Genomic DNA, 48,515 nt, shown 5'->3' on the forward strand with positions numbered 1-48,515 from the left:
AGTAGAAACTCCAGCTAAGGTAACACCAAATGCACCAAGAACTGAAAAACCAGCTAAGATTGAAATCACACGCAAACCAAATGGTGATGCAGTCGTAACGCCTAAGAAACCAGATGGCTCAACTTACCCATCAGGCAGCAAGGTTGTGATTCCAGGTGAAAACAACACACCAATCACAGTCACAATCGGCGACAATGGTTCAGGTGAAGTACCAAATGATAAGCTTCCTAAGAAAGATGTCCCAGGTACAGGAACAGTAACCGAACCGAACAAGAAACCATCACAACCAGTGGATGTAACAACACCAGGTCAAAAGACACCAACAGTAGATGTTGAACAAGATCCTAAGACAGGTGACGTTACAGTAACACCGAAGAAACCAGATGGCACAACATACCCACCAGGCACTACGGTAGAAATCCCAGGTAAAGATGGAAACCCAATCACAGTAACAATCGGTGAAGACGGTAAAGGTAAAGTACCAAACAGCGAATTACCAGACGGTAAAGTTCCAGGTACAGGTAAGATTACTGAACCAGGTAAACCAGCTGTTGAAGTTCCAGTAACAACACCAGGTAAGGTAACACCAGAAACACCAACAGATCCAATTCCAGATGTACCAGTGACACCTGATACTAATGGAGGTTCTGGTCAAGATACACCAGCACCAGCTACTCCAACTCCAAATGCAGTTACTCCGAATGCAGATCAGGTAGATACTAAGACTACTGTTGATAATGGAGCTAAGTCAAATGATTCTCAAAATGTGTTGCCAAATACAGGAACAGAATCAAATGCGACTCTTGCATCTCTAGGTCTTCTTGGTATTCTAGGTGGTCTCGGACTTGCTTTGGGAAAGAAAAAAGAAGACTAAAAAATTAGTTAAATAAACATTCATTCTTTTGTGTTATAAAGACAAACTAGATTGGTTCTGGGAATCGTGTTAGTCATAAAATAAAAAGAATGTTTAGATAAAGAAAGCGAACAATGCTAGGATTTTGTTAAACGGAATTCTAAGTATTGTTCGCTTTTGTGGTATAATAAATACTATGCATAAGAAACCGACATCAGCCTATGTGCATATTCCGTTTTGCACACAGATTTGTTATTATTGTGACTTTTCAAAGGTCTTTATTAAAAATCAGCCAGTAGACAGCTATCTAGAGCATCTACTGCAAGAATTTCATTCTTATGATATTCAAAAATTGCGTACACTCTATATTGGTGGTGGGACACCGACAGCCTTGTCCGCTTCTCAATTGGAAGTTTTGTTAGATGGATTAACTAAAAATCTGGACTTATCAATGTTGGAAGAGTTGACCATTGAGGCCAATCCTGGTGACCTGGATGCTGATAAGATTGCTGTTTTGAAAAATTCTGCAGTCAATCGTGTTTCACTAGGTGTTCAAACCTTTGATGACAAAATGTTGAAAAAAATTGGGCGTAGTCATTTGGAGAAGGATATTTATGAAAATATCGATCGCCTCAAACTTGCTGGTTTTGACAATATTTCCATTGACTTAATTTACGCACTTCCTGGTCAGACTATGGATCAGGTCAAGGACAATGTTGCCAAGGCTATTGCCCTTGATATTCCTCATATGAGTCTCTATAGCTTAATTTTGGAAAATCATACGGTCTTTATGAATCGTATGAGACGAGGGAAATTACCACTTCCAAAGGAAGAATTAGAAGCAGAGATGTTTGACTATATCATTGCAGAGCTAGAAAGAGCTGGATTTGAGCATTATGAGATTTCTAACTTTTCTATGCCAGGCTTTGAAAGTCGTCACAATCTTATGTACTGGGACAATGCCGAGTATTATGGAATCGGTGCTGGTGCGTCTGGCTATGTAGACGGTGTTCGCTATAAAAACCATGGGCCGATCCGCCGTTATTTAAAGGCGGTAGAAGAGGGAAGTGCTCGTATCAATGAAGAACACTTGAGTCAAAGGGAGCAAATGGAAGAAGAGATGTTTCTCGGCCTTCGCAAGAAGTCAGGAGTTTCCATGGCACGCTTTGAAGAAAAATTTGGACGGTCTTTCCAGGAACTTTATGGAGATGTTGTTAGAGAATTGATTCAACAAGGTCTTATGCAGGTTGAGGGTGATTGTGTTCGTATGACCAAGAGAGGTCTCTTCTTAGGTGATACAGTAGCAGAACGATTTATATTGGAGTAAAATTATGGGCTTAACTTATCAAATGAAGATGAAAATTCCTTTTGATATGGCTGACATGAATGGTCATATCAAGATACCAGATGTGATCTTGTTGTCCCTCCAGGTCTCAGGGATGCAGTCAATTGAACTGGGAGTGAGTGATAAGGATGTTTTAGAACAGTATAATCTGGTCTGGATTATCACAGATTATGATATTGACGTGGTTCGTTTGCCTCGTTTTGCTGAGGAAATCACCATTGAAACAGAAGCTTTGACCTATAATCGTCTTTTTTGCTACCGCCGATTTACTATTTATGATGAAGATGGTCAAGAAATCATTCATATGGTAGCTACCTTTGTCCTTATGGATCGTGAGAGTCGAAAGGTTCATCCTGTAGTACCAGAAATTGTCGCTCCTTATCAATCTGAGTTTTCTAAGAAACTGGTCCGTGGGCCAAAATATACAGAGCTGGAAGAAGCGATAAGCAAGGACTACCACGTTCGTTTTTATGACTTGGATATGAATGGTCACGTCAATAACAGCAAATACTTAGATTGGATTTTTGAGGTCATGGGAGCAGATTTTCTGACCAATCATGTTCCTAAAAAAATCAACCTCAAATATGTCAAGGAAGTTCGACCAGGCGGAATGATTACTTCTAGTTATGAATTGAATGAACTAGAAAGCAATCACCAAGTTACAAGTGATGGCGACATCAATGCTCAGGCAAAAATAACTTGGCAAGAAATTAACAAAGATTAGAAAGAAAGATATGACTTATAAAGGTTATTTAATTGATTTAGACGGAACAATCTATAAGGGAAAAGATAGAATCCCAGCAGGAGAAGCTTTTGTTCATGAGTTACAAAAAAGAGAGATTCCTTATCTTTTTGTGACAAACAACACCACTCGTACACCTGAGAGTGTTCAAGAGATGCTAGCCAATCAGTTTAACATCGACACGCCTGTTTCGACGATCTATACTGCAACCTTAGCGACTATCGATTACATGAATGATCTAGGACTTGATAAGACAGTTTATGTCATCGGAGAATCAGGGCTCAAGGAAGCCATTCAAGCAGCAGGATACGTTGAAGATAAAGAAAATCCAGCCTATGTGGTTGTTGGCTTGGACTGGCAAGTAGACTATGAAAAATTTGCTACGGCAACCCTAGCTATTCATAAAGGAGCTCATTTTATCGGTACTAACCCTGATTTGAACATCCCGACGGAACGAGGTCTTTTGCCTGGTGCTGGTTCACTGGTTACTCTGCTCGAAGCAGCAACTCGCGTAAAACCAGTTTATATTGGAAAACCTAATGCGATTATTATGGACAAGGCTGTTGAACACCTAGGACTTGAGCGAGAAGAAATTGTCATGGTGGGTGATAATTACCTGACTGATATTCGAGCTGGTATTGACAATGGCATTCCTAGCCTTTTGGTGACGACAGGATTTACAAAACCTGAAGAAGTAGCGGATTTACCAATTGCACCAACTCATGTCCTTTCAAGTCTAGCGGAGTGGGATTTCGATGAAAACTAAGTTTACTTTTGTAGGAAGTATTCTCTTTCTCCTCTCGCTTGCTATTTTATTGACCATTTACCTGGCTTGGTTGGTCTATCCTCAGGAAATTTCTTGGTTAAACTTGACAAATCGTGTTCATCTGCAACCTCAGACCATCCAGCATAATTTTAATGTTTTGATGGATTATTTGACCAATCCGTTGAGTCAGGTATTAGCAATGCCAGATTTTCCTTCATCTGCATCTGGAATCTATCATTTTGCAGTTGTGAAGGGACTCTTCCATCTGGCTCAAGGTGTAGCAATCGTAACGCTACCGATTTTCTATCTTTTTTGGAAGCAGATCATTCAGAAAGGATTTCTATCTCTCTACCGTAGAGGAATTTTAATCATGCTCTCGCTACCTTTGGTACTTGGTTTAGTTGGAGTTTTCATTGGATTTGAGCAGTTCTTTACTTTGTTTCATCAAATTCTTTTTGTAGGTGATGATACCTGGCTATTTGATCCAGCAAAGGATCCTGTCATTCTTATCCTACCAGAGGACTTTTTCCTCCATGCCTTTCTCCTATTTTTCTGCTTGTATGAATTGATTTTTGGATTTCTGTACCTACAGAGTAGAAAAACAAATAGATAAGTCAAGAAAAGTATTACTGATTCCAAATAAGATGTAGGAAAAACTATCGTTTGTAACATGAATATTTCTATATTTAAGCAAAACATTCACATTTGATTCTAAAAAACCTATTTTTCTTGAAAAAGTAGGTTTTTTTACGGAAATAACTAGTCAAGCGCTTTATTTTTTTGTATAATAGGAATAGAAAAGTATGTAAAGAAGAGGAAAGCATGATTACACTATTTTTATCACCGAGTTGTACATCATGTCGTAAAGCAAAGGCCTGGCTCGAGAATCATAAAGTGCCCTTCCAAGAGCATAATATTATGACCAGCCCTTTAACGAGAAAAGAACTGCAACACATTCTTTCCTTGACCGAAAATGGTACTGATGACATCATCTCGACTCGTTCAAAGATTTTTCAAAAATTGAATATTGATGTAGAGAGTATCTCAGTATCGGAGTTGCTTCATTTAATTGAGCAGTATCCGAGTCTTTTGCGTCGTCCGATTATTATTGACGCAAAGCGGATGCAAATCGGTTTTAATGAAGATGAGATTCGTGCTTTTCTCCCTCGTAGTTACCGTAAACAAGAACTGAAAGAAGCTACATTGAGAGCTGGTATTAATTAGATGAATAAACAGTATAGTTACCCACTAGATTTGTCGTGGAGCACTGAAGAACTTGCTTCAGTGCTTTCTTTTTTTAATGATGTTGAAGCAGCCTATGAGACTAAGATAGAAGCAAAGAAACTATTAGATTCCTATAAGGAATTCAAAGCGGTTGTTCCAAGCAAGAGTGAAGAGAAACGCTTGGGCCGTGAATTTGAATCTGCGAGTGGTTATTCCTTCTATCGAGCTGTCCAATTAGCTAAAGAACAAAGGGAAGGGAAGATTTCGCTTGGAAAATAAATTTGCATTTGCCAAAGAAATTGTCAAGGAAGCAGGAAACTATATTCTAGCTCACATGCAGGAAGATTTGCATATTGAGAGAAAATCATCCCCTACAGACTTGGTGACTCGTTTGGACAAGGAAGTTCAGAATTTTTTGGTTGATAAGATTCGTTCGCGTTATCCTGATGACCAATTTTGTGCAGAAGAAGGCTGTCTGCGTACTTCAGTTGAACACGGATCTGTTTGGGTCATTGATCCCATTGATGGTACCAACAACTTTGTCGCCCAAGGTGAAGATTTTGCCATTATGGTAGCTTATTTTGAAAACGGTGTGGGTCGGTTTGGGATCATTTATGATGTCATGAAAGGTCATTGTTATCATGGAGGAGGTGCTTTTCAGGCCTATCTCAATGAAGAACCCTTACCTAATTTTAAGGATCACCCCTTGCGAGATTTTCTAATTGCGAGTAATGCTGGCATGTTGGAAACAAACGCTTGGGGTGTAGCAGAATTAGCTAATGCTTCACTCGGCGTACGAATATATGGAAGCGCGGCTATTAGTTTTTCAAAAATATTATCTGGTCAGCTATTGACCTATATCAGTTATCTCCAACCTTGGGATTATGCTGCAGCTAGCATCATTGGAGAAAGTTTAGGTTATCAAATTGTAACCTTAAGTGGAGAGCCGTTGGATTTTCACACACGACAACCAATCATGATGGTTCCAACAGACAAGTTGGCAGAAATCCAATCCTATATCTATGAAAGGAAATAAACTTACATGCAATTTCCAGAAGGATTTGTAAAAAAATATGAAGCAATATTGGGAGATGAGGCAAGAGCTTTTCTTGCCTCTTTTGATGATGAGGCAGTTTCCGCCTTTCGCATCAATCCCTTAAAAGAAAGCCAAGTTTCTTTTTCAGATGCTATTCCACATACACCTTGGGGCTATTATGGCAAGGTTTCAGGGAAATCACCTGAGCATGTAACAGGCTTGGTCTATTCCCAAGAACCTGCTGCACAAATGGTTGCACAAGTAGCTCAACCAAAACCAGGCATGAAGGTCTTGGATTTGGCAGCGGCTCCCGGTGGGAAATCAACTCAACTGGCAGCTTATCTTGCAGGCGAAGGACTACTTGTTTCCAATGAAATTTCTAGCAAGCGAGCTAAGATTTTGGTTGAAAATATGGAGCGTTTTGGTGCAACAAATGTTGTTGTAACCAATGAATCTGCCGATCGTTTGGCTAAAGTATTTAAGGGATATTTTGACCTAATTGTCCTAGATGCACCATGCTCTGGAGAAGGGATGTTCCGAAAACAGCCAGATGCCATGGATTATTGGAGTGTAGAATATCCAAGCCAATGTGCTGACTTGCAGCGTGAAATTCTAGAGGATGCGGTCACCATGTTAGCTGATGGTGGTCGTTTGGTCTATTCGACTTGTACATGGGCTCCAGAAGAAAACGAAGAAATTATCAAATGGTTGCTGGATAGTTATGATTTTGAATTGATTCCAATCGAACCTATCAATGATATGGCTCCTGGGATTGATTTTCCAGAGACAGCTCGGATGTACCCACATCGTTTTAAGGGAGAAGGTCAGTTCGTGGCCCATCTTCAGTTTAAAGGTCAAAACAAGGCTGGGAAGTTCAAATCTTCTAAGACTAATCTCAGTCGCGAACAGTTGAGTTTATGGCAAGATTTTGAAAAAAAACATCTAAAGATTAATTTGCCAGGTATTTTACAGACTTTTGGAGACCAACTGTATCTCTTACCAGCAGTCCTACCAGATTTGGGTAAACTTAGGATTGCACGAAACGGACTTCATCTTGGAACCTTTAAGAAAAAACGTTTTGAACCAAGTTTTGCTCTTGGTTTAGCCTTAAAACCAAGCCAAGTCAAGCAAGTCATTGAAATACATCAAGAAGACTTCGTTAAATACGTGGCCGGTGAAACAGTTCAGCTGTCTGAAACTTTGCCAAATGGCTGGTATCAAGTTTTGGTTGGTGGGAATGGTCTAGGTTTTGCAAAAGTGACCGGAAATACTCTAAAGAATTATTTCCCCAAGGGCTTGAGGTTTAAGGTAAAAAACTAGTCAAAATCAGTATTCTATGTTATAGTGGAAGTATGGATTTTTTGCATAAAACAATAGAAAATAGGGCGAAATTCCAAGCTATTCATCATTATTTTCAAGGAGACAAATAGTGAAAAAAATTAAAAAACTCACCCTCTTTCTTGCAACCTTTTTACTTGCTGGTTCACTAGCAGGATGTGCAAGTTGGATTGATCGTGGGGAGTCAATGACGGCTGTTGGCTCAACTGCCCTCCAACCTTTAGTCGAGGCGGCAGCAGATGAATTTGCATCAGCTCATATCGGTAAAACGGTCAATGTTCAAGGAGGAGGTTCTGGTACAGGACTGTCTCAGGTTCAATCAGGAGCAGTAGATGTTGGGAACTCGGATGTATTTGCTGAGGAAAAAGACGGTATTGATGCTTCAGCCTTGGTCGATCATAAGGTAGCTGTTGCAGGTTTGGCTGTTATTATCAATAAAGAAGTAGATGTTGATAATCTAACGACAGATCAACTCCGACAAATCTTCACTGGAGAAATTACCAACTGGAAAGAAGTCGGCGGGAAAGATTTAGCCATCTCTATAATCAACCGTGCGGCTAGTTCAGGTTCTCGTGCAACCTTTGATAGTGTGATCATGAATGGTCAATCAGCAATGCAAAGTCAGGAACAGGATTCAAACGGGATGGTCAAATCAATCGTTTCTCAAACCCCTGGAGCTATTTCCTACCTAGCCTTTGCATATGTCGATGATTCGGTTGGGAAAATCAAACTCAATGGTTATGAACCAATTTCAGAGAATGTGACCACGAATAATTGGCCTTTGTGGTCTTATGAACATATGTATACACTTGGTGAGCCAAATGAATTGGTTGCCGAATTCTTAAACTTTATCCTTTCAGACGAAGCTCAGAACGGAATCGTTAAAGGAATGGGCTATATTTCTGTTAAGGAAATGAAGGTTGAAAAAGATGCTGCAGGAACTGTAACAGCGCTAGAAGGGAGTCAATAATGAATCAAGAAGAATTATCTAAAAAATTGCTCTCTCCGTCAAAGAACTCTCGTCTTGAGAAATTAGGGAGAAGTCTGACTTTTGCCTGCCTCTCTTTGATTGTTATCATTGTGGCTATGATTTTAATCTTTGTAGCCCAAAAAGGTTTGTCAACCTTCTTTGTCAATGGTGTGAATATCTTTGATTTTCTCTTTGGTGCAACTTGGAATCCATCAGGTAAACAGTTTGGCGCCCTTCCGATGATTTTGGGTTCCTTTATTGTTACCATTCTATCTGCTCTCATCGCAACACCATTTGCCATTGGGGCAGCTGTCTTTATGACAGAAGTATCACCAAAAGGGGCAAAGATTTTACAACCTGCTATTGAACTCCTAGTTGGGATTCCTTCGGTAGTTTATGGATTTATCGGTTTGCAGGTCGTGGTACCATTTGTACGTAGTGTCTTTGGTGGAACAGGTTTTGGTATTTTATCAGGAATTTTCGTTCTCTTTGTTATGATTTTGCCGACTGTAACTTTTATGACAACTGATAGCTTACGTGCAGTGCCTCGTCACTACCGTGAAGCAAGTTTAGCCATGGGAGCGACTCGTTGGCAAACCATCTGGCGTGTAACCTTGAAGGCTGCTCGTTCAGGTATTTTTACAGCAGTGGTTTTCGGGATGGCGCGTGCTTTTGGTGAAGCCCTTGCGATTCAGATGGTGGTCGGTAACTCAGCAGTTGTTCCAACATCATTGACGACACCAGCAGCGACTTTAACATCTGTATTGACCATGGGAATTGGTAATACCGTTATGGGAACTGTTGATAATAATGTTCTTTGGTCACTGGCCTTAGTATTGCTCTTGATGAGCTTGGCCTTTAACAGTGTGATTAAATTGATTACGAAAGAAAGAGGAAAGAAAAACTATGCACGCTAAGAAATTAGATAAACTTGCAACAGCTGTCCTCTATACCATCGCAGGAATCATTGTGACCATTCTTGCTTCCTTGATTCTCTATATCTTGGTTCGAGGCTTACCTCATGTTTCTTGGTCCTTCTTGACTGGAAAATCATCTTCTTACCAAGCAGGTGGAGGTATTGGAATTCAGCTTTATAATTCCTTCTTCCTTTTGGTCATCACCTTGTTCATCTCTGTGCCTTTGTCAATGGGAGCTGGGATTTACTTGGCTGAGTATGCCAAAAAAGGTTGTGTTACCAACTTCGTTCGTACCTGTATTGAGATTTTGTCTTCACTGCCATCAGTCGTAGTCGGTCTCTTTGGTTACCTTATCTTTGTCGTTCAGTTTGAATATGGATTTTCAATTATTTCAGGTGCCTTGGCTTTGACTGTCTTTAACCTTCCACAGATGACGCGTAATGTTGAAGACAGTTTGAAGCACGTTCACCATACACAACGTGAAGCTGGTTTAGCACTTGGACTTTCTCGTTGGGAAACAGTTCTTCATGTTGTTATCCCCGAAGCCCTACCTGGTATCGTAACAGGTATCGTGCTTGCATCCGGTCGTATCTTTGGTGAAGCTGCGGCTCTTATCTATACGGCAGGACAATCAGCACCAGCTCTTGACTGGTCAAACTGGAATGTCCTCAGCGTAACCAGTCCAATCTCAATCTTCCGTCAAGCAGAAACCTTGGCCGTCCATATCTGGAAAGTCAACAGTGAAGGAACTATTCCTGATGGAACCCTTGTTTCAGCAGGTTCTGCTGCGGTGCTCCTAATCTTTATCTTGATCTTTAACTTTGGAGCTCGCAAACTCGGAAGCTACCTACACAAGAAATTAACCGCTGCCTAAAGGAGAAGCCATGTCAAAATATAACTGGGATGAAAAGCATATCATCACCTTCCCTGAAGAAAAAGTGGCCCTCTCTACCAAAGATTTACATGTTTACTACGGTAAAAATGAATCCATCAAGGGCATCGATATGCAATTCGAAAAAAATAAAATCACGGCCCTGATTGGTCCGTCTGGATCTGGGAAATCAACCTATCTACGCAGTCTCAATCGTATGAATGATACCATTGATATTGCAAAGGTTACAGGCCAAATCCTCTATCAAGGAATTGACGTTAACCGTCCTGAGATCAATGTTTATGAAATGCGTAAACATATCGGAATGGTATTTCAACGTCCAAATCCATTTGCTAAATCAATCTATCGTAATATTACTTTTGCACATGAACGTGCAGGAGTCAAGGACAAGAAAGTCCTAGATGAAATTGTAGAAACATCTCTTCGTCAAGCTGCCCTCTGGGATCAGGTCAAAGACGACCTTCATAAGTCTGCCTTAACTCTATCAGGTGGTCAGCAGCAACGTCTTTGTATCGCTCGTGCAATCTCTGTTAAACCGGATATTCTCTTGATGGATGAACCGGCATCAGCTTTAGATCCGATTGCGACAGCTCAACTTGAGGAAACCATGCTTGAGTTGAAGAAGGACTTTACCATTATCATCGTAACTCACAGTATGCAACAGGCTGCTCGTGCTAGTGATTATACAGGATTTTTCTACTTGGGTGACTTGATTGAGTATGATAAAACTTCAAATATTTTCCAAAATGCTAAGCTACAGTCAACCAATGACTATGTAACTGGACACTTTGGTTAGAAAGGGAACAGTATGACAGAACCGATTTTACAGGTTTCAGACCTGTCAGTCTATTACAATAAAAAGAAGGCCTTGAATAGTGTTTCCTTATCATTCCAACCCAAGGAAATTACGGCCCTTATCGGTCCGTCTGGATCTGGGAAATCAACACTTCTAAAGGCTATTAACCGAATGGGTGACCTTAATCCTGAAGTGACGACAACTGGATCAGTGGTTTATAACGGTCACAACATCTATAGCCCTCGTACCGATACAGTTGAATTGCGTAAGGAAATTGGAATGGTATTCCAACAACCCAATCCTTTCCCTATGTCTATCTATGAAAATGTCGTTTATGGCCTTCGCATAAATGGAGAAAAGGATAAGCAGGTCTTAGATGAAGCAGTGGAGAAGGCTTTACAGCGTGCTTCAATCTGGGATGAAGTCAAAGACCGTTTGCATGACTCTGCTATTGGTCTTTCAGGTGGTCAACAGCAACGTGTTTGTGTAGCACGTGTATTGGCGACTAGTCCTAAAATCATTCTTTTGGATGAACCAACTTCAGCCTTGGACCCTATTTCTGCTGGTAAGATTGAGGAAACCTTGTATGGTCTAAAAGACAAGTACACCATGCTCTTGGTCACTCGTTCTATGCAGCAAGCATCTCGAATCTCTGATAAGACAGGATTTTTCCTCAATGGAGATTTGATTGAATTTAACGATACCAAGGATATGTTCCTCTATCCTCAACATAAGGAAACAGAGGACTACATTTCAGGTAAATTTGGATAAGGAGTGAGAAGATGTTACGATCTCAATTTGAAGAAGATTTAGAGAAATTGCATAATCAGTTTTATGCTATGGGACAAGAAGTTCTTTCCCAAATCAATCGTACCGTACGTGCTTTTGTAACGCATGACCGTGACATGGCTAAAGAAGTCATAGAGGAAGATGCAGAAGTAAACGAATACGAAGTGAAACTTGAAAAGAAATCATTTGAAATGATCGCCCTACAACAGCCAGTTTCACAAGACTTGCGAACAGTTTTGACAGTTTTAAAAGCTGTTTCAGACCTAGAACGTATGGGAGACCATGCAGTATCTATCGCAAAAGCAACGATTCGTATGAAGGGTGAGCAACGTATCCCTGCAGTTGAAGAAGAAATTAAAAAAATGGGTCGTGAAGTAAAAAACTTTGTTGAGGCTGCTTTAGAACTTTATTTGAATGGTTCTGTGGATCAAGCCTACGAAGTTGCAACTATGGATGAGAATATCAACCATTACTTTGATAGTATTCGAGACCTTGCTACAGAAGAAATCAAAAAACATCCAGAAGCTATCGTCACAGGTCGTGATTATTTCCAAGTTATCTCTTACTTGGAGCGTATTGGTGACTATGCCAAAAATATCTGTGAATGGGTTGTTTACTTTGAAACAGGTAAGATTGTTGAATTGTAAGATTGATTAATTATGCAAAAAAAGGAGCTTGTCAGTAAGTAAAAGCTCCTTTTTTGAAAGAAAAAATGAAAACTTTTCATAAAAATTTAAAATATGCTTGACAAACAAAGTTTATAGAGTTATAATTATACAAAATTAACAGAGAGGTTGTTTATTTATGAATTTTAAAAAATGGATATTTGTCTTATGTAGTTTTCTTGCAAGCTTCTTTTTAGTAGCTTGCCAATCGTCTAGTTCAAGCTCACAGTCTGCAGTGGAGGCCATCAAGCAAAAAGGGAAATTAGTGGTAGCAACTAGTCCAGACTATGCTCCCTTTGAGTTTCAATCCCTTGTAGATGGTAAGAACCAAGTCGTAGGTGCTGATATTGACATGGCGCAGGCAATCGCAGATGAACTTGGAGTGAAATTGGAAGTTTCAAGCATGAGTTTTGATAATGTCTTGACTAGTCTTCAGACAGGAAAAGCAGACCTAGCAATTGCGGGAATCAGTGCAACTGAAGAAAGACAAGAAGTCTTTGATTTCTCAATTCCATACTATGAAAATAAAATTAGCTTCCTTATCAGAAAGTCAGATCTTGAAAAATACAAGGATTTGGACTCTCTAGCAAGTGCTAATATTGCAGCTCAGAAAGGGACTGTTCCTGAATCTATGGTAAAAGAGCAACTTCCAAAGGCACAGTTGACTTCTTTGACAAACATGGGCGAAGCAGTCAATGAGCTTCAATCAGGTAAGGTTGATGCTGTTCATATGGATGAACCAGTTGCTCTAAGCTATGCTGCTAAGAACTCAGATTTGGCAGTAGCTACAGTAAGCTTGACTATGAAAGAAGGCGAAGCAAATGCTGTAGCTATCAAAAAAGGTAACTCAGATTTGAAGGAAGTGGTTGATAAGGTCATCCAAAAACTGAAAGATGACGGAACTTACCAAACTTATCTTGAAAAAGCTGCTAAACTAACAGAAGTAGAACAATAAAAAATAACAGAGTTGGATTTCAGTCCAGCTCTGTTTTTAAATAGCTTAGTGTTTCTTCAATATTTTCTAAAGGAACTTTTGCAAAGTGATAAGGGCAGTTCGCTAGATAGGAAGATTCAAAGAAGTCGAGTTCTAGAGGACTGTGTTTAAGACTAGCGATGCTAGGATAGTTCCTGAGATCAAGCAAAAGCCCATCATGAAGTGGATAGCTCGGTAGGGAAATGGGATAGCTTTGTAAGAGTTGTTGGATGTGCTCCTGACTTTTTTCTTGCAGTGCCAATCGTGCTAGTCTGTTTTTCTCAAAGAGTTGACTATTAATATAGAGTGATAGAGCCTTTTGCATGATAAGGTTGTTGTCATAGTCTAGAATGTTTTTATAGGTTACAAAAGCTTCCTTTATAGTGTTTGGAAGAAGAAGGGCAGTAATCCGAAGGGCAGGAAATAGACTGGTAGAAAAGGACTTGATATAGATGACCAAATCATGCTGGTCTAAATAATGAAAGGTTTGTCCCATTTTAGGATCCAAGTCACCCAGGTAGTCATCCTCAACGATATAAATCTGATATTTTGCAGCTAAGTCAAGGATAGCAAGTTTTTCCTCTTCAGAATAAGAATGCCCCAGAGGATAGTGGAAACGTGGAATGGTATAGAAGAACTTAATCTTTCCGCTTTTAAACTGGTCCTCAAGTTCTTTCAGGTCAATGCCGTCCACTCGACGTTCAATGGTTTGAAAGGGAAGATTTTGAGCTAGTAGCAGCTGGTTCATTCGATGATAGGTCGGTTGTTCGACCAGTATTTCCTGAGCTTGACCTGGAAAATCGATCTGAGAAAGAATAAACAGTGCTTGTTGGGTTCCAGACGTCATGACCAACTGGTCTGCCTTACTATAAATGGCTTGATCAAAGAGCAATGTCTGTACAGACTGACGTAATTCTTCTAAACCTTCTTGATGTTCATAGTAGTTGTAGAGATAATTTTCTCGCCCAATCAAGCTCTCATTGACACACAGACGAAAATCATCATAGGCAGCTGCGTGTTCATCATTGACTGAGATAATTAGATCTTCATGACTGGTTTGTTGCTCCAATACATAATAACCACTTTGAGGTTTGGAGTAGATATATTTCTCGTATCGGAGTTCTAAGAGTGCGCGTTGTATAGTGTCTTTGCTACAGTGAAAATCTTGACTGAGTTTTCGGATAGATGGCAGGCGACTTCCAGTTGGAAATCTACCTGATTCTATCTCATTTTTTAGATAGTGAACGACTTGTTCATACTTGCTTTCTTGCTTCATCCCAGACCTCTCATGATTTTGTTACATTGTACCTTTTTTTTAGAAGTTTGGCAATGTTATACTCTTCGAAAATCTCTTCAAACCGCGTCAACGTCGCCTTGCCGTATATATGTTACTGACTTCGTCAGTCCTATCCACAACCTCAAAACAGTGTTTTGAGCTGACTACGTCAGTTCCATCTACAACCTCAAAACAGTGCTTTGAGCAACCTGCGGCTAGTTTCCTAGTTTGCTCTTTGATTTTCATTGAGTATTAAAAGGCAGTCTAGCATTCAATTCTAATCAGAAATGTGATATACTTAGTAAGTAAAATTTTCAAAGAAGAGTGAGATGATGAAGGTGCAAGAACCAGTTAAATTATTCCAATACAATACTTTGGGAGCCTTGATGGCGGGACTTTACGGTGGAACCATGACCGTTGGTGAATTGCTTGAACATGGTGATTTAGGATTAGGAACCCTGGATTCTATCGATGGGGAGTTAATTGTCTTAGATGGAAAGGCTTATCAAGCTAAGGGGTCAGGTGATAAACCTGAAATCGTAGAAGTGTCGCCAGATGCTCTGATTCCTTATGCGGCAGTTGTACCTCACCAGGCAGAAGTTATTTTCCGTCAGCGTTTTGAAATGACTGATCAGGAACTTGAAAAACGTATTGAGTCCTATTATGATGGAGAAAATCTTTTCCGTTCCATCAAGATTCATGGTGATTTTAAGCATATGCATGTTCGTATGATTCCAAAATCAACAACTGAAACGAAGTTTGCTGAGGTTGCGACGCATCAGCCTGAATATAGCTGCGACAATGTCTCAGGAACTATCGTTGGTTTTTGGACACCTGAAATTTTCCATGGAGTTAGTGTTGCTGGTTATCATTTGCACTTCATTTCAGACGATCTAACCTTTGGTGGCCACGTTATGGACTTTGTCATCAAGGAAGGGATTGTAGAGGTGGGAGCTGTTGACCAGTTGGATCAACGTTTTCCTGTTCAGGATCGTCAGTATCTATTTGCTAAGTTTAATGTTGACGAGATGAAAAAAGATATCGAACAGGCAGAATAAAAGGAGTCATATATGAAAATTCATGTAATAATAACGATGCTGGCTTTATTTGCCTTTCTCATTGCAGCAGTTTGGTATGCAAGAAAGCAATACAAGATTAATTTTGCAGTTTTGGGACTTGGGGCAGTTGCATTTTTTGCTTCTTCTCAAGTCTTGGAAAAAATCGTTCATCTCTTGGTTCTCCACCCACAAAAGGATGGGACAGTTCCACTCATGACGGGAAATCCTCTTCTCTATGTGATTTACGGGATTTGTATGGCTGCTTTGTTTGAAGAAACAGCTCGACTTATTTTCTTTAAATGGTTGGAGAAGAAAAGAACTTTGGAAGATTCAGATGCTCTTGCTTATGGATTGGGGCATGGTGGTTTAGAGTTGATCTATATCGGGATTGCAAGTTTACTCAATCTCTTCATCCTCTTTTCAGCCGTAGAATCTCAAAATCCAAACATCATGCAACTCTTGCCTGAAAGCACGCTTGCTACGATTAACAATCTAGCAGCATGGCAGATTTACCTTTTGGGACTAGAGAGAATCCTAGCCTTGCTTCTTCAAGTCGGCTTGACCTTCTGGGTTTATCAAGCAGTTCGCCAAAAGAAATGGATTTACCTAGTAGCTGCTTATGGTTTACACGCCCTATTTGATTTGGCTCCGAGCCTATCTCAAGTTGGTTGGTTGTCAAATCCACTTCTAGTGGAGGTTATTCTTCTTGTAGAACTTCTGGCTTTTGTCTGGCTGACAAAATCTACATTTTGGAAAAAATCATCATAAAAAGAGGGAAACCTCTTTTTATTGTTCTCTGTTATCTCTGTTATTTGTCTGTTTATTAGCTCTTTGTAATTTTTTTCGCTTACCTAAAATTTAAAGTAGTGACTACTGCAAGCAGATAGGAATTAGTTTTTACAAACTGTGCTTGGACAAGCTGCTTAATGGAAGATATACTATTTACCACCTCAACATCAACTCTGTCAAAGACTACAAAAAAAATAAAATTTATTTCATTTTCCTCTTGACATGGAACGCGTTCCAAAATGTAAAATGGTATCAAAGGTTGGGAATGCGCATTTAAACCGACCTATCACACGCTAGCGGATAAAGAAGAAAAGAGGACAAAATTATGACCATCAAACGTATTTTTTCAGATATGGACGGCACCCTTCTAAATTCTGAGGGCCGCGTTTCTAGCGAGAATAGCAAGGCTATCCGTGATGCCCAAATTCCTTTAACTCTAGTTTCTGCTCGAGCTCCCATGGAAATGCGAGAGGCTATAGAGGAACTCCAGTTGACTGGACCTCAAGTTGCCTTTAACGGCGGTTTGATTTATCAACTTGTGGAGGGGAAAGTCAAACCCCTTCATACAGATATCCTTCCTAGAAAGACAGCACAGACTATTTTACAGGCAGTGCGCAAGCATTTTCCACACATTAGTATCAGCTATTATGATATGACGCACTGGTATTGTGATACAATAGATGAAGGGATTCGCCTAGAGTACAGCATCACACGCCAGACACCGACCCTGCAAAACAAGGACGAGTTTCTAGCGGTCAAGGATAATACTTTCAAAATTATGATGATTGCCCTAGATAATGATGACTTATTGTCTTTGGAAAAATATTTACAATCACTGGACTTAGGTGATGTCAGCATTCTTCGATCTGGCCAGTACCATCTGGAAATTACCAGCAAAACCGCTAAAAAATCAAAAGGTATTGCCTATATTCTCAAAAAAGAAGGTTTAGACAAGAGCCAGACTGCTGCCTTTGGTGATGGGCACAACGATATTCCAATGCTCGAGATGGTGGGTTATCCTATCGTGATGGACAATGCATTTCCTGACATCAAAGAGCTAGCTTATAAGGTTACGCGTAGTAATGATGATCACGGTGTCGGCTATGGCATACGTAAGTATCTTAAAAAATTGAACTAATCACGTGTTTGGAGGGCGTCAATCCTCCCATAGAAAGAAAACAATGACAAATATTCGAAAAATTGCCAAACTGAGTGGCTATTCTGTTTCTAGCGTATCACGGGTTATTAATAACCATCCTCATGTTTCAGAGGAAGCTCGCCAGAAAATTTTGCAAGTTATGGAGGAATTGGACTATCGTCCCAACATCCTAGCTCAGGAATTAAGTTCAGGTTCGACTCGTAGGGTTGGTGTTGTAATTCCCTACACAACACTCCATCCATATTTCAGTCAGTTACTGAATGGGCTTTTGGATGCGGCCTTGGCTCATAACCACACCCTGCTCATCCTACCTTCGCGATATGATATAGATTTGGAAAAAAATTACCTGGAGCAACTTCGAGGACGGGCCTTCGACAGTCTGATTTTCACCTCTCGCAGTGTTGACATAGAAACCATTGCTTCTTACGCTAAGTATGGCAACATTGTCTGCTGCGAGGAAGTGCAGGAACCCAATCTGAGCAGCGTCTATGTGAACCGGATCCATGCCTGCAAGACAGCCTTCAACTGGATTAAAGACCAGGGAAAAAGCAAGATTGCTTTGCTATTTACTCGAAAAGACTTAAAAAGTTCTACTTATCGTCTAACCATGGAAGCTTATAAGGAAGTCTTTGGTGGGAAAGAGGAACCTCTGATTTTGGACGGAATTTCCACAGGAGAGGATGCTTATGAACAAGGAGACAGCTTGATTAAGCATGATTTAGACTGTATTTTTAGCAATGGAGATGATGTAGCAACTGGTGTAGTTCGCTATTATCAGGAGAAAAATCTTGAATTACCCTTGTTGATTGGCCAAGAAAAGCAATTGACAGGAGAGGTACTGGGGATTCCTACCATTGATAACAAATCCTACCAACTCGGTCAGGAAAGTTTCAAACAAGCACTCTCGGACGAAAAACGGACCATTATCCTACAATCGGAGTTTATCATACGATGATAAAATAGGCTCAAGCGACAACCGTCACTTGAGACCTGTTTTTCTTTTATACAGCATCCGTAAACAAACTAGGATGCAGATGCTTAGGCAGGCAATTAAAACCAGACGATAAGGATCAAACTCTGAGCTAGAACTAGATAGGTGCACCAAGTTTCCAGAGAGATAAAAGACTAGTACACTAACAAGATAGGCAATTCCCTGATAAATATTCCAAATAGTAAAGGGGTTGGGGCTAGCTGCCTGGTGTTTGACTAGGGAAATGTAGAGTCCCCATAGAGCTCCGACAGCTCCATTTAACACGCCCCAACCGATGCTCCAAAAAACTGTATAGGATGCAGCATCATGGGGAAGAAAGAATATCAAAAGAATCTCGCATCCCGTCATCACTAACAAGATTGTGAAAAACAAAGAACGTCTTTTCTCAAAACAAGGACCTGCAAGAGTGAGGGCCAGTACATTTCCCAACAGGCTCATACTCGAATACAAAGATACAAGGTTTGCGGACAGGTGTAATACCTGTACCATATAGAGGACATTCATGGTTAAGGTTACATATAAAATCAAGCTATCTAAAAGTAGGATACGAAGATGGTTCCAGATTTGTTTTTTCAAAACCTGCCAATCCATCCGCCCTGTTTCTTGATGATTTTGAAACAAATGATAGTCTGTCTGTAACTGTTTCAAAAGGATAAACTGCAAAAATAAACTAACAAGTGCAATCCCTAGTAGGCAACGATAATGGAATGAAGTCAGCTCCTTTCCTATATAAAAGGAAATAAGGAGAGTATAAAAGCTAGTTACCAGCTGAAATAAACCTAAGTGACTGAGAAATTTTGCACGGGATTTTTCTTCTGTTACCAATAGTATCAAAGGATTCCAAGCCAGTCCAAAGCCTAGCTCCACGGTTATCTGATACAGAACTAGAAAAACAGTGTAGATAGAAAAAGTCACCCTTTCATAGGGGATTACAACTAATATTGCTATCAAACACAGCTTAGACAGTACACTCCACCGCATTAAGTCAAGGAGATTTTTCCTTCGCATCAGATAAGACAAGGGAATGCGGACAAGGGCAATAATGGGCAGCATGGTAATCAGCCAGCTATTTTGCAAATCACTAAAACCTAAAATCTGACTCATAAAAAGAATCATAAAGTCACCTGTGATGGTGATAGAGATAATTTGATTACTGAGGCTGAGCCCTACTATACTAGATTGATACGATTTTTTCATACGTTCTCCTTTCTTGGCCCATTATAAACCAACGTTTATCGCTTTTCTAGGAGTTCATGATGAAGAAATATGCACTTATGTTGCAAGGAGAAAGTATTTATGAAACTTTGGAACTATTTTAAAGAAACATCCAAGGAATTTTACCTTGAAGAATGTGGGATTGATGATTTTTCTAACTTTCCGTTTTACGATTATACTGTTTTTCAGGATTTTGTCATTCACTGGATTTGCGAAGGGAAAGGTTACTTGGAAGTTGATGGTCAAACTTATTCTTTGGAGAAAAATGATGGTTTTATCCTAAAAAAAGGACAAAAAGTACGTTATTGGGCCAATCAAGAAGATCCTTGGACAACCTATTGGTTGGGATTTTCTGGTGAAAAACTGACCGAATACCTCCAAAACACACAAGTATTTTCTGAGCCTGTTTGTCATTTTTGTAGTCATTTTAAAAGTCGGGAAATCATTGAAGACATTTGTCACAAAACGGCAGAAAATAAGCAAAAGGAAAGCTGGTACCGTATGCAAGTGTTTACCTTCCTCTACTATTTGCAGGAAGAACTTCCAGCAGAAATGCCACTGAGCACCATTCAATTCCCTGTCGAAAAAGCTGCACAGATTTTGCTGCAACAGTACTCACAAGATATCTCCATTCAGGACTTGGCATCCCAAGTCGGACTCAGTCGCAGCACCTTGTTTCGTCAGTTTAAGAAACATTACCATAAATCTCCTCAGCAATTTCTCCTTGAAACCCGTCTGCTAAAGGCAAGAACTCTCCTAACTGATACAGATTTGTCTATAAAAGAAATTACCATGGAAGTCGGATATCAGGATCAGCTAGTCTTTTCAAAGGCTTTTAAGAATTATTTCTCTATAAGTCCTAAATTTTATCGCCAAGGCTGGGAAAATCATCCAACTGATTAGAATACATTCTATTTAGGATGGTCTTATTGGTTACTTCAAGTTCAGATAGATTCGATAAAAAAAATTTTTTTAAACTGCATCCCAAAAGTTAGACAGTATACATCTAATTCTTGGGGTGTTTTTATTCACATCAATCATTTGAAAAAGCTAACCAAATCATCGAAAAATAGAGCTAAAAATGGTATAATGGAATGAGTTTTATAAAAGGAATAGAAAAATGACCGTATTAGATAAACTAAATGAAACCCTAGAAGGAATCGATATTCGATTCGATGAACCGCTAAAAACTTATACCTATACCAAAGTTGGAGGAAAGGCAGATTATTTAGTTTTTCCACGCAATCGTTATGAGATGGCTCGTGTGGTAAAATTTGCCAATCAGGAAAACATTCCTTGGATGGTGCTTGGAAATGCAAGTAACATTATCGTCCGTGAAGGTGGAGTCCGTGGTTTTGTAGTCATGTGTGACAAGCTCAATAATGTTTCGGTTGATGGTTATACTATTGAGGCAGAAGCTGGAGCTAACTTGATTGAAACCACTCGTATTGCCCTTCGTCATAGTTTGACGGGCTTTGAGTTTGCTTGTGGTATTCCAGGAAGCGTCGGTGGTGCTGTCTTTATGAATGCTGGCGCTTATGGTGGTGAGATTGCTCATGTTCTCCAGTCTTGTAAAGTCTTGACTAAGGAGGGTGAAATCGAAACCTTGTCTGCTAAAGACTTGAACTTTGGTTACCGTCATTCAGCTATTCAAGCATCAGGGGCAGTAGTCCTTTCTGCTAAGTTCGCCCTAGCTCCAGGTAATCACCAAGTCATCAAACAGGAGATGGACCGCTTGACTCATCTTCGTGAACTCAAGCAACCTTTAGAGTATCCTTCATGTGGATCAGTTTTTAAACGTCCAGTGGATCATTTTGCAGGTCAATTGATTGCAGAAGCAGGCTTGAAAGGTTATCGTATCGGTGGGGTTGAAGTTTCTGAAAAGCATGCAGGCTTTATGGTCAATATTGCTGATGGAACTGCTAAGGACTATGAGAAATTGATCGAGTCTGTCATTGAGAAGGTTAAAGAACACTCAGGTGTTACTCTTGAGCGAGAAGTTCGTATCTTGGGTGAACATGAGTAAATAGTAGAAATAGCCTAGCTGCTACTAACTAGAAATGTAAAGGGGGTGAAAGCCTATCGGTAGCGAAGATGTATGCAGGTGGTTTTACTCCCTGCAAGAGGTAGTGGCGGCCTGACAGAGCCCTGATCTGTTAATCTATGAAAAAGAAGGAATTTATGCCAATTGAAAAAACCAATTATCGAATTCAGAAACGTTTCTAAAGTTTTTGAAGATAGCAACACCAAGGTTCTCAAGGATATTAACTTTGAGTTGGAAGAAGGGAAGTTCTATACACTTCTCGGTGCCTCAGGATCTGGTAAATCAACCATCCTCAATATCATTGCAGGTTTGCTGGATGCAACAACTGGTGATATCATGCTAGACGGTGTCCGTATCAATGACATCCCGACCAATAAACGTGATGTTCATACGGTCTTCCAGTCTTATGCCTTGTTCCCACATATGAATGTGTTTGAAAATGTTGCTTTTCCATTGCGATTGCGTAAGGTCGATAAAAAAGAAATCGAAAAACGTGTATTAGAAGTTCTCAAGATGGTTCAGCTAGAAGGATTTGAAAAACGTTCGATCCGTAAACTATCTGGAGGACAACGTCAGCGTGTAGCTATTGCGCGTGCTATCATTAACCAGCCTCGTGTGGTCTTGTTGGATGAACCTTTGTCAGCCCTTGACTTGAAGTTGCGGACAGACATGCAGTACGAACTACGTGAACTGCAACAACGCTTGGGCATCACCTTTGTCTTTGTTACCCATGATCAGGAAGAAGCCTTGGCCATGAGTGACTGGATCTTCGTTATGAATGACGGTGAAATTGTTCAGTCTGGAACACCTGTGGACATCTACGATGAGCCGATTAACCATTTTGTTGCGACCTTTATCGGTGAGTCAAATATCTTGCCAGGGACCATGATTGAGGACTACTTGGTCGAGTTCAACGGCAAACGCTTTGAAGCGGTCGACGGTGGGATGAAGCCAAATGAACCAGTCGAAGTCGTCATTCGTCCAGAGGACTTGCGCATTACTCTTCCAGAAGAAGGAAAACTTCAAGTTAAGGTCGATACGCAGCTCTTCCGTGGGGTTCACTATGAGATTATCGCCTATGATGAACTTGGCAATGAATGGATGATTCACTCAACTCGTAAGGCCATCGTTGGTGAGGAAATCGGTCTGGACTTTGAGCCAGAAGACATCCACATCATGCGTCTTAATGAAACAGAAGAAGAGTTCGATGCTCGTATCGAGGAATATGTAGAAATCGAAGAGCAAGAAGCAGGTTTGATTAACGCTATCGAGGAGGAAAGAGATGAAGAAAACAACCTCTAAACTCTTTGTAGTGCCCTACATGCTTTGGATTGCACTCTTTGTTTTGGCACCCTTGTTCTTGATCTTCGGACAATCCTTTTTCAATATCGAAGGCCAGTTCAGTTTAGAAAACTATAAATCTTACTTTGCGTCACAAAATTTGACCTATCTTAAAATGAGTCTCAACTCTGTCCTCTATGCAGGGATTGTGACTTTAGTGACGCTTCTTATCAGTTATCCAACAGCCCTCTTTTTGACTCGTCTTAAACACCGTCAACTCTGGCTTATGCTAATTATCCTACCAACTTGGATCAACCTTCTCCTTAAGGCCTATGCCTTTATCGGGATTTTTGGTCAAAATGGCTCTATCAACCAATTCCTAGAATTTATCGGAATTGGTTCTCAGCAGTTGCTCTTTACGGATTTCTCATTTATCTTTGTCGCAAGCTACATTGAGCTTCCATTTATGATTTTGCCTATCTTCAACGTTCTGGATGATATGGATAATAATCTCATCAATGCCAGCTATGACTTAGGTGCAACCAAGTGGGAAACCTTCCGCCATGTCATCTTCCCTCTTTCAATGAATGGGGTAAGAAGTGGGGTTCAATCTGTCTTTATCCCAAGTTTGAGTCTCTTCATGTTGACCCGTTTGATTGGTGGGAACCGAGTGATTACTTTGGGGACTGCTATCGAGCAGAACTTCCTGACCAATGACAACTACGGTATGGGTTCAACTATCGGTGTTGTTCTTATCCTGACTATGTTTATCACTATGTGGGTGACTAAGGAAAGGAGAGAACGATGAAAAAAATTGCCAATCTCTACCTAGCCTTTGTCTTTATCGTCCTTTATTTGCCAATCTTTTACTTGATCGGCTATGCCTTTAATGCAGGCGATGATATGAATAGCTTTACAGGCTTTAGCTGGACTCACTTTGAAACCATGTTTGGTGATGGGAGACTCATGCTGATTTTGGTTCAAACCTTTTTCTTGGCCTTCCTATCAGCCTTGATTGCGACAGTAATTGGGACTTTTGGGGCTATCTACATCTACCAATCACGCAAAAAATACCAAGAAGCCTTTTTATCGCTCAATAATATTTTGATGGTTGCGCCAGATGTTATGATTGGTGCCAGCTTCTTGATTCTCTTTACCCAGCTCAAGTTTTCACTTGGTTTTCTGACAGTTTTGTCCAGTCACGTGGCCTTCTCGATTCCAATCGTAGTGCTTATGGTTTTGCCGCGATTGAAAGAGATGAATGGGGATATGATTCATGCGGCCTATGACCTTGGAGCTAGCCAGTTCCAGATGTTTAAGGAAATTATGCTTCCTTACCTAACGCCGTCTATCATCGCAGGCTACTTTATGGCTTTCACCTATTCATTAGATGACTTTGCTGTGACCTTCTTTGTAACAGGGAATGGATTTTCAACTCTCTCAGTCGAGATTTACTCTCGGGCTCGTAAGGGAATTTCGCTTGAAATCAATGCTCTTTCAGCCTTGGTCTTTCTCTTTAGTATTATCCTAGTTGTAGGGTATTACTTCATTTCACGTGAGAAGGAGGAGCAAGCATGAAACGACTCTATTCATTTTTAGCTGGAATTTTAGCAATTATCCTTGTCTTGTGGGGAATTTCCTATCATCTTGACAGTAAAATCAATAGTCGCGATAGTCAAAAATTGGTTATCTACAACTGGGGAGATTATATCGATCCTCAACTTCTAGAGAAATTTACAGAAGAAACCGGAATTCAAGTCCAGTACGAAACCTTTGACTCCAACGAAGCCATGTACACGAAAATCAAGCAGGGTGGAACAACCTATGATATTGCCATCCCAAGTGAGTACATGATTAATAAGATGAAGGATGAAGACCTTTTGGTTCCACTGGATTATAGTAAGATTGAGGGCATTGAGAATATCGGTTCTGAATTTCTCAACCAGTCCTTTGATCCCAACAACCAGTACTCTATCCCATACTTCTGGGGGACCTTGGGAATTGTCTATAATGAGACTATGGTGGAAGAAGCGCCTGAACACTGGGACGACCTTTGGAAGCCAGAGTATAAAAACTCTATCATGCTCTTTGATGGAGCGCGTGAAGTGCTTGGTTTAGGTCTTAACTCACTAGGCTATAGCCTCAACTCTAAAGATCCACAGCAGTTGGAGGAAACAGTAGATAAACTCTACAAGCTAACACCGAATATCAAGGCTATTGTTGCGGATGAGATGAAGGGTTATATGATTCAGAACAATGCTGCCATCGGTGTGACCTTCTCAGGAGAAGCCAGCCAGATGCTAGAGAAAAATGAAAATCTTCGCTATGTCGTACCGACAGAGGCAAGTAATCTCTGGTTTGACAATATGGTCATTCCTAAGACTGTCAAGAACCAGGATGCAGCCTATGCCTTCATCAATTTTATGTTAAAACCTGACAATGCTCTAAAAAATGCAGAGTATGTCGGCTATTCAACACCAAACAATGCTGCTAAGGAAATGCTCCCAGAGGAGACAAAAGAAGACAAGTCCTTCTATCCAGATGCAGATACTATGAAACACCTAGAGGTCTATGAGAAATTTGACCATAAATGGACAGGTATCTATAGTGACCTCTTCCTACAATTTAAGATGTATCGGAAGTAGGAATAAATAAAAGAACGAATCAGTCAGACTGATTCGTTCTTTTAATAGAAGGCGGTAACAAAGATGAAAATGTCTGTTTTCTTCAAAAAAAGTTTCTGACCAACCTTTTTGATTGTTAACCAAACAGCTATACTATTCCATTTAAAGGATGGCTTGGATCGACAATACCTAACAACTGATTCCATACATTGGGTGATAGGTTACTTTATATTTGCAAATATTTTCGTATTTATGTATAGCAATTCGAAAATTTGGGATAAAAAGAAAAATGGCAGTAAGAAAAAATATATCCTGAAAAAGTAATTAGAGATATAGGGATTGGGTTATTTAAATGGGGATTATTTCCAGTTGACTCAAACTCAAAAAAACGATATAATAAGAAAGTTGAGAATTGATTTTCTCTCCATCTTAGTTCAGAGAATTGGCGGTGCTGCGAGCCATCTAAGATAGAAAGTCATGCTACTCAATCCAACAATTGCATAAGAATCAAAGAATGACAAGTTCATTGAATGAAGGTGGTACCGCGGTTTTTCGCCCTTCGTGATATGGATTTGTCTTTTATTTTTGGAGGTGTTTATGAGAACATTTCTTGTTAAACAAAAATTTCGCCTAGGTGGTGAACGCTTTGATATCAAGGATGAGTTGGGCAATGTCGCCTATCAGGTTGAAGGTTCATTTTTTAAGATTCCTAAAACCTTTACCATCTATGATGTTGCTGGTGAACAGGTCAGTGAGATTAGTAAGGAAATCTTAACTTTCCTACCTCGTTTTGAAATTCAACTCAGTAATGGCGATCATTTTTATATTCGGAAGAAGTTGACTTTCTGGAAGGATAAGTATGAGTTTGACAATCTCGGCCTTCGTATCGAAGGAAATGTCTGGGATTTGAATTTTAAATTGCTGGACGACCGTGACCAAGTGATTGCTGAGATTACCAAGGAACTTTTCCATTTAACCTCTACCTATACCGTAACCGTCTATGACGAATCTTATGCTGACCTAGTCATCTCCCTCTGTGTCGCTATCGACTATGTGGAAATGCTAGAAAGCCAATCAAATTAGTAAAAAGGAGATACATATGAAACAATTATCTAGTGCACAAGTCCGCCAAATGTGGCTTGATTTCTGGGCTTCAAAAGGCCACTCAGTAGAACCATCCGTTAGCTTGGTTCCAGTAAACGACCCAACACTTTTGTGGATCAACTCAGGGGTTGCCACTCTTAAAAAATACTTTGATGGAACCATCATTCCTGAAAACCCACGTATTACCAATGCGCAAAAGGCTATCCGTACCAACGATATCGAAAACGTAGGGAAGACTGCACGTCACCATACTATGTTTGAAATGTTGGGGAACTTCTCAATCGGGGATTACTTCCGTGACGAAGCAATTACATGGGCATATGAGCTTTTGACAAGTCCTGAGTGGTTTGACTTCCCGAAAGACAAACTTTACATGACTTATTATCCAGATGACAAGGATTCATACAACCGCTGGATTGAAGTGGGAGTAGATCCAAGTCATTTGATCCCAATCGAAGACAACTTCTGGGAAATCGGTGCGGGACCTTCTGGACCTGATACAGAAATCTTCTTTGACCGTGGAGAAGCCTTTGACCCAGAAAACATCGGTCTTCGTCTTCTTGCAGAAGATATCGAAAACGACCGTTATATCGAAATCTGGAACATTGTATTATCACAATTTAACGCAGACCCTGCTGTTCCTCGTAGCGAGTACAAAGAATTGCCACACAAAAACATTGATACGGGCGCTGGTTTAGAGCGTTTGGTAGCAGTGATCCAAGGTGCTAAGACCAACTTTGAAACAGACCTCTTCATGCCAATTATCCGTGAAGTTGAGAAATTGTCTGGTAAGGTTTACGACCAAGATGGCGACAACATGAGCTTCAAGGTCATTGCCGACCACATCCGTTCTCTTTCATTTGCGATTGGTGATGGTGCCCTTCCTGGAAATGAAGGTCGTGGTTATGTCCTCCGTCGTCTTCTCCGCCGTGCCTCTATGCATGGTCAAAAATTAGGCATCAACGAGCCTTTCCTTTACAAACTCGTTCCAACTGTTGGAAAAATCATGGAAAGCTACTACCCAGAAGTTCTTGAAAAACGTGACTTTATCGAAAAAATCGTTAAGAGCGAAGAAGAGTCATTTGCTCGTACTCTTCACTCAGGTCAACACTTTGCCCAAGGTATCGTAGCAGACTTGAAAGAAAAAGGTCAATCTGTCATCGCCGGTCAAGATGTCTTTAAACTCTATGATACATACGGATTCCCAGTAGAATTGACAGAAGAAATTGCTGAAGAAGCAGGAATGACTGTAGACCGTGAAGGTTTCGAAGCAGCCATGAAGGAACAACAAGAACGTGCGCGTGCATCTGCTGTCAAAGGTGGATCTATGGGTATGCAAAATGAAACCCTTCAAAACATCACTGTAGAAAGTGTCTTCAACTACAATGCTAGCCAATTGTCTTCTAAGTTGGTTGCTATCGTAGCTGACAATGCTGAAGTAGAAGCTGTAGCTGAAGGAACTGCGTCACTTATCTTTGCAGAAACTCCATTCTACGCTGAAATGGGTGGACAAGTTGCGGACCATGGTCAAATCTTGGATGCTGCAGGAAATGTCGTAGCTACAGTAACAGACGTTCAAAAAGCACCAAACGGACAAGCATTGCACACCGTTGAAGTTCTTGCTCCTCTTGCATTGAACCAAGAATACACTTTGGCTATCGATAGCAATCGTCGTCATCGTGTCATGAAGAACCACACAGCCACTCACTTGCTCCATGCGGCTCTTCACAATATTCTTGGCCACCATGCTACTCAAGCAGGTTCACTTAATGAAGTAGAATTCCTTCGCTTTGACTTCACTCACTTCCAAGCCGTGACTCCAGAAGAATTGCGTGCTATTGAACAACAAGTCAATGAGAAGATTTGGGAAGCCATCGCAGTAGAAACAGTTGAGACTGATATTGACACAGCTAAAGAAATGGGAGCTATGGCCCTCTTTGGTGAGAAATACGGTAAGGAAGTTCGCGTTGTCACTATCGGTGACTACTCAGTAGAGCTTTGTGGTGGTACCCACGTTGGCAATACTTCTGAAATCGGTCTCTTCAAGATTGTTAAAGAAGAAGGTATCGGATCAGGAACTCGTCGTATCTTGGCAGTGACTGGTAAGGAAGCTTTCGAAGCATACCGTGAACAAGAAGATGCACTGAAAGCAGTAGCAGCAACCTTGAAAGCACCTCAACTCAAGGAAGTCCCTCATAAGGTGGAAGGACTTCAAGAGCAACTCCGTCAATTGCAAAAAGAAAATGCAGAATTGAAGGAAAAAGCAGCAGCGGCGGCAGCAGGTGATGTCTTCAAGAATGTTCAAGAAGCAAATGGCCACCGTTACATTGCCAGCCAAGTTTCTGTATCAGATGCAGGTGCCCTTCGTACCTTTGCAGATAACTGGAAACAAAAAGACTACTCTGATGTCCTTGTTCTTGTCGCAGCAATTGGTGACAAGGTCAACCTTCTCGTAGCAAGCAAGAACAAAGACATCCACGCAGGTAACTTGGTTAAAGAATTAGCTCCAATCGTCGATGGACGTGGTGGTGGTAAACCAGACATGGCCATGGCAGGAGGAAGCAACCAAGCGAAAATCCAAGAATTGTTGGATGCAGTAGCAGGTAAATTGTAAGATAACAAAGATCTATCCAGTAGGGTAGGTCTTTTTTTTATGTATAAGAAAAAACTCCTCACACGAGATGTGAGGAGTTATATAGTTACTAGGAATTAAACAATCCCTTGAGCGATCATAGCGTTTGCTGCGTTTTCAAAGGCTGCAATGTTTGCACCTGCAAGGTAGTCAGTTCCAAGACCGTAAGTTTCTGCAGTTGTTTTAGCAGTGTTGAAGATGTTAGTCATGATGTCTTTTAAGCGACCGTCAACTTCTTCACGTGTCCATGAAAGGCGAAGGCTGTTTTGGCTCATTTCAAGAGCTGATACAGCTACCCCACCAGCATTGGCAGCTTTGGCAGGTCCGTAAAGGATTCCATTTTCCTTGTAGACTTTGATAGCTTCAAGGTCACTAGGCATGTTAGCTCCTTCAGATACACAGATAACTCCTTGAGCAACCAAGCGTTTCGCAGCTTCACCATTGATCTCATTTTGAGTCGCACATGGAAGAGCGATGTCATAGTTACCAGTGTAAGTCCATACAGAACCTTCGTAGTAAGTAGCAGTTGGTTTTTCTGCAGCGTACTCAGTCAAACGAGCACGGCGTTTTTCTTTAACGTCTGTAAGAAGGTCAAAGTCGATACCATTTTCATCGATGACATAACCATTTGAGTCAGATACTGAGATAACAGTTGCACCAAGTTCAGTTGCTTTTTGAAGAGCGTATTGAGCTACGTTACCAGAACCTGAAATCACAACTTTCTTACCAGCAAAGCTGTTGCCGTTAGCTTTAAGCATTTCTTCAGTGTAGTAAACCAAACCGTAACCAGTTGCTTCTGGACGAATCAAGCTACCACCAAATCCAAGAGGTTTACCAGTCAAGACACCAGCATCAAATTGGTTGAGGCGTTTGTATTGACCGTAAAGGTAACCAATCTCACGTCCACCAACACCGATATCACCAGCAGGTACGTCAAGAGATGGTCCGATGTATTTTTGCAATTCAGTCATGAAGCTTTGGCAGAAGCGCATCACTTCAGCATCAGTTTTGCCTTTAGGATCGAAGTCTGATCCACCTTTACCACCACCGATTGGAAGTCCAGTCAAAACGTTTTTAAAGATTTGTTCGAATCCGAGGAATTTCAAGATCCCTTGGTTTACAGTTGGGTGGAAACGAAGTCCGCCTTTATATGGTCCAACAGCTGAGTTGAATTGAACACGGTAACCACGGTTAACTTGAACTTTTCCATCACGGTCAACCCAAGGAACACGGAAAGAAATTACGCGCTCTGGCTCAGTGATACGTGCCAAGATATTTTCTTCAATATACTCAGGGTGTTTTTCAAAGACAGGCTCCAAAGTGCTGAAGAATTCTTCAACCGCCTGGAGAAATTCAGCCTCATGCCCGTTACGAGCTTTTACAGTTTCAAACACGCTTTGGATATATTCTTTAGCAGATGTCATATCGTTCTCCTTTTTGTTGTCATATTTTATTACATGAGTCATTATAGCAGAAAATTTTTTCAGTGTAAAGAAAAAAACACAAATTTTCTAAAAATTCTTTCAATTTGATACAACTGATTCAAAACTTGCTAAAAAACGAACCTTTTCTATGGAAATGGTTTTATTGAAAAGCAAAAGTTAAAGTATGGTATAATAATAGACATAAAAAGGAATCTGGAGGAACAGAATCATGGTATCAACTAAAACACAGATTGCTGGTTTTGAGTTTGACAATTGCTTGATGAATGCGGCAGGAGTTGCTTGTATGACGGTTGAGGAGTTGGAAGGTGTCAAAAACTCGGCAGCAGGAACCTTTGTCACTAAGACAGCAACCTTGGAATTTCGTCAGGGAAATCCTGAACCACGTTATCAAGATGTTCCACTTGGCTCTATCAACTCTATGGGTCTACCAAATAATGGTTTAGATTATTACTTAAACTATCTTTTAGAGTTACAAGAAAAGGAACCAAATCGTACCTTCTTTCTATCATTAGTTGGAATGTCTCCAGAGGAAACTCACACCATCTTGAAAAAGGTTCAAGAGAGTGATTTTCGTGGGTTGACTGAGCTCAATCTCTCATGTCCAAATGTTCCAGGTAAACCTCAGATTGCCTATGACTTTGAAACTACAGATCGTATCTTATCAGAAGTCTTTGAGTATTTTACAAAACCTTTAGGAATTAAGCTTCCACCTTATTTTGATATTGTTCATTTTGATCAAGCGGCAGCGATCTTTAACAAATATCCGCTCAAGTTTGTCAACTGTGTTAACTCGATTGGAAATGGTCTTTATATTGAAGATGAGTCAGTCGTGATTCGTCCTAAGAATGGCTTTGGTGGGATTGGTGGAGAATACATCAAACCAACAGCCCTTGCAAATGTCCATGCTTTCTATCAACGCTTGAATCCAGAAATTCAAATCATCGGAACTGGTGGAGTATTAACAGGACGTGATGCTTTTCAACATATCCTATGTGGTGCCAGCATGGTGCAGGTAGGAACTACCCTACATAAAGAAGGTGTGGGTGCTTTTGAACGTATTACTAAGGAACTCAAAGAAATTATGACGGAAAAAGGGTATGAAAGCCTTGAAGATTTCCGTGGTAAATTGAATTATATTGATTAAATAAAAGAGAAACTAAAAAGAAAGGAGAAATGATGCTAGCAATAGAAGAAAGCCAAAAGCTATCTTTATCAAATTTACCTAGTTTGACCTTGTTTACAGGGGCTGATCAAGGACAGTATGAAGTCATGAAAACTCAGGTACTAAAGCAAATCGGCTACGATTCTGCTGATTTGAACTTTGCTTATTTTGATATGAAAGAAGTAGACTACAAAAGCTTGGAACTAGAGCTGGTCAGTCTTCCTTTCTTTGCGGATGAAAAAATTGTTATTTTAGATCATTTTCTCGATATAACAACAGCTAAAAAGCGCTATCTATCTGATGACGAGCTTAAGGCTTTTGAAGAATATTTGGAAAATCCATCTCCGACGAGTAAATTAGTTATTTTTGCTGAAGGGAAGCTGGATAGTAAGAGACGTTTAGTCAAATTACTCAAGAGGGATGCCAAGATTTTTGAAGCTCTTGAACCAAAAGAACAAGAGATGCGTGCTTATTTTCAAAAGTGGGCTCAGGAACAAGGACTGACCTTTGATGGAAAATCCTTTGAACAGTTACTTATCAAATCAGGTTTTCAATTCAGTGAAATTCAGAAAAACCTACTCTTCTTACAGTCTTATAAGGATGATGACCGGATTACCGAAGAAGACATTATTGAGGCCATACCAAAGACTTTGCAGGATAATATCTTTGATTTAACTCAGTTAATATTGACTAAGAAGATTGATCAGGCACGTGATTTAGTCAAAGATTTGACCTTGCAGGGAGAAGATGAGATTAAACTGATTGCCATTATGTTGGGGCAGTTCAGACTTTATACACAAGTGAAAATTTTGCAAGAGTCAGGTCAGACAGAGTCCCAGATGGTAAGCAGTTTAGGTCACTATCTTGGTCGCAATCCGAATCCCTACCAAATCAAGTTTGCCCTTCGTGATTCTCGAAGACTATCCCTTGATTTTCTCCAGAATTCTATTCGTCATCTTATCCAAGCTGATTACCAAATTAAGACAGGTCTTTATGAGAAAGGTTACCTGTTTGAGAAGGCCCTATTGCAGATTGCCAGCCAGTCAAATTGAGCAAATAACTTGAAAAAATAGGATGATTGCGTTATCATCTTTATATAGAAAGAAAAAGAGGTATTACAGATGGCTATTATCTTACCAGATCTTCCATACGCTTACGATGCATTAGAACCATACATCGATGCTGAAACAATGCACTTGCACCATGACAAACATCACCAAACTTACGTTAACAATGCAAATGCAGCTCTTGAAAAACACCCAGAAATCGGTGAAGACCTTGAAGCTTTGCTTGCTGATGTAGAATCTATCCCAGCTGATATCCGTCAAGCGCTTATCAACAACGGTGGTGGACATTTGAACCACGCTCTTTTCTGGGAATTGATGACTCCTGAAAAAACTGCGCCTTCAGCAGAACTTGCAGCAGCAATCGATGAAACTTTCGGTTCATTCGAAGAATTCCAAGCAGCCTTCACTGCAGCAGCAACAACTCGTTTTGGTTCTGGATGGGCATGGTTGGTTGTTAACCAAGAAGGTAAACTTGAAGTAACTTCAACTGCAAACCAAGACACACCAATCTCAGAAGGTAAAAAACCAATCTTGGGCTTGGATGTTTGGGAACATGCTTACTACGTGAAATACCGTAACGTTCGTCCTGACTACATCAAAGCTTTCTTCTCAGTTATCAACTGGAATAAAGTAGACGAACTCTACGCAGCAGCTAAATAATCTTAATAACGACACCTTGGGGTTAGAATTTTATCTAACTTGAAAGGTGTTTTTTGTTTGCTTTTCTTAGAAGTAACTGTCTTATGATTTTCCTTTGTTGGATAGGCTTGATTTATGGTATAATGATAAGATAGAAATCGAAGGAGAAATCATGAATATTCAACAATTACGCTACGTTGTAGCTATTGCTAATAGTGGTACTTTTCGTGAAGCGGCTGAGAAAATGTACGTTAGCCAACCCAGTCTATCTATTTCTGTAAGAGACTTGGAAAAAGAGCTTGGCTTCAAGATTTTTCGTAGAACCAGTTCAGGAACTTTTCTTACACGTCGCGGGATGGAATTTTATGAAAAGGCACAAGAGTTGGTTAAAGGATTTGATGTTTTCCAAAATCAGTATGCCAATCCTGAAGAGGAGAAAGATGAGTTTTCAATAGCCAGCCAGCACTATGATTTCTTGCCACCAACCATTACAGCTTTTTCGCAACAATATCCTGACTATAAGAATTTCCGTATTTTTGAATCAACAACTGTTCAGATTTTGGATGAAGTAGCTCAAGGACATAGTGAGATTGGGATTATTTATCTCAACAATCAAAACCAAAAGGGAATCATGCAACGGGTTGAAAAGTTAGGACTTGAAGTGATTGAGTTGATTCCTTTCCAAACCCATATCTATCTGCGTGAAGGGCATCCTTTAGCCAAGAAAAAAGAGTTGGTTATGGAGGATTTGGCTGATTTACCAACAGTTCGATTCACACAGGAAAAGGATGAGTATCTTTATTACTCAGAGAACTTTGTAGATACAAGTGCTAGCTCTCAAATGTTTAACGTAACTGACCGCGCTACCTTAAATGGGATTCTTGAAAGAACAAATGCTTATGCGACTGGATCTGGATTCTTAGATAGCGACAGTGTGAACGGAATTACGGTTATTCCACTAAATGATAATCTCAATAATCGCATGGTTTATGTGAAACGTGAGGAAGTAGACTTGAGCCAAGCAGGGACTTTATTTGTAGAGGTTATGCAAGAGTATTTTGATCAGAAGAGGAAAGCATGAAAAAAAGAGGAATAATTGCAGGGATTATAGCAGCCTTGATTATCTTAGATCAATTTGTAAAGGCGTACGTCGTTCAAAATATTGCTCTTGGTGAAATCAAGTCATGGATCCCAAATCTAGTTAGTTTAACCTATCTGCAAAATAGAGGAGCAGCCTTTTCTATGCTTCAAGATCAACAGTGGTTTTTTGCAGTGATAACTCTAGTAGTCATGGTTGGAGCTATCTGGTATCTTCATAAGCATATAGAGGATTCCTTCTGGACTGTCTTTGGACTGGTTTTGATTATTGCAGGTGGTCTAGGAAACTTTATCGATCGTATCAGTCAAGGATTTGTCGTGGATATGTTCCACTTGGACTTTATCAATTTTGCGATATTCAATGTAGCTGATAGTTATCTGACAGTAGGAGTAGTTGTGTTATTGCTTGCAATGCTAAAAGAGGAAATGAATGGAAATTAAAATTGAAACAGGTGGACTACGCTTAGATAAGGCTTTGTCAGATTTAACAGAACTGTCGCGAAGTCTCGCCAATGAACAAATCAAATCAGGCCAAGTCTTGGTCAACGGCCAGGTCAAGAAAGCCAAGTATACGGTCCAAGAGGGCGATGTCGTTACTTATCAGGTGCCAGAACCAGAGGTTTTGGAGTATGTAGCTGAAGATATTCCTCTAGAAATCATTTATCAAGATGAGGATGTAGCAGTAGTCAATAAACCTCAAGGGATGGTTGTTCATCCAAGTGCTGGTCATACCAGTGGTACCTTGGTTAATGCCCTTATGTACCACATCAAGGACCTATCAGGTATCAATGGTGTCTTGCGTCCAGGGATTGTCCATCGTATTGATAAAGATACATCAGGTCTCTTGATGATTGCCAAAAACGATGATGCCCATCTAGCACTAGCTCAAGAATTGAAGGACAAGAAGTCTCTTCGTAAATATTGGGCTATTGTTCATGGTAATCTTCCCAATGACCGTGGTGTGATTGAAGCACCAATCGGACGTAGCGAAAAAGACCGCAAGAAACAAGCTGTGACTGCCAAAGGTAAACCAGCAGTGACACGTTTCCAAGTCTTGGAGCGCTTTGGTGATTATACCTTGCTGGAATTGCAACTGGAAACTGGAAGAACTCACCAAATCCGTGTACACATGGCTTATATCGGTCATCCTGTCGCTGGCGATGAGGTCTATGGCCCTCGTAAAACTCTGAAGGGGCATGGACAATTTCTTCATGCAAAGACTCTTGGATTTACCCATCCAAGAACAGGGGAAACTATGGAATTTACTTCAGAAATCCCAGATATCTTTAAAGAGACTTTGGAAAAACTTCGAAATAACTAAAAAAGGACTCAAGCGAGTCCCTTTTATTTGCGTTTTTTCTTAGCTTTTTTCATTTTATTAGCCATGCGTTTCATGGATTGCTTCATAGCAAATTCCCCGATTTTGCCCTTGAGACCTCCACCAAACATCTGGCTCATATCTGGCATTCCTGCTCCACCAAGAGCTGAAAGGTCAGGCATTCCACCTTGTCCCATCATGCCTTCAAGGGCGGACATATCCATGCCTCCAGGCATATTTTTAGGAAGGTTGTTAGGGTTGATGCCCATTTGTTTCATCATTTTATTCATGTCACCAGACATGACACCTTGCATGAGTTGTTTAGCTTGGTTGAAGTCCTTGATGAACTTGTTGACTTCAATAAAGGTATTACCTGAACCGGCAGCGATACGACGACGGCGACTTGGAGTAAGCAAGTCTGGGTTTTCACGTTCTTCAGGAGTCATAGAAGAGACGATGGCACGTTTGCGAGCAATTTGTTTTTCATCCACCTTCATATTTTGAAGGGCAGGATTGTTGGCCATACCTGGAATCATCTTGAGCAAATCTTCCATTGGTCCCATATTTTGTACCTGATCCAACTGATCGATGAAATCGTTGAAATCAAAGGTATTTTCTCGCATCTTCTCAGCCATTTCAATGGCTTTTTGCTCGTCGTATTCTTGGGAAGCTTTCTCAATCAGAGTCAGCATATCCCCCATACCGAGAATACGGCTGGCCATACGATCTGGGTGGAAGGTTTCAATGTCGGTAATCTTTTCCCCAGTACCAGTGAACTTGATTGGTTTTCCAGTGATGTGACGAACAGAAAGGGCAGCACCACCACGAGTATCACCGTCAATTTTAGTAAGGATAACACCAGTCACTTCCAACTGAGCGTTGAATTCACGCGCAACGTTTGCAGCTTCCTGACCAATCATGGCATCGATGACCAAGAGAATTTCATTTGGCTGAGCCAAGGCTTTAACGTCACGAAGCTCATTCATGAGAAGTTCGTCAATTTGCAAACGACCGGCCGTATCGATCAAGACATAGTCGTTATGGTTAGCTTTCGCTTGCTCCAAACCTTGGCGAACAATCTCAACTGCAGGAACTTCAGTACCAAGAGCAAATACGGGAACATCAATCTGTTGTCCAAGTGTTTTCAACTGGTCAATAGCAGCAGGACGATAGATATCGGCTGCAATCATCAAAGGACGAGCATCCTCTTCCTTTTTAAGTTTGTTAGCAAGTTTACCTGCAAAAGTTGTTTTACCAGCCCCCTGCAAACCGACCATCATGATAATGGTTGGAATTTTTGGTGACTTGATAATCTCAGCTGTGTCTGAACCAAGGACTTCCGTCAATTCTTCATTGACAATCTTGATGATTTGTTGAGCTGGATTAAGGGTATCAATGACTTCATGCCCAATCGCACGTTCGCGAACTTTTTTGATAAAGTCCTTGACTACAGGAAGAGCAACGTCGGCTTCTAAAAGAGCCAGACGAATTTCCTTGGTTGCTTCTTGGATATCACTCTCGGTGATTTTTCCTTTTTTACGTAGGTTTTTAAAGACGTTCTGCAAACGTTCTGTTAAATTTTCAAATGCCATTATTTTCTCCTATTTTTTCAATTCAGTGGAAATCGTCCGAAATGTTGCAAACACTCTAGTTCTTCGGTTGTGACTTCTTTCATGATTTCATTTGGATATCCCCAACAGCTAAAACCTATGTGCATAGCTTTGGAGATATCATTGGGCGAGATAATCTGTAGTCGTCTAGGAAATGGTTCCTCTGCAGCTAATAATTTACAGGGTATTCCTTTATAAACGACAAGATTTTCCATGATTACTCCCTATTATCAATACTGGTCAAAATCTCAATTTGCTCTTGCAGAAAAGTATCCTCTGGATAACGCTCCAAAATCTGATCAAAAATCTGACTGCGAACAATGTAGTCTGAGTACATATGGAGCTTCATCTCATAGTCTTCCAGAATCTTTTCGGTTCGTTTGATATTATCATAAACAGCCTGACGACTGACACCGAATTCTTCAGCGATTTCAGCCAAACTATAGTCGTCTGCATAGTAGAGTTCGATATAGTTCATTTGTTTATCAGTCAAAAGAGCTGCATAAAATTCAAACAGAGCATTCATTCGATTGGTTTTTTCAATTTCCATAAGATTTATTATACCAAAAAAAAGCCCAATCCGCTAGCTGGGGGCTGATTTTAGCTAGAAGTTAGAAAATAAGCTTTTCACTGTTCTTTTCTGACTATGAAGGCTTTTTTTGATATAATGGATAGGATTATAATGATTTAGAAAGAGGTAGTTATGAAAGAATTAGAATCAGTGTTACAAGACCGTTTTGAACTTGTTTTTACAGATAAAAGCTTACTTGAAACAGCTTTTACCCATACCAGTTATGCCAATGAGCACCGCCTCTTAAAAATTTCACACAATGAACGCTTGGAATTTTTAGGAGACGCTGTTCTGCAATTATTAATTTCAGAATATCTGTTTAAAAAATACCCTAAAAAACCAGAAGGGGATCTGTCAAAGCTACGAGCTATGATTGTCCGTGAGGAGAGTTTGGCTGGTTTTGCCCGTGATTGTCAGTTTGACCAGTTTATCAAGCTTGGTAAAGGGGAGGAAAAGTCTGGTGGCCGTAATCGAGACACGATCTTGGGGGATGCCTTCGAAGCCTTTTTGGGTGCTCTGCTTTTAGACAAGGATATTAAGACTGTAAAAACCTTTATCTACCAAGTCATGATTCCTAAGGTTGAAGCTGGCGATTTTGAGATGATCAAGGATTATAAGACTCATCTGCAAGAATTACTCCAAGTTAATGGAGATGTTGATATTCGTTATCAGGTGATTTCAGAGATTGGGCCAGCCCATGATAAGATGTTTGAGGTTGAAGTCCTTGTTGAGGGACAAAGTCTAGGTTCAGGTAAAGGACGCTCTAAAAAATTGGCCGAGCAGGAAGCCGCTAAAAATGCAGTTGAGAAAGGGCTGGATTCATGTATTTAAAGGAAATTGAGATCCAAGGGTTTAAGTCCTTTGCTGACAAGACCAAGGTTGTTTTTGACCAAGGGGTGACGGCGGTTGTAGGACCAAATGGCTCTGGGAAATCAAATATCACTGAAAGCCTCCGTTGGGCACTTGGTGAATCTAGTGTCAAGAGTCTGCGTGGTGGGAAGATGCCTGATGTCATCTTTGCAGGAACAGAAAGTCGGAAACCTCTAAACTACGCTTCTGTTATTGTTACTTTGGATAATCAAGATGGCTTTATTAAGGATGCAGGCCAGGAAATCAAAGTTGAACGTCATATCTATCGTAGTGGAGATAGTGAGTACAAGATAGACGGGAAAAAAGTTCGTCTCCGTGATATCCATGACCTTTTCTTAGATACTGGACTCGGACGTGATTCTTTCTCCATCATTTCCCAAGGAAAGGTCGAAGAAATCTTTAACTCCAAACCTGAAGAACGTCGGGCTATTTTTGAAGAAGCTGCCGGAGTTTTAAAGTATAAAACTCGTCGTAAAGAGACGGAAAGTAAGCTTCAACAAACTCAAGATAATCTAGATCGTTTGGAAGATATCATCTATGAGCTTGATAATCAAATCAAGCCTTTGGAGAAGCAAGCAGCTATAGCTCGTAAATTTATGGAGTTGGACGGTCAGCGTAAAGCGATCTACTTGGACGTTTTGGTTGCTCAGGTTCAAGCCAATAAGGCTGAATTGGATGTGACAGAAGAAGAATTAAACCAAGTCCAAGAACTTTTAACCGGTTATTATCAAAAACGTCAAGACTTAGAAGAAGAAAATCAAGCTCTCAAAAAGAAACGTCAAGACTTGCAAGCTGAAATGTCAAAAGACCAGTCAAGCTTGATGGATTTGACTAGTTTAATCAGTGATTTAGAACGTAAGTTAGCTTTGTCTAAACTAGAAACTGAGCAAGTTGCCCTCAATCAACAAGAAGCTCAAGCTCGTTTAGCTGGTTTGGACGAGAAGAGAAATACTCTCATTCAGGAGAAGGAAGAAAAAGAAGCACATCTCAGTCAGTTAGAAGAAAATTTAGCGGTCAATACCAAGGAACTCAATCGTTTAGAAGCAGAATTATTAGCTTTTTCTGATGATCCAGACCAAATGATTGAGCAATTGCGTGAACGTTTCGTGGCTTTCTTACAGGAAGAAGCGGATGTCTCTAACCAATTGACAAGGATTGAAAATGATCTTGAGAATAGTCGCCAACAGACTCAAAAGCAAGAAGAACAATTAGAATCCTTGAAGGAACAATTGGCTTCTGCCAAGTCCAAGGCTAGTGAGCAAGAAGCTGCCCTTAAATCAGCTAAAGAAGAAGTACAGAACTTACTCGCTGACTATCAAACCAGTGCCAAAGAAGAAGAAGCACAAAAGCAGGCTTATCAAAGCCAGCAAAATCAACTCTTTGACCGTTTAGATAGTTTGAAAAACAAGCAGGCTAAGGCACAAAGTTTGGAAAACATTCTTAAAAATCATAGCAATTTTTATGCAGGTGTTAAGAGTGTACTACAAGAAAAAAATCGCTTAGGTGGTATTATTGGAGCAGTTAGTGAACATTTAACCTTTGATGTTCGTTATCAGACAGCACTTGAGATTGCTCTCGGTGCAAGTAGCCAACACATCATCGTTGAAGATGAGCAGGCAGCAACAAAGGCCATCGATTTCCTAAAAAGAAATCGATCCGGTCGTGCGACTTTCCTACCCTTGACAACTATCAAAGCTCGGAGCATTTCAGGTCAGAATCAAGATGTGATTGCCTCAAGTCCAGGTTTTCTTGGTATGGCAGATGAACTGGTTACCTTTGATGCTAAGCATGAAGCCATCTTTAAAAATCTGCTAGCTACCACAGCTATCTTTGATACAGTTGAGCATGCGCGTGATGCTGCTCGTAAGGTACGCTATCAAGTTCGTATGGTAACGCTAGATGGTACAGAACTACGAACAGGTGGTTCTTATGCTGGTGGTGCCAATCGTCAAAATAACAGCATTTTCATCAAGCCTGAATTGGAGCAGTTGAAAAAAGAGATTGCTCAAGAAGAAAAGCTTCTGCATCATGAGGAAGAAAATCTGAAGTCAGTTCAAGAATCCTTGAACGAACTTAGTCAAACTTTGGAGACTATTAAGTCGAAAGGGGAACAAGCTCGTATAGAAGAGCAAGGCTTGTATCTTGCTTATCAACAAACTTGCCAACAAGTCGAAGAACTCGAAACACTCTTAAAACTTCAGGAGCAAGAATTAACTAATCTCAGAGGTGGAGATTGGCAAGCTGAAAAAGAAAAATGCCAAGAACGTCTCGCAGTTATTGCAACCGAAAAGCAAAAGCTGGAATCTGAAATCGAAGAAATCAAGTCCAATAAAAATGCTATTCAGGAACGCTATCAAAACTTACAGGAAAAACTTTCTCAAGAGCGTCTTCGTAAAACAGAAATGTTAGGTCAAAAGCGTTATGAAGTTGCAGATATTGAACGGATCAATAAAGAACTTGAGAACCTCAATATTGAACAAGAAGAGATTGAACGTCTTTTGCAAGAAAAAGTAGACAATCTTGAAAAAGTTGATACAGAACTTTTGGCTAAGCAGGAATCAGAAGCTAAGAGTCAAAAGGAAGAAATTCAACAAGGATTGATTCGTAAGCAGTTTGAACTAGATGATATTGAAGGTCAATTGGATGATATTGCTAGTCATTTAGAACAAGCTCGTCAGCAAAATGAAGAATGGATACGTAAGCAAACACGAGCGGAAGCGACTAAAGAGAAGATTACAGACCGCCTTCGCTATCTTCAAGGTCAACTGACTGAAGAATACCAGATTAGTTATACAGAAGCGTTAGAACAAGCCAACCAATTGGAAGACTTGGCTGTCGCTGAACAAAAGGTTAAGGATTTGGAAAAATCCATTCGTTCACTTGGTCCTGTTAATTTGGATGCCATTGAACAGTTTGACGAAGTACACGAACGCTTGGAATTCTTGAATAGTCAGCGCGACGATATTCTTTCTGCTAAAAATCTTCTTCTTGAGACCATTACAGAGATGAATGATGAAGTGAAGGAACGCTTTAAATCAACCTTTGAAGCTATTCGTGAGTCCTTTAAGGTGACTTTCAAGCAGATGTTTGGTGGTGGACAAGCGGACCTAATCCTGACCGAGGGAGATTTATTGACAGCAGGTGTTGAAATCTCTGTTCAACCGCCAGGAAAGAAAATCCAATCACTCAACCTCATGAGTGGTGGGGAGAAGGCCTTGTCAGCTCTGGCTTTGCTCTTCTCCATCATTCGGGTCAAGACCATTCCATTTGTTATCTTGGATGAAGTAGAAGCTGCACTTGATGAGGCCAACGTTAAACGCTTTGGGGATTATCTCAACCGATTTGACAAGGATAGTCAGTTTATCGTTGTTACCCACCGTAAGGGAACTATGGCGGCAGCAGACTCTATCTATGGTGTGACCATGCAAGAATCTGGTGTTTCTAAGATTGTTTCTGTTAAACTAAAAGATTTAGAGAATATGGATGCTTAATTAGTTATCAGTACAAAATTTCAAGCAAAGAATATAGAAAGACCTTCAAGAAGTCAGAAGGATAATGTAAATAAATTGAGGAGTTTATATGGATTTCGATCTATTCCTAATGATCTGTAATTATATTGGGACTATAGCCTTTGCTGCTTCAGGAGCCATCAAAGGATTCGGTAAACGTTTAGATATTTTTGGAATCAGTTTATTGGCAATTGTAACTGCAGTAGGCGGAGGAATCCTAAGAGATTCCATTATTAGTCGCTTTCCAGCTTCTCTAGCAGATCCTAGCCCCATTTATGTCTCTATCCTGGTAGCGGTTATTATGTATGTCTTTGTAACTTCAAAACAGGCCAATGCTAGTCATGATAAAAAGTTCTATAAGTGGTTGAGAGAAGCCTATCTCATCTTTGATTCCATTGGGTTGATTATCTTCTCCTTGATTGGAGCGACAGCCTTAGTGGACAGTAAGCTAAATTTGATGTCTGCAGGGATTTTGGCTTGTCTAACAGGAGCCGGTGGAGGTATTATCCGAGATCTCCTTATAAATGAAGTTCCAAGTGTTTTAAAAGAAGACATTTATGCCCTTCTATCTTTCGTGATTGGAGTTATTTATTACTGGTTGGCCTTTGTCCTTCATTTTCCAAGAATTTCTGCCTTTATCATTCTCTCGATAGTTGGCTTTGTGATTCGACTTTGTATTATTAAGTTCAAGCTCTCTTTGCCAAATATGGATAAGAGAACCTTGAATTGATGAATAAGCGAGAGTTATTTTATCAGCGTCTAATCTCATGTGGATTAGGCGTTATTTTTTGCAAATACGGGAAATTAATGATGTAAAGATTAATTTTTGCTATTATATTTGTAATTTCGAACAAGGTAGGAATAGCAATGAGTAATTTGAAACATTCAGTTGATTTTATTAAAGAAATAGAGAAATTAAAGGCAGTGACAAGATTTAATAGAACTCTTGATGGCAGATTTGAAAATAGCGCCGAGCATTCTTGGCAGGGTGCCATAGCTGCGATGGTTCTTCAAGATTATTATCCTGAAAAATTGAATATGGAGAAAGTCATTTCGATGTTATTGATTCATGATTTAGGTGAGATTTATGCCGGAGATACTTGGGTGTTTGATGATGAAAAAAAGCTTCATTCTCATGATAGAGAACTAGCATCTATAGAAAAAACAATGAGTATCCTTCCAGAAGAAAAATATTTACAAATGAAAAATTCGTGGTTGGAATTTGAAAAAGGGCAGAGTTCTGAAGCAAGATATGCAAGAGTGATCGACGCCTTGGTACCGCTGATAAATCACTTGGAAGTGTCAGAAATCAATTATAATCCTGATAATATCAGTGCAGACATGGCATTAGAAAAGAAAAAGTTCATAAAAAGTGAATCAGAAGAATTATGGAGACTGACAGAAGACTTGATTCAGGAAAGTGTAGAGAAGGGCTTATATTTTTAATAATAATTGGCCCAATAGAAGATAGATTTTTAACTGGAGAATGGAAATATATATGATTAAACTTGTCACAACTGAAATCGGAATAAGGAAATTGATACAATAAAATACAAAGAAAACCTTGGAATAAGCTGTTTCCAAGGCTTTTTAGCTATCTATAGATAGAAGGAAAAAATTGCTAGAGTAGATGATTTTTATTTGGATACTCTTGTTTTGTATAACGTTACACTATATGTTATTTAAGACAGATTGTGTTGAGTATTGAATTATACAAAAATTACTAATGGACTGAGATTTTTGCATTTGATTATACTGTAGAGAATATTAGTCAAATAAAATTGTTTTATTTTCACTAATGCATTTTTTATTATCATCCCAATAGTTAATACTTTCAAAGCTTCCTTTTCTTAAATAAAGTGGTAGCCTTTTTCTAATTTCATCTTGCATTGGTATTTTATCAATATCTTTTAGATTCCACCATTTTGGCTCACCTTCAGCAGATGTACTTAGTTCACCAGTAAACTGAGTACATAAAAAGTCATAGAAGACAAATCTCTCATTACCAATTGAATTAGTAAAGCCTGAAATTCCCTTTAATTCGAGATTTAATGCAGTGAGTCCAGTTTCTTCCTTAAGTTCCCGTAATGCAGCTTCAAAAAAACTTTCAGGGAATTCAACTTTTCCCCCGGGTGGAATCCAGCCAGGAAAATTATCGTGCTGTCTATTAAGTAATAAAATTTCTTGATTTCTCAAAACACAAATATTAACCCAGTTTTTGATTTTTTCAGTCATATGATTAACCTCCAACAAGTATTTTTTCATATGCAAGATTATATGTCAAGAACTATATGCTATTTATGATTGTGACAAATGTATCTCAGCCAAAGATTGATAATTTTTACGCAATAGTTGATTAACTCTCAGAATAGACTTCAATCAAGAACTTTGGAAGAAAATGTTGTAAAAGAAAGCAAGTAAATCAGTCTGGCCTTTAAAATGGCATATGGATTGATTTATAGAAGCTAAGGGAGTGTCAATTCGGCACGTCTTTTTTTGCTTCTTCTATGGTATAATAGAAGGTAGATTTATTAATTGGAGTATGAAGAATTTATGATTAAATTAGTAGCAACGGATATGGACGGTACTTTTTTGGATGGTGCCGGTCAATTTGATATGGAGCGTCTGAAAAAGTTGCTCCATTCTTATCAAGAAAAAGGAATCTATTTTGCTGTTGCATCTGGTCGTGGGCTTTTGTCACTTGAAAAGCATTTTGCGGATGTCAAAGATGAGATTATTTTCATTGCTGAAAATGGGAGTCTCGTTCGTTTCCATGGAGAGGACCTCTATGAAGCAACCATGCCTCGTGATTTTTACCTATCAACATTTGAAAAACTAAAAACTTCACCTTATTTTGATGAGAAAAAGATGCTCTTGACTGGTAAAGAGGCTTGCTATGTGCTTGATACGGTGGATGAAACCTATCTTATGTTTAGTCATCATTATAATGAGAATATCAAAAAAGTAGCCAGTCTTGAAGATATTACCGATGAGATTTTCAAATTCACAACTAACTTCACTGAAGAAACGGTTGACGCTGGAGAATCTTGGGTCAATGAACATGTTCCTGGGGTCAAGGCTATGACGACTGGCTTTGAATCCATTGACATCGTTTTAGACCATGTTGACAAGGGAGTTGCTATTGTTGAATTGGCTAAGAAATTGAATCTAGATATGGATCAAGTGATGGCCTTTGGTGATAATCTAAATGATCTTCACATGATGCAAGTGGTTGGGCACCCAGTGGCACCTGAAAATGCACGTCCAGAGATTTTAGAACTTGCTGAAACAATTATTGGACACCACAAGGACCAATCAGTTATTGCTTATATGGAGGAATTGTAATGGCAGATATTAAATTAATTGCTTTGGACTTAGATGGAACCTTGCTGACGACAGACAAGAAATTAACTGATCGTACCAAGGCAACTTTAAAGGCTGCGCGTGATCAGGGAGTTAAAGTGGTATTGACAACTGGACGTCCCCTCAAGGCCATGGATTTCTTCCTCAAAGAGCTTGGAACAGACGGTCATGATGATGAATATACCATTACCTTTAATGGAGGATTGGTTCAGAAAAATACAGGTGAGATTCTCGATAAAACAGTCTTTTCAATCGATGATGTGACACGCATTTATGAGGAAACTGAAAAACTAGGTATTCCTTTAGATGCCATTTCAGAAGGTACAGTTTACCAAATCCAATCAGATCAAGAAAGTCTGTATGCTAAATTTAATCCTGCTCTGACTTTTGTTCCAATTGACTTTGAAGATTTGTCTAGTCAGATGACCTACAACAAATGTGTGACAGCCTTTGCCCAAGAACCGCTGGACGCAGCAATTGCTAACATTTCATCAGACTTGTTTAACAATTATGAAATTTTTAAATCTCGCGACATGCTTTTGGAATGGTCACCAAAGAACGTTCATAAGGCTACTGGATTAGCTAAATTGATTGACCACCTAGGAATTGACCAAAGTCAAGTGATGGCTTGTGGAGATGAGGCCAATGACCTTTCCATGATTGAATGGGCAGGACTCGGTGTTGCTATGCAAAATGCTGTGCCTGAGGTCAAGGAGGTTGCAAATGTAGTCACCCCTATGACCAATGACGAGGAAGCTGTTGCCTGGGCCATTGAAAAATATGTACTGAAGGAGAACTAAAGTATGGGATTATTTGACCGTTTATTTGGTAGAAAAGAAGAACCAAAAATCGAAGAAGTCGTTAAAGAAGCTTTGGAAAACTTGGATCTGACAGAACCTGGCGACGAAGTTACAGAATCTGTAAGCAAGGAAGCTGAAGAGGAAAATGCTGAAGAAATCGACCAAAGTTCAGAATTTGATGAAACTTATTCTAAAGAAGCTAGTGAGTCGGAAGAACCAGTAGAAGAAACTACTACAGAAACAGTTGAACCAATAGCAACTCCTCAGGAAGAAGAGACTCAGTTTGAAGAGGAAACTGAGTGTCACTGTTGTCAGGAAGAGTCAGAGTCAACAGAAGTTGAAGAAACTGAAGCCAGCTCTCAAGAAGTAGTGGAATTTGTTGCAGAAGAACCTGAGTCACCAGTCGACGAAGTACCTTTAAGTGATAGCGACGATGAAGAAGCTAATCAAGCTCAACCAGACGAAACGGAAACAGACACTTCTGAAGAAGTGGAAGAAGATCTAGTAATCGAAGCAACTCCTCAAGTTCAAGAGACTGTACAGGAAAAATATGACCGTAGTCTCAAGAAAACTCGTACGGGATTTGGAGCTCGTTTGAATGCTTTCTTTGCTAACTTCCGCTCTGTTGATGAAGAATTCTTTGAAGAATTAGAAGAACTGCTCATCATGAGTGACGTTGGTGTTCAGGTAGCTTCAAATCTTACTGAAGAATTGCGTTACGAAGCCAAGCTTGAAAATGCCAAGAAACCTGATGCCCTCCGTCGTGTTATCATCGAAAAATTAGTGGAGCTTTACGAAAAAGATGGACAATACAATGAAAGCATTAACTTCCAAGATGGTTTGACAGTTATGCTCTTTGTAGGTGTTAATGGTGTAGGGAAAACAACCTCTATCGGTAAATTAGCTCATCGCTACAAGCAAGCTGGCAAGAAGGTCATGCTTGTTGCTGCGGATACCTTCCGTGCTGGTGCAGTTGCCCAATTAGCTGAATGGGGTCGTCGTGTCGATGTTCCTGTGGTTACTGGACCTGAAAAAGCAGATCCAGCTAGTGTTGTCTTTGATGGGATGGAACGAGCAGTAGCAGAAGGTGTTGACATTTTGATGATTGATACAGCTGGCCGTTTACAAAACAAGGAAAACTTGATGGCAGAGTTGGAAAAAATTGGTCGTATCATTAAGCGTGTCGTGCCAGAAGCTCCGCATGAAACCTTCCTAGCCCTGGATGCCTCAACAGGTCAAAACGCTCTTGTACAAGCCAAGGAATTTTCAAAAATTACGCCTGTTACAGGAATTGTCTTAACCAAGATTGATGGAACTGCCCGAGGTGGTGTTGTTCTGGCTATCCGTGAGGAACTCAATATTCCTGTTAAGTTGATTGGTTTTGGTGAAAAAATCGATGATATCGGTGAGTTCAACTCTGAAAACTTTATGAAGGGCCTCCTAGAAGGTTTGATATAAAAGAAAATCCTGCAAGAATTCTTGCAGGATTGTTTTTGATTTTATGTGACTTTCAGTCCGTCTCGCTCCGTTAGGTGCGAGACAAATAAACCACCCGCTATGCGGGTGCGCGTCGAAGGTTATACC

The 48,515-nt window shown here is 40.0% G+C and carries 49 protein-coding genes; 42 read left to right on the forward strand and 7 right to left on the reverse strand.

All coding sequences use genetic code 11. From position 1 onward, the window contains the following. The 16 genes from O3658_RS06890 to O3658_RS06965 form a co-directional block, all read left to right on the forward strand. A partial coding sequence (locus O3658_RS06890; protein WP_371560284.1) for an LPXTG cell wall anchor domain-containing protein occupies window positions 1-874 on the forward strand: 874 nt, incomplete at its 5' end. A 175-nt stretch (window positions 875-1,049) separates the two neighbouring features. Further along, window positions 1,050-2,180, forward strand: a complete 1,131-nt coding sequence (gene hemW, locus O3658_RS06895; RefSeq protein WP_371560286.1) for a radical SAM family heme chaperone HemW — start codon at window positions 1,050-1,052, stop codon at window positions 2,178-2,180. 4 nt (window positions 2,181-2,184) lie between these two features. After that, window positions 2,185-2,922, forward strand: a complete 738-nt coding sequence (locus tag O3658_RS06900) for an acyl-ACP thioesterase domain-containing protein (protein ID WP_371560288.1) — start codon at window positions 2,185-2,187, stop codon at window positions 2,920-2,922. A 10-nt stretch (window positions 2,923-2,932) separates the two neighbouring features. Continuing rightward, window positions 2,933-3,706: a TIGR01457 family HAD-type hydrolase gene (locus O3658_RS06905; RefSeq protein WP_049530900.1), complete on the forward strand. Its 774-nt coding sequence runs from the start codon at window positions 2,933-2,935 to the stop codon at window positions 3,704-3,706. Next, on the forward strand, window positions 3,696-4,319 hold the full coding sequence (locus tag O3658_RS06910) for a TIGR01906 family membrane protein (protein WP_371560292.1): 624 nt from the start codon (window positions 3,696-3,698) through the stop codon (window positions 4,317-4,319). The genes O3658_RS06905 and O3658_RS06910 overlap by 11 nt, the downstream gene beginning before the upstream one ends. Window positions 4,320-4,528: 209 nt before the next feature. Beyond that, on the forward strand, window positions 4,529-4,930 hold the full coding sequence (locus O3658_RS06915; protein WP_045763368.1) for a Spx/MgsR family RNA polymerase-binding regulatory protein: 402 nt from the start codon (window positions 4,529-4,531) through the stop codon (window positions 4,928-4,930). Beyond that, a complete protein-coding gene (locus tag O3658_RS06920) occupies window positions 4,931-5,209 on the forward strand; it encodes a UPF0223 family protein (RefSeq protein WP_371560294.1) in 279 nt (92 codons plus the stop codon). It abuts the gene before it with no gap. Beyond that, window positions 5,199-5,966 carry an inositol monophosphatase family protein gene (locus O3658_RS06925; protein WP_371560296.1) on the forward strand — a complete coding sequence of 256 codons (768 nt, stop codon included), beginning with the start codon at window positions 5,199-5,201 and terminating at the stop codon, window positions 5,964-5,966. The genes O3658_RS06920 and O3658_RS06925 overlap by 11 nt, the downstream gene beginning before the upstream one ends. Window positions 5,967-5,972: 6 nt before the next feature. Next, complete coding sequence (locus tag O3658_RS06930) at window positions 5,973-7,286, forward strand: RsmF rRNA methyltransferase first C-terminal domain-containing protein (protein WP_371560298.1); 1,314 nt, start codon at window positions 5,973-5,975, stop codon at window positions 7,284-7,286. A gap of 109 nt (window positions 7,287-7,395) precedes the next feature. Then, a complete protein-coding gene (locus tag O3658_RS06935; protein WP_371560300.1) occupies window positions 7,396-8,274 on the forward strand; it encodes a phosphate ABC transporter substrate-binding protein PstS in 879 nt (292 codons plus the stop codon). Further along, window positions 8,274-9,191 carry a phosphate ABC transporter permease subunit PstC gene (gene pstC, locus O3658_RS06940; RefSeq protein WP_248034071.1) on the forward strand — a complete coding sequence of 306 codons (918 nt, stop codon included), beginning with the start codon at window positions 8,274-8,276 and terminating at the stop codon, window positions 9,189-9,191. The genes O3658_RS06935 and pstC overlap by 1 nt, the downstream gene beginning before the upstream one ends. Further along, window positions 9,181-10,065 (forward strand): phosphate ABC transporter permease PstA, encoded by an 885-nt coding sequence (gene pstA, locus O3658_RS06945; protein WP_371560303.1) that lies wholly within the window; start codon window positions 9,181-9,183, stop codon window positions 10,063-10,065. Before pstC ends, pstA begins: the two co-directional genes overlap by 11 nt. A 10-nt stretch (window positions 10,066-10,075) precedes the next feature. Beyond that, window positions 10,076-10,879, forward strand: coding sequence for a phosphate ABC transporter ATP-binding protein PstB (pstB, locus tag O3658_RS06950; protein ID WP_049495126.1), 804 nt, complete (start codon window positions 10,076-10,078; stop codon window positions 10,877-10,879). 12 nt (window positions 10,880-10,891) lie between these two features. After that, complete coding sequence (pstB, locus tag O3658_RS06955; protein ID WP_045763360.1) at window positions 10,892-11,650, forward strand: phosphate ABC transporter ATP-binding protein PstB; 759 nt, start codon at window positions 10,892-10,894, stop codon at window positions 11,648-11,650. Window positions 11,651-11,661: 11 nt separating this feature from the next. Next, window positions 11,662-12,315, forward strand: coding sequence for a phosphate signaling complex protein PhoU (gene phoU / locus O3658_RS06960; protein WP_371560306.1), 654 nt, complete (start codon window positions 11,662-11,664; stop codon window positions 12,313-12,315). Between the two features lie 157 nt (window positions 12,316-12,472). After that, the gene (locus O3658_RS06965) at window positions 12,473-13,288 is read left to right on the forward strand and encodes an ABC transporter substrate-binding protein (protein WP_049526966.1); all 816 of its coding nucleotides are present in this window, start codon (window positions 12,473-12,475) and stop codon (window positions 13,286-13,288) included. A gap of 19 nt (window positions 13,289-13,307) precedes the next feature. Here the strand turns inward: O3658_RS06965 and O3658_RS06970 are convergent, their stop codons facing one another. Next, entirely contained in the window at window positions 13,308-14,582 is a 1,275-nt protein-coding gene (locus O3658_RS06970) for a PLP-dependent aminotransferase family protein (RefSeq protein ID WP_371560308.1), read from the reverse strand. A gap of 329 nt (window positions 14,583-14,911) precedes the next feature. On the opposite strand from O3658_RS06970, the gene budA reads away from it, so the two are divergent. From budA to O3658_RS06990, 4 genes are all read left to right on the forward strand, one after another. Continuing rightward, complete coding sequence (gene budA / locus O3658_RS06975; RefSeq protein WP_371560310.1) at window positions 14,912-15,640, forward strand: acetolactate decarboxylase; 729 nt, start codon at window positions 14,912-14,914, stop codon at window positions 15,638-15,640. 12 nt (window positions 15,641-15,652) lie between these two features. Beyond that, window positions 15,653-16,408 carry a YhfC family intramembrane metalloprotease gene (locus O3658_RS06980; RefSeq protein WP_371560312.1) on the forward strand — a complete coding sequence of 252 codons (756 nt, stop codon included), beginning with the start codon at window positions 15,653-15,655 and terminating at the stop codon, window positions 16,406-16,408. A gap of 346 nt (window positions 16,409-16,754) precedes the next feature. Beyond that, window positions 16,755-17,567, forward strand: a complete 813-nt coding sequence (locus O3658_RS06985; protein ID WP_371560314.1) for an HAD family hydrolase — start codon at window positions 16,755-16,757, stop codon at window positions 17,565-17,567. A 43-nt stretch (window positions 17,568-17,610) separates the two neighbouring features. Beyond that, on the forward strand, window positions 17,611-18,543 hold the full coding sequence (locus O3658_RS06990; RefSeq protein ID WP_371560316.1) for a LacI family DNA-binding transcriptional regulator: 933 nt from the start codon (window positions 17,611-17,613) through the stop codon (window positions 18,541-18,543). Window positions 18,544-18,567: 24 nt separating this feature from the next. On the opposite strand, the gene O3658_RS06995 is transcribed toward O3658_RS06990, so the two are convergent. Continuing rightward, window positions 18,568-19,776, reverse strand: coding sequence for a hypothetical protein (locus tag O3658_RS06995; RefSeq protein ID WP_371560318.1), 1,209 nt, complete (start codon window positions 19,774-19,776; stop codon window positions 18,568-18,570). Window positions 19,777-19,875: 99 nt separating this feature from the next. Here O3658_RS06995 and O3658_RS07000 point away from each other — a divergent pair, with 99 nt between their 5' ends. From O3658_RS07000 to alaS, 9 genes are all read left to right on the forward strand, one after another. Beyond that, window positions 19,876-20,697: a helix-turn-helix domain-containing protein gene (locus O3658_RS07000; protein ID WP_371560320.1), complete on the forward strand. Its 822-nt coding sequence runs from the start codon at window positions 19,876-19,878 to the stop codon at window positions 20,695-20,697. A 217-nt stretch (window positions 20,698-20,914) separates the two neighbouring features. Further along, window positions 20,915-21,820 (forward strand): UDP-N-acetylmuramate dehydrogenase, encoded by a 906-nt coding sequence (gene murB / locus O3658_RS07005; protein ID WP_371560322.1) that lies wholly within the window; start codon window positions 20,915-20,917, stop codon window positions 21,818-21,820. Window positions 21,821-21,982: 162 nt separating this feature from the next. Further along, window positions 21,983-23,140 (forward strand): ABC transporter ATP-binding protein, encoded by a 1,158-nt coding sequence (locus O3658_RS07010; RefSeq protein ID WP_075230684.1) that lies wholly within the window; start codon window positions 21,983-21,985, stop codon window positions 23,138-23,140. Further along, entirely contained in the window at window positions 23,121-23,927 is an 807-nt protein-coding gene (locus O3658_RS07015) for an ABC transporter permease (protein WP_371560326.1), read from the forward strand. The genes O3658_RS07010 and O3658_RS07015 overlap by 20 nt, the downstream gene beginning before the upstream one ends. Beyond that, entirely contained in the window at window positions 23,924-24,697 is a 774-nt protein-coding gene (locus O3658_RS07020; RefSeq protein ID WP_371560328.1) for an ABC transporter permease, read from the forward strand. Before O3658_RS07015 ends, O3658_RS07020 begins: the two co-directional genes overlap by 4 nt. Beyond that, window positions 24,694-25,764 (forward strand): ABC transporter substrate-binding protein, encoded by a 1,071-nt coding sequence (locus O3658_RS07025; protein ID WP_371560330.1) that lies wholly within the window; start codon window positions 24,694-24,696, stop codon window positions 25,762-25,764. The genes O3658_RS07020 and O3658_RS07025 overlap by 4 nt, the downstream gene beginning before the upstream one ends. Before the next feature lie 108 nt (window positions 25,765-25,872). Continuing rightward, a complete protein-coding gene (locus O3658_RS07030; RefSeq protein ID WP_371560331.1) occupies window positions 25,873-26,067 on the forward strand; it encodes a hypothetical protein in 195 nt (64 codons plus the stop codon). Window positions 26,068-26,340: 273 nt separating this feature from the next. Continuing rightward, on the forward strand, window positions 26,341-26,826 hold the full coding sequence (locus O3658_RS07035) for an LURP-one-related/scramblase family protein (RefSeq protein ID WP_371560333.1): 486 nt from the start codon (window positions 26,341-26,343) through the stop codon (window positions 26,824-26,826). 16 nt (window positions 26,827-26,842) lie between these two features. Beyond that, the gene (gene alaS, locus O3658_RS07040) at window positions 26,843-29,461 is read left to right on the forward strand and encodes an alanine--tRNA ligase (RefSeq protein ID WP_371560336.1); all 2,619 of its coding nucleotides are present in this window, start codon (window positions 26,843-26,845) and stop codon (window positions 29,459-29,461) included. Window positions 29,462-29,556: 95 nt separating this feature from the next. Here the strand turns inward: alaS and gdhA are convergent, their stop codons facing one another. Then, window positions 29,557-30,903 (reverse strand): NADP-specific glutamate dehydrogenase, encoded by a 1,347-nt coding sequence (gene gdhA, locus O3658_RS07045; RefSeq protein ID WP_371560338.1) that lies wholly within the window; start codon window positions 30,901-30,903, stop codon window positions 29,557-29,559. Between the two features lie 229 nt (window positions 30,904-31,132). On the opposite strand from gdhA, the gene O3658_RS07050 reads away from it, so the two are divergent. The 6 genes from O3658_RS07050 to O3658_RS07075 all read left to right on the forward strand — a co-directional run bounded on the left by O3658_RS07050 (window position 31,133) and on the right by O3658_RS07075 (window position 36,211). Next, complete coding sequence (locus O3658_RS07050; RefSeq protein WP_371560340.1) at window positions 31,133-32,068, forward strand: dihydroorotate oxidase; 936 nt, start codon at window positions 31,133-31,135, stop codon at window positions 32,066-32,068. A gap of 32 nt (window positions 32,069-32,100) precedes the next feature. Continuing rightward, a complete protein-coding gene (gene holA / locus O3658_RS07055; RefSeq protein WP_371560342.1) occupies window positions 32,101-33,138 on the forward strand; it encodes a DNA polymerase III subunit delta in 1,038 nt (345 codons plus the stop codon). A 69-nt stretch (window positions 33,139-33,207) separates the two neighbouring features. Further along, window positions 33,208-33,813 carry a superoxide dismutase SodA gene (gene sodA, locus O3658_RS07060; protein ID WP_126419845.1) on the forward strand — a complete coding sequence of 202 codons (606 nt, stop codon included), beginning with the start codon at window positions 33,208-33,210 and terminating at the stop codon, window positions 33,811-33,813. A 151-nt stretch (window positions 33,814-33,964) separates the two neighbouring features. Next, window positions 33,965-34,873: a LysR family transcriptional regulator gene (locus O3658_RS07065; RefSeq protein WP_049526940.1), complete on the forward strand. Its 909-nt coding sequence runs from the start codon at window positions 33,965-33,967 to the stop codon at window positions 34,871-34,873. Further along, window positions 34,870-35,331: a signal peptidase II gene (gene lspA, locus O3658_RS07070; protein ID WP_371560345.1), complete on the forward strand. Its 462-nt coding sequence runs from the start codon at window positions 34,870-34,872 to the stop codon at window positions 35,329-35,331. Before O3658_RS07065 ends, lspA begins: the two co-directional genes overlap by 4 nt. Then, complete coding sequence (locus O3658_RS07075; protein WP_371560347.1) at window positions 35,321-36,211, forward strand: RluA family pseudouridine synthase; 891 nt, start codon at window positions 35,321-35,323, stop codon at window positions 36,209-36,211. Before lspA ends, O3658_RS07075 begins: the two co-directional genes overlap by 11 nt. A gap of 23 nt (window positions 36,212-36,234) precedes the next feature. On the opposite strand, the gene ffh is transcribed toward O3658_RS07075, so the two are convergent. Genes ffh through O3658_RS07090 form a run of 3 tightly spaced genes read right to left on the reverse strand, consistent with a single transcriptional unit; the run spans window position 36,235 to window position 38,368 of the window. Beyond that, window positions 36,235-37,800 (reverse strand): signal recognition particle protein, encoded by a 1,566-nt coding sequence (gene ffh / locus O3658_RS07080; protein WP_301560009.1) that lies wholly within the window; start codon window positions 37,798-37,800, stop codon window positions 36,235-36,237. A 17-nt stretch (window positions 37,801-37,817) separates the two neighbouring features. Next, a complete protein-coding gene (locus tag O3658_RS07085; protein WP_371560349.1) occupies window positions 37,818-38,033 on the reverse strand; it encodes a 2-oxoglutarate:acceptor oxidoreductase in 216 nt (71 codons plus the stop codon). A 2-nt stretch (window positions 38,034-38,035) separates the two neighbouring features. Continuing rightward, window positions 38,036-38,368: a putative DNA-binding protein gene (locus tag O3658_RS07090; RefSeq protein WP_000402065.1), complete on the reverse strand. Its 333-nt coding sequence runs from the start codon at window positions 38,366-38,368 to the stop codon at window positions 38,036-38,038. Window positions 38,369-38,521: 153 nt separating this feature from the next. On the opposite strand from O3658_RS07090, the gene rnc reads away from it, so the two are divergent. The 4 genes from rnc (at window position 38,522) to O3658_RS07110 (ending at window position 44,214) form a co-directional block, all read left to right on the forward strand. Beyond that, window positions 38,522-39,220 (forward strand): ribonuclease III, encoded by a 699-nt coding sequence (gene rnc, locus O3658_RS07095; RefSeq protein WP_000661075.1) that lies wholly within the window; start codon window positions 38,522-38,524, stop codon window positions 39,218-39,220. Beyond that, on the forward strand, window positions 39,211-42,750 hold the full coding sequence (gene smc / locus O3658_RS07100) for a chromosome segregation protein SMC (RefSeq protein ID WP_371560353.1): 3,540 nt from the start codon (window positions 39,211-39,213) through the stop codon (window positions 42,748-42,750). Before rnc ends, smc begins: the two co-directional genes overlap by 10 nt. 88 nt (window positions 42,751-42,838) lie before the next feature. Next, entirely contained in the window at window positions 42,839-43,498 is a 660-nt protein-coding gene (locus O3658_RS07105; protein WP_371560355.1) for a trimeric intracellular cation channel family protein, read from the forward strand. A gap of 137 nt (window positions 43,499-43,635) precedes the next feature. Next, window positions 43,636-44,214, forward strand: coding sequence for an HD family hydrolase (locus O3658_RS07110; protein ID WP_371560357.1), 579 nt, complete (start codon window positions 43,636-43,638; stop codon window positions 44,212-44,214). Window positions 44,215-44,535: 321 nt separating this feature from the next. Here the strand turns inward: O3658_RS07110 and O3658_RS07115 are convergent, their stop codons facing one another. Next, window positions 44,536-45,003, reverse strand: coding sequence for an 8-oxo-dGTP diphosphatase (locus O3658_RS07115; RefSeq protein ID WP_371560359.1), 468 nt, complete (start codon window positions 45,001-45,003; stop codon window positions 44,536-44,538). A 318-nt stretch (window positions 45,004-45,321) separates the two neighbouring features. Between O3658_RS07115 and O3658_RS07120 the strand changes: the two genes are divergently transcribed. From O3658_RS07120 to ftsY, 3 genes are read left to right on the forward strand one after another with little or no spacing between them, the layout of a single operon-like run. Beyond that, a complete protein-coding gene (locus O3658_RS07120) occupies window positions 45,322-46,113 on the forward strand; it encodes a Cof-type HAD-IIB family hydrolase (RefSeq protein WP_045763331.1) in 792 nt (263 codons plus the stop codon). After that, window positions 46,113-46,931: a Cof-type HAD-IIB family hydrolase gene (locus O3658_RS07125; protein ID WP_301560002.1), complete on the forward strand. Its 819-nt coding sequence runs from the start codon at window positions 46,113-46,115 to the stop codon at window positions 46,929-46,931. The genes O3658_RS07120 and O3658_RS07125 overlap by 1 nt, the downstream gene beginning before the upstream one ends. 3 nt (window positions 46,932-46,934) lie before the next feature. Next, the gene (gene ftsY / locus O3658_RS07130) at window positions 46,935-48,389 is read left to right on the forward strand and encodes a signal recognition particle-docking protein FtsY (RefSeq protein WP_371560363.1); all 1,455 of its coding nucleotides are present in this window, start codon (window positions 46,935-46,937) and stop codon (window positions 48,387-48,389) included. Window positions 48,390-48,515: the final 126 nt, after the last annotated feature.

Origin of the sequence: Streptococcus sp. 27098_8_69 (assembly GCF_041432445.1) — a bacterium.
In the GTDB taxonomy this organism is placed as follows: Bacteria; Bacillota; Bacilli; order Lactobacillales; family Streptococcaceae; genus Streptococcus.

What these genes read in the sequence shown, in the direction of transcription:
- hemW (WP_371560286.1), top strand. Translation starts at nt 1,050, where the DNA reads ATGCATAAGAAACCGACATCAGCCTATGTGCATATTCCGTTTTGCACA.
- O3658_RS06900 (WP_371560288.1), top strand. Translation starts at nt 2,185, where the DNA reads ATGGGCTTAACTTATCAAATGAAGATGAAAATTCCTTTTGATATGGCT.
- O3658_RS06905 (WP_049530900.1), top strand. Translation starts at nt 2,933, where the DNA reads ATGACTTATAAAGGTTATTTAATTGATTTAGACGGAACAATCTATAAG.
- O3658_RS06910 (WP_371560292.1), top strand. Translation starts at nt 3,696, where the DNA reads ATGAAAACTAAGTTTACTTTTGTAGGAAGTATTCTCTTTCTCCTCTCG.
- O3658_RS06915 (WP_045763368.1), top strand. Translation starts at nt 4,529, where the DNA reads ATGATTACACTATTTTTATCACCGAGTTGTACATCATGTCGTAAAGCA.
- O3658_RS06920 (WP_371560294.1), top strand. Translation starts at nt 4,931, where the DNA reads ATGAATAAACAGTATAGTTACCCACTAGATTTGTCGTGGAGCACTGAA.
- O3658_RS06930 (WP_371560298.1), top strand. Translation starts at nt 5,973, where the DNA reads ATGCAATTTCCAGAAGGATTTGTAAAAAAATATGAAGCAATATTGGGA.
- pstC (WP_248034071.1), top strand. Translation starts at nt 8,274, where the DNA reads ATGAATCAAGAAGAATTATCTAAAAAATTGCTCTCTCCGTCAAAGAAC.
- pstA (WP_371560303.1), top strand. Translation starts at nt 9,181, where the DNA reads ATGCACGCTAAGAAATTAGATAAACTTGCAACAGCTGTCCTCTATACC.
- pstB (WP_049495126.1), top strand. Translation starts at nt 10,076, where the DNA reads ATGTCAAAATATAACTGGGATGAAAAGCATATCATCACCTTCCCTGAA.
- pstB (WP_045763360.1), top strand. Translation starts at nt 10,892, where the DNA reads ATGACAGAACCGATTTTACAGGTTTCAGACCTGTCAGTCTATTACAAT.
- phoU (WP_371560306.1), top strand. Translation starts at nt 11,662, where the DNA reads ATGTTACGATCTCAATTTGAAGAAGATTTAGAGAAATTGCATAATCAG.
- O3658_RS06965 (WP_049526966.1), top strand. Translation starts at nt 12,473, where the DNA reads ATGAATTTTAAAAAATGGATATTTGTCTTATGTAGTTTTCTTGCAAGC.
- O3658_RS06970 (WP_371560308.1), bottom strand. Translation starts at nt 14,582, where the DNA reads ATGAAGCAAGAAAGCAAGTATGAACAAGTCGTTCACTATCTAAAAAAT.
- budA (WP_371560310.1), top strand. Translation starts at nt 14,912, where the DNA reads ATGATGAAGGTGCAAGAACCAGTTAAATTATTCCAATACAATACTTTG.
- O3658_RS06980 (WP_371560312.1), top strand. Translation starts at nt 15,653, where the DNA reads ATGAAAATTCATGTAATAATAACGATGCTGGCTTTATTTGCCTTTCTC.
- O3658_RS06985 (WP_371560314.1), top strand. Translation starts at nt 16,755, where the DNA reads ATGACCATCAAACGTATTTTTTCAGATATGGACGGCACCCTTCTAAAT.
- O3658_RS06990 (WP_371560316.1), top strand. Translation starts at nt 17,611, where the DNA reads ATGACAAATATTCGAAAAATTGCCAAACTGAGTGGCTATTCTGTTTCT.
- O3658_RS06995 (WP_371560318.1), bottom strand. Translation starts at nt 19,776, where the DNA reads ATGAAAAAATCGTATCAATCTAGTATAGTAGGGCTCAGCCTCAGTAAT.
- O3658_RS07000 (WP_371560320.1), top strand. Translation starts at nt 19,876, where the DNA reads ATGAAACTTTGGAACTATTTTAAAGAAACATCCAAGGAATTTTACCTT.
- murB (WP_371560322.1), top strand. Translation starts at nt 20,915, where the DNA reads ATGACCGTATTAGATAAACTAAATGAAACCCTAGAAGGAATCGATATT.
- O3658_RS07015 (WP_371560326.1), top strand. Translation starts at nt 23,121, where the DNA reads ATGAAGAAAACAACCTCTAAACTCTTTGTAGTGCCCTACATGCTTTGG.
- O3658_RS07020 (WP_371560328.1), top strand. Translation starts at nt 23,924, where the DNA reads ATGAAAAAAATTGCCAATCTCTACCTAGCCTTTGTCTTTATCGTCCTT.
- O3658_RS07025 (WP_371560330.1), top strand. Translation starts at nt 24,694, where the DNA reads ATGAAACGACTCTATTCATTTTTAGCTGGAATTTTAGCAATTATCCTT.
- O3658_RS07035 (WP_371560333.1), top strand. Translation starts at nt 26,341, where the DNA reads ATGAGAACATTTCTTGTTAAACAAAAATTTCGCCTAGGTGGTGAACGC.
- alaS (WP_371560336.1), top strand. Translation starts at nt 26,843, where the DNA reads ATGAAACAATTATCTAGTGCACAAGTCCGCCAAATGTGGCTTGATTTC.
- gdhA (WP_371560338.1), bottom strand. Translation starts at nt 30,903, where the DNA reads ATGACATCTGCTAAAGAATATATCCAAAGCGTGTTTGAAACTGTAAAA.
- O3658_RS07050 (WP_371560340.1), top strand. Translation starts at nt 31,133, where the DNA reads ATGGTATCAACTAAAACACAGATTGCTGGTTTTGAGTTTGACAATTGC.
- holA (WP_371560342.1), top strand. Translation starts at nt 32,101, where the DNA reads ATGCTAGCAATAGAAGAAAGCCAAAAGCTATCTTTATCAAATTTACCT.
- sodA (WP_126419845.1), top strand. Translation starts at nt 33,208, where the DNA reads ATGGCTATTATCTTACCAGATCTTCCATACGCTTACGATGCATTAGAA.
- O3658_RS07065 (WP_049526940.1), top strand. Translation starts at nt 33,965, where the DNA reads ATGAATATTCAACAATTACGCTACGTTGTAGCTATTGCTAATAGTGGT.
- lspA (WP_371560345.1), top strand. Translation starts at nt 34,870, where the DNA reads ATGAAAAAAAGAGGAATAATTGCAGGGATTATAGCAGCCTTGATTATC.
- O3658_RS07075 (WP_371560347.1), top strand. Translation starts at nt 35,321, where the DNA reads ATGGAAATTAAAATTGAAACAGGTGGACTACGCTTAGATAAGGCTTTG.
- ffh (WP_301560009.1), bottom strand. Translation starts at nt 37,800, where the DNA reads ATGGCATTTGAAAATTTAACAGAACGTTTGCAGAACGTCTTTAAAAAC.
- O3658_RS07085 (WP_371560349.1), bottom strand. Translation starts at nt 38,033, where the DNA reads ATGGAAAATCTTGTCGTTTATAAAGGAATACCCTGTAAATTATTAGCT.
- O3658_RS07090 (WP_000402065.1), bottom strand. Translation starts at nt 38,368, where the DNA reads ATGGAAATTGAAAAAACCAATCGAATGAATGCTCTGTTTGAATTTTAT.
- rnc (WP_000661075.1), top strand. Translation starts at nt 38,522, where the DNA reads ATGAAAGAATTAGAATCAGTGTTACAAGACCGTTTTGAACTTGTTTTT.
- smc (WP_371560353.1), top strand. Translation starts at nt 39,211, where the DNA reads ATGTATTTAAAGGAAATTGAGATCCAAGGGTTTAAGTCCTTTGCTGAC.
- O3658_RS07105 (WP_371560355.1), top strand. Translation starts at nt 42,839, where the DNA reads ATGGATTTCGATCTATTCCTAATGATCTGTAATTATATTGGGACTATA.
- O3658_RS07110 (WP_371560357.1), top strand. Translation starts at nt 43,636, where the DNA reads ATGAGTAATTTGAAACATTCAGTTGATTTTATTAAAGAAATAGAGAAA.
- O3658_RS07115 (WP_371560359.1), bottom strand. Translation starts at nt 45,003, where the DNA reads ATGACTGAAAAAATCAAAAACTGGGTTAATATTTGTGTTTTGAGAAAT.
- O3658_RS07120 (WP_045763331.1), top strand. Translation starts at nt 45,322, where the DNA reads ATGATTAAATTAGTAGCAACGGATATGGACGGTACTTTTTTGGATGGT.
- O3658_RS07125 (WP_301560002.1), top strand. Translation starts at nt 46,113, where the DNA reads ATGGCAGATATTAAATTAATTGCTTTGGACTTAGATGGAACCTTGCTG.
- ftsY (WP_371560363.1), top strand. Translation starts at nt 46,935, where the DNA reads ATGGGATTATTTGACCGTTTATTTGGTAGAAAAGAAGAACCAAAAATC.